The sequence below is a fragment of the Streptomyces sp. NPDC046925 genome (assembly GCF_040644915.1).
Lineage (GTDB): Bacteria > Actinomycetota > Actinomycetes > Streptomycetales > Streptomycetaceae > Streptomyces.
Genome location: NZ_JBEYWZ010000001.1, coordinates 1444016 through 1499369, shown reverse-complemented (window position 1 = coordinate 1499369; position 55354 = coordinate 1444016). Strand labels below are relative to the sequence as shown.

Annotated in this window: 51 protein-coding genes (1 of these 51 only partly in view); 17 read left to right on the top strand and 34 right to left on the bottom strand. The window is 71.0% G+C overall.

The genetic code is table 11. From position 1 onward, the window contains the following. Together ABZ906_RS06245 and ABZ906_RS06240 are read right to left on the bottom strand one after the other, a co-directional pair. Positions 1 to 618 carry the 5' portion of a fumarate reductase/succinate dehydrogenase flavoprotein subunit gene (locus tag ABZ906_RS06245; protein ID WP_361200707.1) on the bottom strand. It extends 1356 nt beyond the left edge of the window, so the window shows 618 of its 1974 coding nt (coding positions 1-618); it begins with the start codon at positions 616 to 618; the stop codon falls past the left edge of the window. Between the two features lie 3 nt (positions 619 to 621). Continuing rightward, a complete protein-coding gene (locus tag ABZ906_RS06240; protein WP_361200747.1) occupies positions 622 to 1293 on the bottom strand; it encodes a succinate dehydrogenase in 672 nt (223 codons plus the stop codon). Positions 1294 to 1428: 135 nt separating this feature from the next. Between ABZ906_RS06240 and ABZ906_RS06235 the strand changes: the two genes are divergently transcribed. After that, positions 1429 to 2307: a LysR substrate-binding domain-containing protein gene (locus tag ABZ906_RS06235; protein ID WP_361200705.1), complete on the top strand. Its 879-nt coding sequence runs from the start codon at positions 1429 to 1431 to the stop codon at positions 2305 to 2307. 136 nt (positions 2308 to 2443) lie between these two features. Here the strand turns inward: ABZ906_RS06235 and ABZ906_RS06230 are convergent, their stop codons facing one another. The 4 genes from ABZ906_RS06230 to ABZ906_RS06215 form a co-directional block, all read right to left on the bottom strand. After that, a complete protein-coding gene (locus ABZ906_RS06230; RefSeq protein WP_361377947.1) occupies positions 2444 to 3205 on the bottom strand; it encodes a VOC family protein in 762 nt (253 codons plus the stop codon). Positions 3206 to 3218: 13 nt separating this feature from the next. Further along, positions 3219 to 5354, bottom strand: coding sequence for an EAL domain-containing protein (locus ABZ906_RS06225; RefSeq protein WP_361200701.1), 2136 nt, complete (start codon positions 5352 to 5354; stop codon positions 3219 to 3221). Then, the gene (locus tag ABZ906_RS06220; protein WP_361377944.1) at positions 5351 to 6163 is read right to left on the bottom strand and encodes an SAM-dependent methyltransferase; all 813 of its coding nucleotides are present in this window, start codon (positions 6161 to 6163) and stop codon (positions 5351 to 5353) included. The genes ABZ906_RS06225 and ABZ906_RS06220 overlap by 4 nt, the downstream gene beginning before the upstream one ends. Positions 6164 to 6411: 248 nt before the next feature. Next, positions 6412 to 7410 (bottom strand): SCO0930 family lipoprotein, encoded by a 999-nt coding sequence (locus ABZ906_RS06215; RefSeq protein ID WP_361200698.1) that lies wholly within the window; start codon positions 7408 to 7410, stop codon positions 6412 to 6414. Positions 7411 to 8034: 624 nt separating this feature from the next. Here ABZ906_RS06215 and ABZ906_RS06210 point away from each other — a divergent pair. Both ABZ906_RS06210 and ABZ906_RS06205 read left to right on the top strand, forming a co-directional pair. Further along, positions 8035 to 8163 carry a hypothetical protein gene (locus ABZ906_RS06210; protein WP_361200696.1) on the top strand — a complete coding sequence of 43 codons (129 nt, stop codon included), beginning with the start codon at positions 8035 to 8037 and terminating at the stop codon, positions 8161 to 8163. A gap of 14 nt (positions 8164 to 8177) precedes the next feature. Beyond that, a complete protein-coding gene (locus tag ABZ906_RS06205) occupies positions 8178 to 8942 on the top strand; it encodes a hypothetical protein (RefSeq protein WP_361200694.1) in 765 nt (254 codons plus the stop codon). A gap of 69 nt (positions 8943 to 9011) precedes the next feature. Here ABZ906_RS06205 and ABZ906_RS06200 read toward each other — a convergent pair whose 3' ends face one another. Beyond that, positions 9012 to 9653: an HAD family hydrolase gene (locus tag ABZ906_RS06200; RefSeq protein WP_361377941.1), complete on the bottom strand. Its 642-nt coding sequence runs from the start codon at positions 9651 to 9653 to the stop codon at positions 9012 to 9014. Between the two features lie 112 nt (positions 9654 to 9765). Between ABZ906_RS06200 and ABZ906_RS06195 the strand changes: the two genes are divergently transcribed. The 3 genes from ABZ906_RS06195 (at position 9766) to ABZ906_RS06185 (ending at position 11728) form a co-directional block, all read left to right on the top strand. Beyond that, on the top strand, positions 9766 to 10512 hold the full coding sequence (locus tag ABZ906_RS06195) for a nucleotidyltransferase domain-containing protein (protein WP_361377938.1): 747 nt from the start codon (positions 9766 to 9768) through the stop codon (positions 10510 to 10512). A 41-nt stretch (positions 10513 to 10553) separates the two neighbouring features. After that, positions 10554 to 10772 (top strand): hypothetical protein, encoded by a 219-nt coding sequence (locus ABZ906_RS06190; protein WP_361377935.1) that lies wholly within the window; start codon positions 10554 to 10556, stop codon positions 10770 to 10772. 401 nt (positions 10773 to 11173) lie between these two features. Continuing rightward, positions 11174 to 11728, top strand: coding sequence for a hypothetical protein (locus tag ABZ906_RS06185; RefSeq protein ID WP_361200686.1), 555 nt, complete (start codon positions 11174 to 11176; stop codon positions 11726 to 11728). 138 nt (positions 11729 to 11866) lie between these two features. Here the strand turns inward: ABZ906_RS06185 and ABZ906_RS06180 are convergent, their stop codons facing one another. Further along, positions 11867 to 12370, bottom strand: coding sequence for a hypothetical protein (locus ABZ906_RS06180; protein WP_361200745.1), 504 nt, complete (start codon positions 12368 to 12370; stop codon positions 11867 to 11869). 350 nt (positions 12371 to 12720) lie between these two features. On the opposite strand from ABZ906_RS06180, the gene ABZ906_RS06175 reads away from it, so the two are divergent. Continuing rightward, complete coding sequence (locus tag ABZ906_RS06175; protein ID WP_361200684.1) at positions 12721 to 13377, top strand: class F sortase; 657 nt, start codon at positions 12721 to 12723, stop codon at positions 13375 to 13377. A gap of 104 nt (positions 13378 to 13481) precedes the next feature. Here the strand turns inward: ABZ906_RS06175 and ABZ906_RS06170 are convergent, their stop codons facing one another. Both ABZ906_RS06170 and lysX read right to left on the bottom strand, forming a co-directional pair. Then, the gene (locus ABZ906_RS06170; RefSeq protein ID WP_361200682.1) at positions 13482 to 14327 is read right to left on the bottom strand and encodes a polysaccharide deacetylase family protein; all 846 of its coding nucleotides are present in this window, start codon (positions 14325 to 14327) and stop codon (positions 13482 to 13484) included. Between the two features lie 119 nt (positions 14328 to 14446). Further along, the gene (lysX, locus tag ABZ906_RS06165) at positions 14447 to 17749 is read right to left on the bottom strand and encodes a bifunctional lysylphosphatidylglycerol synthetase/lysine--tRNA ligase LysX (protein ID WP_361377932.1); all 3303 of its coding nucleotides are present in this window, start codon (positions 17747 to 17749) and stop codon (positions 14447 to 14449) included. 98 nt (positions 17750 to 17847) lie between these two features. Here lysX and ABZ906_RS06160 point away from each other — a divergent pair, with 98 nt between their 5' ends. Together ABZ906_RS06160 and ABZ906_RS06155 are read left to right on the top strand one after the other, a co-directional pair. Next, on the top strand, positions 17848 to 18309 hold the full coding sequence (locus ABZ906_RS06160; protein ID WP_361200678.1) for a universal stress protein: 462 nt from the start codon (positions 17848 to 17850) through the stop codon (positions 18307 to 18309). 125 nt (positions 18310 to 18434) lie between these two features. After that, entirely contained in the window at positions 18435 to 19859 is a 1425-nt protein-coding gene (locus ABZ906_RS06155; RefSeq protein ID WP_361200676.1) for an amino acid permease, read from the top strand. Positions 19860 to 19868: 9 nt separating this feature from the next. Here ABZ906_RS06155 and ABZ906_RS06150 read toward each other — a convergent pair whose 3' ends face one another. The 4 genes from ABZ906_RS06150 to ABZ906_RS06135 form a co-directional block, all read right to left on the bottom strand. Beyond that, a complete protein-coding gene (locus ABZ906_RS06150) occupies positions 19869 to 21500 on the bottom strand; it encodes an extracellular solute-binding protein (RefSeq protein ID WP_361377929.1) in 1632 nt (543 codons plus the stop codon). Positions 21501 to 21544: 44 nt separating this feature from the next. Continuing rightward, a complete protein-coding gene (locus ABZ906_RS06145; RefSeq protein WP_361377926.1) occupies positions 21545 to 22468 on the bottom strand; it encodes a carbohydrate ABC transporter permease in 924 nt (307 codons plus the stop codon). Beyond that, a complete protein-coding gene (locus tag ABZ906_RS06140) occupies positions 22465 to 23478 on the bottom strand; it encodes an ABC transporter permease subunit (protein WP_361377923.1) in 1014 nt (337 codons plus the stop codon). Before ABZ906_RS06140 ends, ABZ906_RS06145 begins: the two co-directional genes overlap by 4 nt. A gap of 142 nt (positions 23479 to 23620) precedes the next feature. Beyond that, the gene (locus ABZ906_RS06135) at positions 23621 to 24766 is read right to left on the bottom strand and encodes an ROK family protein (RefSeq protein WP_361377920.1); all 1146 of its coding nucleotides are present in this window, start codon (positions 24764 to 24766) and stop codon (positions 23621 to 23623) included. Positions 24767 to 24914: 148 nt separating this feature from the next. On the opposite strand from ABZ906_RS06135, the gene ABZ906_RS06130 reads away from it, so the two are divergent. Next, a complete protein-coding gene (locus ABZ906_RS06130; protein ID WP_361377917.1) occupies positions 24915 to 27872 on the top strand; it encodes a glycoside hydrolase domain-containing protein in 2958 nt (985 codons plus the stop codon). Positions 27873 to 28146: 274 nt separating this feature from the next. Here the strand turns inward: ABZ906_RS06130 and ABZ906_RS06125 are convergent, their stop codons facing one another. Further along, positions 28147 to 29391: a CapA family protein gene (locus ABZ906_RS06125; protein ID WP_361377914.1), complete on the bottom strand. Its 1245-nt coding sequence runs from the start codon at positions 29389 to 29391 to the stop codon at positions 28147 to 28149. A gap of 288 nt (positions 29392 to 29679) precedes the next feature. Here ABZ906_RS06125 and ABZ906_RS06120 point away from each other — a divergent pair, with 288 nt between their 5' ends. Then, positions 29680 to 30195 carry a hypothetical protein gene (locus ABZ906_RS06120; RefSeq protein WP_361201191.1) on the top strand — a complete coding sequence of 172 codons (516 nt, stop codon included), beginning with the start codon at positions 29680 to 29682 and terminating at the stop codon, positions 30193 to 30195. 247 nt (positions 30196 to 30442) lie between these two features. Continuing rightward, positions 30443 to 31108: a zf-HC2 domain-containing protein gene (locus ABZ906_RS06115; RefSeq protein WP_361377911.1), complete on the top strand. Its 666-nt coding sequence runs from the start codon at positions 30443 to 30445 to the stop codon at positions 31106 to 31108. An 18-nt stretch (positions 31109 to 31126) separates the two neighbouring features. On the opposite strand, the gene ABZ906_RS06110 is transcribed toward ABZ906_RS06115, so the two are convergent. Together ABZ906_RS06110 and ABZ906_RS06105 are read right to left on the bottom strand one after the other, a co-directional pair. Further along, complete coding sequence (locus ABZ906_RS06110; protein ID WP_361377908.1) at positions 31127 to 31987, bottom strand: DNA-formamidopyrimidine glycosylase family protein; 861 nt, start codon at positions 31985 to 31987, stop codon at positions 31127 to 31129. A 4-nt stretch (positions 31988 to 31991) separates the two neighbouring features. Continuing rightward, positions 31992 to 34094 (bottom strand): SpoIIE family protein phosphatase, encoded by a 2103-nt coding sequence (locus ABZ906_RS06105; RefSeq protein ID WP_361377905.1) that lies wholly within the window; start codon positions 34092 to 34094, stop codon positions 31992 to 31994. Between the two features lie 82 nt (positions 34095 to 34176). Between ABZ906_RS06105 and ABZ906_RS06100 the strand changes: the two genes are divergently transcribed. Beyond that, complete coding sequence (locus ABZ906_RS06100) at positions 34177 to 35595, top strand: lipase maturation factor family protein (RefSeq protein ID WP_361377902.1); 1419 nt, start codon at positions 34177 to 34179, stop codon at positions 35593 to 35595. Between the two features lies 1 nt (position 35596). Here ABZ906_RS06100 and ABZ906_RS06095 read toward each other — a convergent pair whose 3' ends face one another. From ABZ906_RS06095 to ABZ906_RS06060, 8 genes are read right to left on the bottom strand one after another with little or no spacing between them, the layout of a single operon-like run. After that, positions 35597 to 36457, bottom strand: a complete 861-nt coding sequence (locus ABZ906_RS06095; protein WP_361377899.1) for an amidohydrolase family protein — start codon at positions 36455 to 36457, stop codon at positions 35597 to 35599. Next, a complete protein-coding gene (locus tag ABZ906_RS06090; RefSeq protein ID WP_361377896.1) occupies positions 36442 to 36756 on the bottom strand; it encodes an L-rhamnose mutarotase in 315 nt (104 codons plus the stop codon). The genes ABZ906_RS06095 and ABZ906_RS06090 overlap by 16 nt, the downstream gene beginning before the upstream one ends. Continuing rightward, positions 36753 to 37760: an aldo/keto reductase gene (locus ABZ906_RS06085; RefSeq protein WP_361377893.1), complete on the bottom strand. Its 1008-nt coding sequence runs from the start codon at positions 37758 to 37760 to the stop codon at positions 36753 to 36755. Before ABZ906_RS06085 ends, ABZ906_RS06090 begins: the two co-directional genes overlap by 4 nt. Beyond that, positions 37757 to 38521: an SDR family oxidoreductase gene (locus ABZ906_RS06080; protein ID WP_361377890.1), complete on the bottom strand. Its 765-nt coding sequence runs from the start codon at positions 38519 to 38521 to the stop codon at positions 37757 to 37759. Before ABZ906_RS06080 ends, ABZ906_RS06085 begins: the two co-directional genes overlap by 4 nt. Continuing rightward, on the bottom strand, positions 38518 to 39858 hold the full coding sequence (locus ABZ906_RS06075; RefSeq protein ID WP_361377887.1) for an L-fuconate dehydratase: 1341 nt from the start codon (positions 39856 to 39858) through the stop codon (positions 38518 to 38520). Before ABZ906_RS06075 ends, ABZ906_RS06080 begins: the two co-directional genes overlap by 4 nt. Positions 39859 to 39917: 59 nt before the next feature. Further along, positions 39918 to 40961: an ABC transporter permease gene (locus ABZ906_RS06070; protein WP_361377884.1), complete on the bottom strand. Its 1044-nt coding sequence runs from the start codon at positions 40959 to 40961 to the stop codon at positions 39918 to 39920. Then, positions 40954 to 42543 carry a sugar ABC transporter ATP-binding protein gene (locus tag ABZ906_RS06065; RefSeq protein WP_361377881.1) on the bottom strand — a complete coding sequence of 530 codons (1590 nt, stop codon included), beginning with the start codon at positions 42541 to 42543 and terminating at the stop codon, positions 40954 to 40956. The genes ABZ906_RS06070 and ABZ906_RS06065 overlap by 8 nt, the downstream gene beginning before the upstream one ends. 8 nt (positions 42544 to 42551) lie before the next feature. Continuing rightward, positions 42552 to 43634, bottom strand: a complete 1083-nt coding sequence (locus ABZ906_RS06060; RefSeq protein WP_361377878.1) for a sugar ABC transporter substrate-binding protein — start codon at positions 43632 to 43634, stop codon at positions 42552 to 42554. A 180-nt stretch (positions 43635 to 43814) separates the two neighbouring features. Between ABZ906_RS06060 and ABZ906_RS06055 the strand changes: the two genes are divergently transcribed. After that, on the top strand, positions 43815 to 44516 hold the full coding sequence (locus ABZ906_RS06055; protein ID WP_361377875.1) for a FadR/GntR family transcriptional regulator: 702 nt from the start codon (positions 43815 to 43817) through the stop codon (positions 44514 to 44516). Positions 44517 to 44547: 31 nt separating this feature from the next. On the opposite strand, the gene ABZ906_RS06050 is transcribed toward ABZ906_RS06055, so the two are convergent. Genes ABZ906_RS06050 through ABZ906_RS06040 form a run of 3 tightly spaced genes read right to left on the bottom strand, consistent with a single transcriptional unit; the run spans position 44548 to position 46831 of the window. Further along, a complete protein-coding gene (locus tag ABZ906_RS06050) occupies positions 44548 to 44922 on the bottom strand; it encodes a Rid family detoxifying hydrolase (protein ID WP_361377872.1) in 375 nt (124 codons plus the stop codon). Next, entirely contained in the window at positions 44919 to 46046 is a 1128-nt protein-coding gene (locus ABZ906_RS06045) for an enolase C-terminal domain-like protein (RefSeq protein ID WP_361377869.1), read from the bottom strand. The genes ABZ906_RS06050 and ABZ906_RS06045 overlap by 4 nt, the downstream gene beginning before the upstream one ends. 23 nt (positions 46047 to 46069) lie before the next feature. After that, positions 46070 to 46831, bottom strand: a complete 762-nt coding sequence (locus ABZ906_RS06040) for a creatininase family protein (protein WP_361377866.1) — start codon at positions 46829 to 46831, stop codon at positions 46070 to 46072. Positions 46832 to 46871: 40 nt separating this feature from the next. Between ABZ906_RS06040 and ABZ906_RS06035 the strand changes: the two genes are divergently transcribed. Continuing rightward, positions 46872 to 47831 carry an ROK family protein gene (locus tag ABZ906_RS06035; protein WP_361377863.1) on the top strand — a complete coding sequence of 320 codons (960 nt, stop codon included), beginning with the start codon at positions 46872 to 46874 and terminating at the stop codon, positions 47829 to 47831. Between the two features lie 20 nt (positions 47832 to 47851). Here ABZ906_RS06035 and ABZ906_RS06030 read toward each other — a convergent pair whose 3' ends face one another. The 5 genes from ABZ906_RS06030 to ABZ906_RS06010 are packed head-to-tail and all read right to left on the bottom strand — an operon-like array spanning position 47852 to position 52872. Further along, a complete protein-coding gene (locus tag ABZ906_RS06030; protein WP_361377860.1) occupies positions 47852 to 48667 on the bottom strand; it encodes an ATP-binding cassette domain-containing protein in 816 nt (271 codons plus the stop codon). Beyond that, positions 48664 to 49461, bottom strand: coding sequence for an ABC transporter ATP-binding protein (locus ABZ906_RS06025; protein WP_361377857.1), 798 nt, complete (start codon positions 49459 to 49461; stop codon positions 48664 to 48666). Before ABZ906_RS06025 ends, ABZ906_RS06030 begins: the two co-directional genes overlap by 4 nt. After that, entirely contained in the window at positions 49458 to 50363 is a 906-nt protein-coding gene (locus ABZ906_RS06020) for an ABC transporter permease (protein WP_361378120.1), read from the bottom strand. The genes ABZ906_RS06025 and ABZ906_RS06020 overlap by 4 nt, the downstream gene beginning before the upstream one ends. Positions 50364 to 50377: 14 nt before the next feature. After that, positions 50378 to 51346, bottom strand: coding sequence for an ABC transporter permease (locus ABZ906_RS06015; protein ID WP_361201228.1), 969 nt, complete (start codon positions 51344 to 51346; stop codon positions 50378 to 50380). Continuing rightward, positions 51343 to 52872 carry an ABC transporter substrate-binding protein gene (locus tag ABZ906_RS06010; protein ID WP_361377853.1) on the bottom strand — a complete coding sequence of 510 codons (1530 nt, stop codon included), beginning with the start codon at positions 52870 to 52872 and terminating at the stop codon, positions 51343 to 51345. Before ABZ906_RS06010 ends, ABZ906_RS06015 begins: the two co-directional genes overlap by 4 nt. Before the next feature lie 96 nt (positions 52873 to 52968). Here ABZ906_RS06010 and ABZ906_RS06005 point away from each other — a divergent pair, with 96 nt between their 5' ends. After that, on the top strand, positions 52969 to 53793 hold the full coding sequence (locus ABZ906_RS06005; RefSeq protein WP_361201232.1) for an IclR family transcriptional regulator: 825 nt from the start codon (positions 52969 to 52971) through the stop codon (positions 53791 to 53793). Further along, positions 53790 to 54866: a serine hydrolase domain-containing protein gene (locus ABZ906_RS06000; RefSeq protein WP_361377850.1), complete on the top strand. Its 1077-nt coding sequence runs from the start codon at positions 53790 to 53792 to the stop codon at positions 54864 to 54866. The genes ABZ906_RS06005 and ABZ906_RS06000 overlap by 4 nt, the downstream gene beginning before the upstream one ends. 2 nt (positions 54867 to 54868) lie before the next feature. On the opposite strand, the gene ABZ906_RS05995 is transcribed toward ABZ906_RS06000, so the two are convergent. After that, on the bottom strand, positions 54869 to 55240 hold the full coding sequence (locus ABZ906_RS05995; RefSeq protein ID WP_361377847.1) for a VOC family protein: 372 nt from the start codon (positions 55238 to 55240) through the stop codon (positions 54869 to 54871). Positions 55241 to 55354: the final 114 nt, after the last annotated feature.

Genomic DNA, 55354 nt, shown 5'->3' with positions numbered 1-55354 from the left:
CGGGTGCATCTCGACGTTGCCGGCCGCGATCTGCCGCGAGAGCGCCTGGTAGGCGCCGAGCAGGAGCTGCTGCCCCGTCTGGCCTCGCGCGTAGAACGTCCGGGAGACCTGTACGCCGCCGAAGGAGCGGGTGTCGAGGAGGCCGCCGTACTCGCGGGCGAACGGCACGCCCTGCGCGACGCACTGGTCGATGATCTCCACCGAGATCTGCGCGAGGCGGTGGACGTTGGACTCGCGGGCGCGGAAGTCGCCGCCCTTGACGGTGTCGTAGAAGAGGCGGTGGATGGAGTCGCCGTCGTTGCGGTAGTTCTTCGCGGCGTTGATGCCGCCCTGCGCGGCGATCGAGTGGGCGCGGCGCGGTGAGTCCTGGTAGCAGAACTGCACGACGTGGTAGCCCTGTTCGGCCAGCGTGGCGCCCGCGGAGCCGCCCGCGAGGCCGGTACCGACGACGATCACGGTGTGCTTGCGGCGGTTGGCGGGGTTGACGAGCTTGGCCTCGAAGCGGCGGGTGTCCCAGCGCTCGGCGACGGGGCCTTCGGGGGCCTTGGTGTCGACGACCGGCTCCCCGGTCGTGTAGTCGGCGTACTCACGGGAGGCGTGCTCACGGGAGGAATTCATCTGCTAGCTCACCACTCCGGTCATGACGGCCACGGGGACGACGACGAAGCCCGCCGTCAGGACGAGCGCGACGCCATTGGCGATGATCTTGAGGGCGCGGTCGCGGGTCGCCTTGCCCGCGCCCAGGGTCTGCGCGGCGCTCCACAGGCCGTGGCGCACGTGGAAGCCGAGGGCGACGACGGCGACGATGTAGATGACGTTGCCGTACCACGTGGAGAACGTGTCGATGATGTTCTGGTACGGGTGCAGGTGCTCGTAGCCGCCCGGGTGCACGGTGCCGGTCGTCAGGTCCAGGATGTGCCAGACGATGAACAGGGCGAGGATGATGCCGCCCCAGCGCATCGTGCGGGTGGCGAAGCTCTTGCCCGCCTTCTTGTTGACGTACTTGGCGGGGCGCGCCTTGATGTCGCGGCGGCTCAGTTGGTACGCGGAGACGGCGTGCGCGACGACGGCGACCACGAGGACGACACGGATCAGCCAGAGCGTCCACTCGTAGTGCATGAAGGGCTCGCCGACCGTGCGCAGCCAGTGGGCGTAGTGGTTGAGCTCCTCGGGCCCGAAGAAGATCTTCAGGTTTCCGATCATGTGGGCGATCAGGTAGAGCAGCATGATCAGGCCGCTCACTGCCATCACTGTCTTCTTGCCGACGGACGAGTCCCAGATCGTGCGCGTCATCGACGGCCGTTTTCGGTCCGTCCGCGTTGCCAGAGCCATGGAACCGACGCTAAGGCCGAAGGTCCCGATCGGTCCAAGAGATGGATCAGCTCATCTCGATAGCGACTGGCTATCATCGGCCGTACCCTGCTGTGTATGCAGTTCCAGCAGCTCCTCTACTTCGTGGCCGTCGCCGAGACCAGGCACTTCACCCGGGCCGCCGAGCAGGTGCACGTCTCCCAGCCCTCGCTCTCCCAGCAGGTCCGCGCCCTGGAGAAGGAGCTGGGCGCCGAGCTGTTCAGCAGGGCCCGCGGCAACATCGCGCTGACCGACGCGGGCGAGGCGCTGCTCCCGCTGGCCCGCCGCATCCTCGCGGACGCCGACACCGCGCGCATCGAGGTCCAGGAGCTGGCCCAGCTGCGCCGCGGCCGGATCCGCCTGGGGGCGACGCCCAGCGTCTGTACTGGCCTGCTGCCCGAGGTTCTGCGCGCCTTCCACGACCGGCATCCCGGCATCCAGCTCCTCCTGGAGGAAAGCGGCTCCCACGACCTCGTACGGGAGCTGGCGCGCGGCGCCCTCGACCTGGCCGTCGTGGTGCTCCCGCTGCCCAGTCCGTCGCCCGCCCTGACCACCGTGGAGCTGCTGCGCGAGGACCTGGTCGTCGTGTCGTCGCCGGACGCGCGGGGGTTCGGCGGCAAGCCGGTGCGGGTCGCGGATCTGCAGCGCGAACGCCTCGTGATGTTCCGGCACGGCTACGACCTGCGGGAGCTGACGGTCGCCGCCTGCCGGGCCGAGGGGTTCGAACCGGAGTTCGCCGTCGAGGGCGGCGAGATGGACGCGGTGCTCGGCTTCGTGCGGGCCGGGCTCGGGGTCGCGGTCGTGCCGCGCATGGTGGCCGAGCGGGCCGGGCGCGGCCTGCGGATGACGCCCCTCGCCCGGCCTTCCCTGCACCGCACGATCGCGCTGGCCCACCGCAGCGATGTGGCTCCGCCGCGGGCTGCGCGGGAGTTGCAGCGGATGTTGCTCGAGCGGTGAGGGTGGCTACCGGGCTGTGTTTCTCCGCGGGCCGGTGGGGCTTGATCGCGCAGTTCCCCGCGCCCCTAAGGGCGCTCAGCGCCCCGTCAGGGGCGCGGGGAACTGCGCGGCCCGCCCCCACCGGGCCCGCAGGTGACTAACCCACGGAGGGCAGGCCGCCGGTCTCAGGGTTCCTGATCGTCAGGCAGTACGTGCCGCCCGCCGGGTCCCGCATCACGATCCAGTGCGGGCCGCGCCAGACCGTCTCGGCGCCGAACGCCTCATGGCGCACGCGGTCCGCGTCGAAATCGGAGCAGGAGAAGTCCAGGTGCGCTCCGGCGGGCCCGTCGTCGTCCAGGCGCTGCAACAGAATTCGGATCGGCAGCCGGGGGGTCGGCTCCACGAGGTGGAACTCAGGGAGCGAACCCGGCCGCTCCGACCACCCCGTGAAGGCGGCCCAGAACGCCTTCTCCGCCTCCCACACCGCCGGCGGCACATCCAGACACACCTGGTCGAGGCGGCTCGTGGTCCCGTCGGGCGCGGCCAGCGGCTCGGGCCGTACGTGCTCGCCGTGCCACCTCACCACGCAGAACAGCTGCCCGCCCGGCGAGCGCAGCACCTCGAGGCCGTCCTCCGCGAAGACCGGGGCGGCCCCGAGCGCGCGGGCCTCGCGCGCCTTGGCGGGGACATCCTCCACCGCGAAGTCGAGGTGCGCGCCGCCGGGCCCTTGGACGGCCTGCGCCTTCAGGACGGCGTCGGCCCCGTCCGGCAGCAGGGTCACGAACTGGTCGTCCTCGCCCCGGAACGCGGAGAGCCGCGTTCCGGTGACCGCCGCCCAGAAGGTATGGGCCTGCGCGAACCGGTCCGCGGGCCGGTCCACGAAGGCGTACACCCAATGGATCTCTCCGGGCGTGGCCATGCTCCTCAGCTCCTCAGCTCGTCGCGTCGGCGAGCGCCAGCTCGTGCAGCTGGTCCGGCGGGCCGGGACGTGCGTAGTACCAGCCCTGCGCCGTGTCGCAGCCCAACTCTCGCAGCTGATCCGCCTGGTGGCCCGTCTCGACACCCTCGACCGTGACCGCGAGGTCCAGGCTGTGGGCGAGCGAGACGATCCCCTCGACGATCTTCAGGTCGACGGGGTCGGCGGGGAAGTGCTGCATGCCCTGCGTGAAGGAGCGGTCGAGCTTGAGGATGCTCACCGGCAGGCGGCGCAGATTGGCGAGGTTGGAGTAGCCCGTGCCGAAGTCGTCGAGCGCGATGTCCACGCCCATCTCGGCGAGCCGCCGCAGCGGCTTGAGCAGGTCGTCGTCGGCGCCGATCAGCGCGGACTCGGTGACTTCCAGGCACAGGGCGCCCGGTTCGAGCCCGGAGCGCTCCAGGATCTCCACCGTGTCCGACACCAGGTTGGGGTGGGTCAGCTGCATGGGCGAGAGGTTCACGTTCACGCGCAGCGGCCCGGCGTCCTTGTGCCGCGCCTCCCACGTGCGGGCCTGGCGAACCGATTCCTCAAGGACCCAGCGGCCGAGCGGAACGATCAGACCGGTGTGCTCGGCGAGCGGAATGAACCGGTCCGGGCCGATGATGCCGTGCTGCGGATGCAGCCACCGCACCAGCGCCTCGGCGCCGCGCACGCTGCCGTCCCCGAGGTGCACGAGGGGCTGGTACTCGATGAAGAACTCGCCGCGTTCCAGAGCGGCGGGCAGCGCGGTGGTCAGACCGTGCCGGGTGATGGCGCGGGCGTCCGCCTCGGGGTCGGCGAGCTCGAAGCGGTTGCCGCCCGCGGACTTCGCGCGGTACATCGTGATGTCGGCGCTGCGCAGGACCTCCGCCGCGCCGCGCTCCCCGGCCGGGCCCTCGACGATGCCGATGCTGCCGCGCACGGTCAGTTCGCGGCCCTCGACACGGATGGGCGTGGAGAGCGCGTGCATGATGCGTCCGGCGAGGTCGTCCACCTCGACCTCGCTGTCACGGCCGGTGGTCAGCGCCACGAACTCGTCGCCGCCGAGCCGCGCGACCATCTCGCCGGGCGCCGTGGCGCAGGACTGGAGCCGGTCGGCGACCTCGACGAGGAGCCGGTCGCCCGCCGCGTGGCCGAGGCTGTCGTTGACGGTCTTGAAGCCGTCGAGGTCGAGGTAGCAGAGTCCGAACCGTGCGCCGTCGCCCGCCGCGAGCGCCTTCTCCAGGCGTTCGAAGAACAGGGTGCGGTTCGGCAGGCCGGTCAGCGCGTCGTGCGTGGCCTCGTAGCGAAGGCGCAGATTGAGCAGGCGGCGCTCGGTGGTGTCCTCCATCAGCGCCAGCTGGTACTGCGGCACTCCGTCCGCGTCACGCAGCAGCGAGACGGTCAGATTGGTCCACAGGACGGTGCCGTCGGGCCGGTAGAAGGCCTTCTCCACGCGGTAGTGCTCGCGCTCCCCGCGCACCAGCTCTTCGTAGAGCTTCCATACGTGGGGGGAGTCGTCGGGGTGCGTCCACTCCGCGACGTTGCGGCCGCGCACCTGGTTCTCCAGGCCGCCGAACATGCGGATCAGCGCGTCGTTGACCTCCAGGACCGTGCCCGTGAGGTCGGCGATGCCGATGCCGATCGCCGCGCCGTGGAAGACGGCACGGAAGCGTGCCTCGCTCGCGTGCAGGGCTTCGGCGACGGCGCTGCGGGCGCTGAGGGCCGCCCCCGATATCGCCTCCTGCTCGGCGAGGGTCCGCTCCCGCAGGGCGCCGGCGAAGCCCGCGGCCAGGGCGTGCTGCAGCCGCGCGGACCGGGCCCGCAGCTCTTCACGCGGGCCGTCGTCGCCGCAGTAGAGGACGAGATAGGCGTCCACGCAGTCGAGGGTGCGGCTCAGCGCCTCGGGGTCGGTGCAGTGGGTGCCGACGAGCGCCGCGCCGATCGCCTGGCCCTCGGCGGCCTCGAAGACCCGCTCGTGCAGGGCGGTGCGCAATCTGCGGGCCAGCGGCACCAGTTGCTGCTCGAACTCGGGACGGGTCAGCGAGGTCGCCGTGACCGGGAAGATGGCGCGGCTCCATATGGTGGCAAACCTGCGCACTCTGCCCTCGGGCCCGTCCGGTTCCCCGCTCATGCCCTGCGCCCCACGCCGGCGAACCCGGAGAAGGCATACGGATCCTCCTCCTCGGGCGCGGTCTCGGGCCGCCAGCGCGGCATCGGCACGAGGCCGGGTTCCACCATGTCGTATCCCTCGAAGAACCGCGCGATCTCGTCGCGCGAGCGCATGATCAGTGGATTGCGGATGTCCTTGTATACGCCGACGACCTGACCGGCCTGCTCGGCGGGGATCTGCATCCCTTCGTACGAAGCGTGCGTGAGGACGATCGCGCTGCCGGGCGCGGTTGCGTCCCGCAGTTCGGCGACCGCTGTGTAGGGATCGTACGCGTCCTCCACGAAATGCAGGACGGCGACGAGGAGAACGGCTACCGGACGGCCCAGGTCGAGGAGTCCGTTGACCTCCGAACTGCCCAGAATGTCCAGTGGTTTGCGCAGATCCCCGGCGACGGCGATCGCCTTCTCGTTGCCGTCGAGCACCGCACGGCCGTGCGCGACGGCCACCGCGTCGTGGTCGACGTAGACCACCCGGGCATCGGGGTTCGCCTGCTGCGCGATCTCGTGCACATTGCCGAAGGTGGGAATGCCCGAACCGATGTCGAGAAACTGATCGATGCCCTGGTCCACGGCGAAACGCACTGCTCGGCGCATGAAGGCACGATTCGCCTGCATGATCTTGGGCAACCCCGGCATGACCTCCATGGCCCGGCGGGCAGCGTCCCGGTCGACCTCGAAATTGTGCGAACCGCCCAGGTAGTAGTCGTAGATGCGGGACACGCTGGGCATCGTGATGTCGATGCCCTGCGGGGCCCAGGCGGGACGCTCCATCAGGACTCCAAGTCGTAGGCGAGGCGAGGCGAGCCGGTGTTCGAAGTGAGGCTACTGATCGTCCGCCAAGGGAGCGAGTCAAAACGGAAATTGACCGTCCGTTCTCGGTCACTGCCTGTGGCAAGTGCCGAATTTCCACCCAAAAAACCGGTCCGTTCCTTCCCCGGGAGGGGGAAAAGGAACGGACCGGTCGACCGAACGCGAGGTACTGAGCTACTTCTGACGGGACCCCCTTTCCGGACGGACTTCTACTTCGGCGCGCCGACAGGCTTTCCGTCAGGGCCCGCGGCGTACCAAGTGCCGCCTACACCCTGTCCATTGGTGTCACCGGGCTTCTTGTCACCGGAGAACGTGTACATCGGCCAGCAGTCGATCGTCTGCTGCTGTTGTCCGTCGGGGCGGTCGAAGACGACGAAGCCCTTCTTGAGGATGCCCTTGGTGTCGTTCTTCGCGACCGGCGGGACGACCGGCCACTTCTCGAGGCAGGCGCCGGTGCACGCGGACTTCATCGGCCAGGCGGAGTCCTTCGTGAAGCGGTAGACGGTCATGCCGTTCTTGTCGACGACGATCTCCCCGAGCTTGGGGTCCTTGCGGGTCGAGAGCCCTGCCGGGTCGACGGGAGCCGTGTCGGCGGGGGGTTCGGCCGCGTCGGCGGCGGGAGCGGCCTTCTTGCCGTCGGGGGCCGCCGCATACCAAGTGCCGCCCACGCCCTGGCCCTTGGCGTCACCGGCCTTGGTGTCCTTGGCGTAGCGGTACATCGGCCAGCCGTCGATGGTCAGCTGCTTGCTGCCGTCGCTGCGGGTGACCTCGCCGAGCAGGGACTTGTCCACGCCGGGCGGGGCGGCCGCGCCCTCGGGCGACGCGACGGGCCAGGTGGTGGCGCAGGCGCCGTCACAGTTCGACTTGGGGGGCTCGGCGGTGTCCTTGTCGAAGCGGTAGAGCGTGCGACCCTCGCTGTCGGTGACGACCTTGCCGAGCTTCTTGCTGTCCCAGACGGCCAGCTGACCCGCGGCCTTCGCCTTGCCCGCGCCCTCTTTCGCGTCGCCCGCGCCGGCCCCGTATCCGTCGCTGCCCGCCCCGTACCCGTCGCTCTTGGCAGGGGCCTGGTTGCCCACGTTCTGTCCGTTCGGCGACTGGTCCCCCTGCTCCTGACCGCAAGCCGTCGTCAGCGCCAGCATCGCCGCAGCTGTCGCTACGAGCGAGGCGCTCCGCCAGGCCCGGGGGGAACCCCCTGATAGATGCAGCATTTCCGACTCCCGCTGTCCCTTGGGTACCGCGCCGCTGAGTGCGTCACGCATGGCCCTAGGTACGGGTGCCGACGGCTGATGCGTTCAACGGGCTTTCAAGATTCTTTTGTTCGTCAAGCTCGCACCCGCCTCCTCCTCCCTTCGGGTTGCAGGAGGGCCGCGGCGGCGTGCCGACGCGACATGCTGCCCATGATCTTTGACGTGCTTGGATCCATGAAGGTCTTATCGGGCCTGGTCACACGCTTAGTTGCGCTTCTGGTGCTGGCCTGGCTGCTCGGCTCGCCGGCGGCGGCCGCGGCGCCGGATATCGCGCCCGCCGACAACTGCGCCTATGCCTCGATCGGCGACGCTCCCGGCGGTGACTCGGTGGCGGTCGCGGGCGACGGAGCGGACTGCAGGGCGGGTCCCACACACCGCCCCAAGCCTCCGCCACCCCCTCCCCCGCCGCCGCCACCCGCTCCGGCTCCGCCGCCACGGCCCGAGCCACCGGCGCCCGAGCCCCCTCCCCCGCCACCACCGCCGCCGCCCGCGCGCCCGGCCCCTGCCGAGCCCACGCCACCGCCGCCTCCGCCACCCAGCCCGAAGCCGACCCCCACCGTCGCTCCCAAGCCCTCGCCGAAACCGGTGAGTTACCCCTCGTACCACCCCGCTCCGCGCAAGGCGCCGCCCCGCGGCGGCCCGTCCCTGGTCTCGCTCACCCTGCTCGTCACCGCACCCGCGGTGCTCGCCGTCGCCGCGCTGCGGCCTCGCTGACCGTAGGAGGTCTCATGTCGGAATGGCTTGTTCTCACCCTCGCGATGGCGGCCGCATGCGGCGTCGTCCTGATCGTCACCTTCCTGCGGCACCGCAGGACGAGCCCGGATTACGACGCCTCGGAGACCCCGGACGTCATCGAGTACATGACCATGATGATCGGCGTCGTGTACGCCATCGTCCTTGGTCTGGCCATCGCGGGCGTCTGGGAGGCCCGCAGCGTCGCCGAGGACCATGTGCACGCGGAAGCCCAGGCGTTGCACGAGGTCTCCGAACGTTCGCGGGTCTATCCGACCGAGATCCGAGAACGCATTCGCACGGATGTACACGCTTATGTCAGCCATGTCGTCAGCACCGAGTGGGACTCCATGGCCGATCGCGGCGAACTCACCGACCGCGGCGACCAACTCCTGACCCGGGTACGCCACGACGTCACCGACTACCAGCCCAAGTCCGACTTCGAGGCGCAGGCCTATCAGCCGCTCGTCGACGCGGTCGCGGCCGCGTCCGACGCCCGCCAGTCCCGTGGCGACAGCGCGGGCGCCACCATGCCCGGCGTCGTCTGGTTCGGCCTGATCGCGGGCGGCCTGGTCACCATCGGCATGATCTTCACCCTGCAGATCCGCCGCACACCGCGCGAACTCATCCTCGCGGGGCTGTTCTCGGCCTTGATCGCCTTCCTGCTCTTCCTCATCTGGGACTTCGACGCTCCCTACAGCAGAGGCGTCGCGGCCACTCCGGAACCGTTCCAGGCACTCTTCGGCAACCTCGGCGGATGAGGGAAAAGGGCTGCCGATCCGTCAATTCAACGGTCCGGCAGTCCTTCTGACGCTCATTCAACGATGACTTCACTCAGCGATGATCGAGGCGACCTGGGTGAGGGAGTCGATCCGCCAGTCCGCGGCCTCGACCACGGTCGGATCGTCGGCCCACCAGTGGCCCCAGGGGCCGCGCCGGATGTGCGCCGCTCTCAGCCCCGCCGCCTTCGCCGGGAAGATGTCGTTCGCGGGATGGTCGCCGACGTACAGCGTCCGCTCCGGCGGGGCCTGGGCCGCCTCGATCACCCTCGCGAAGAAGGACGGGTCCGGCTTCGCCACGCCCCACTCCGCCGAGGTGACGACGAGATCGGCGGGCACCTCAAGGCCACGCAGCAGCTCGCCCACCCGAGCCGTCTGGTTTCCCGCGATGACCACGCGCAGCCCCTGTCTGCGCAACCCCCCGAGGGCGGGACGCACATCGGGGTACAGGTCGGTCTCGGCGAGGTGCTCGCCGCGCCCCGCGGCCTCGCGGGCGTGATGGGCGGCGGCGACGTCTATGTCCGGGCTCAGCAGCCGCAGCGCTTCGGTGTTGTCGCGGCCCCGCGTGACGACACCCCCCACGAGCGCGGAGACGGTGTGGCGGGGCACGCCGAGCCAATCGGCCCAGGATGCCCAGTAGCGGTCATCTTTGGTGAGGGTCTCCCCCACGGCGAACACGACGGTCTCAATCATCGAGGTCAGACTATGGGGCCGACAGGCTCCACAGGCCGCCTGACCCGCACTTTTCCGGCTCGGGCAGATGTACGCCGGACGCTGCCGGCGGGCGCTGCGGCACAGTGGAGCCATGGAGATCGAGGAACCCGTGCGGGTCGCAAGGGAGTTGGTCGACGCGTGGTATCCCGACGCGGTGGCGGCGATTCTCGGCGGGAGCTCGGTGACCGCACGGCGCACGTCGCACTCCGACCTGGATGTCGTGGTGGTGCTCGCCGGCGAGCGAGAGCCGTCCAGGACCAGCCTGCGGTTCGGTGCGTGGCCGGTCGAACTGTTCGTGCACACCGAGGCCAGCTGGCGATGGTTCGTGCGGAGGGAGATTCCGCGGCGGCGGTCGTCGATGCTCTCGATGTGCGCCGAGGGGGTCGTGATCCTGGACCGGGACGGAACCGGCGCCCGGCTACGGGACGCGGCCCGGGAGTCGACGGCGGCCGGGCCGCCCGAGGCGACACCGGAGGAACTGGAGGATCTGCGCTACGGACTCACCGACCTGCTCGACGATCTCGCCGGATGCGCCCACGCAGGGGAACGGCTGTTCATCGTCACCGAGTTGGCCCGCCGGAGCTGCGAGTTGGTCCTGCTGCGTACGGGGTCGTGGCAGGGCGGCGGGAAGTGGCTCGCGCGGCGCGTGGACGAGGTGCGGCCGGGGTTCTCCGCCGAGCTCGACGGCGTGGTGCGGGAGGCGCTGGAGGGCAGACCCGCACGCCTCGTCGCGCTGGTGGACGAGGTGCTCGCGCCGTCCGGCGGGCGCAGGTGGGAGGGGTACCGGCGCAGCGGATACCCCGGTTCGCCCGCCCCTGGTTCGCACACAGGTCCGTAAACCGTGCTGCGCGGCGGCTCCGCGCGGCGCACTCTGGTGGCATGACCTGGCAGACACCCATCATCGTCCACCCGCCCGCTCCCGACGGCGGACGGCGGGTGACCGTGCGCGGGCAGCACGTCGGCGTCGCACGCGACGACCGCGACCTGGTGGAGTTCCTGCGCCGCGCGGGCCTGAGCGAGGCCGACATAGCTCTCGACGACCCCCACCTCGTGGAGTGGCGCGGCAGTGGGGCACATGTGTGGGCAACGGGCGCGTGAGGCTCCCCTCGGGAGGCGCGTGAGACTCCCCCTCGGGGGCACGTCGTCCTCTATGGACCGACCGGCGACGGCCACGAGTTGAGCACGCCCGGCACGACCGACGAACCGGCGGCCGCACGGCCCCGGTGCGGGAAGCGGCCGCGCAGGGGGGACGCGGGGGTTGCATCGGGCAGGTCGCGGGGCCGCGGGGCCCGCCGCTAGCACGTACCGGCCCTGGACTCGCCTACCGGCGCCCCGACACCCCGTCCTGTTCCCCCGTGCGGCCCACACCGTTGCCCCGTTCGCGCGACTGCGATCGCGGGTGCGCGGGCTGCTGCTTAGCGTTTCCGGCATCGAGGTGCATATCTGGTGAAAGCGGAAGAAGGTCCGCGGCTGCTCCTCGGGGACCCGGAGGAAACATCATGCGCGCGATATCCGTCGCGTCGGCCACGCTTCTCGCCGCCACGGCCCTGACCCTCACGGCCACCACCGCTTCCGCGGCCGTCGCGGACGACACCGACACGAACAACAACATCACCTCGTTCGGCTTCCGCGTCACCCCGTCCACGATCGCCGCCGGGGGCCAGGTCCAGCTCAGCGTGGACGGCTGCGAAGGCGACACCAAGGTCACGTCCGGTGTCTTCGACGACGCCCACATCCCCCAAGGCCAGCAGTCCGTCTCCACGACGGTCTTCCCCGACGCCAAGCCCGGCGCGATGTACGAGGTGACCTTCGACTGCAAGGGCGAGACGGGGACCACGGACCTCACCATCGCCACGGGCCGTCCGACCTCGCACCCCACGCATCACCCCACCTCGCACCCGACCGGCGCCCACCGAGGGGTCAAGGCCGGCGTCGGCGGCAGTCTCGGCGGCTTCGACCTGCACGAGATCGCCCTGGGCGGCGCTTTGATCGTGGGCACGCTCGGCACGGCGTACTACTGGACGCGCCGCCGCACCGGAGACGGCAAGTCCTGACGCACCGCCCTGACCGGCGCGGAAGGGGGACGCGCCGGTCAGGAAGGCGGAACGGTGCACACCCGGCGTGCGAGTGACGGGCGTGCGGGTCGGTCACGGGCCCGGCAACGGACGTACGGACGTACGGGTAGGCGGGTGTCAGATGCCGCGCTGCGCGTTCTCCGAGCGGCGGCGCATCCAGAAGACCCCGCCGCCGACCACCGCGGCCGCCACGAGGACCCCGCCGATCGCCATGTCGGTGCCGGTCGCCCCGGTGTTGCTGCTGCCGCCCAGACCACCGCGGACACCACCGTGGATGACGGTGAACGCGTTGGGCTTGGTGAGGGGCGCGCTGCTGCCGCAGTGGACGGTGATGCTGTGGGCCCCCGGCGAGGCGTGGTGGTGGATCGTGGTGTTCGCGCTGGCCGTGCCGCCGCCCATGGTCTTCAGCTTCGTGTCGGGGAAGGCGTCCGACGTGACCTTGCTGCCGACGGCCTGGCAGGCCGAGCCGTCCACCGTGACGGTCAGCTGCCCCCCGCGGGGGATCACGCTCGGCATGGCGACGATGTTGGACGGATCGGCCCAGGCCGCGGCCGTCGGGGCGGCGAGGCCGACGACGGCACTCGCGGTGGCTGCGACCGCGAGGGCACGAGTGGTGCGCATACGGGTAGTACGCATGTGAATCCTCCGCGGAAGACGCCCCGGGGTAACCGTCCCCGGTCGATCGGCGAGAGCGCCTCCCAGACAGACCCTCAGATGCGCCGCACGGACCCGCATTTCGGCGCTCGGCCGTACCGGTGAGGCGACACGCCGGGGCGCGAACGCGACGGCGGATATTGCCGCAGGTCACGGACCGTCAGAAATTTCCTGCGGGCGGCGACTCGGATGGCGCATGCCCGAGATGGCCGCCACCCGTTCGCTCCCGCTCTGTCGCCCGCCGCGCGCGCCGCGCTTAGCGTTCTTGTACGCGCAACGGACGCGGTTCGAGTGCCGCGTTGAGAGGGGATCAGTAAATGCCTTCGTCCCAACCGGCCGATGAAGAGGAACAGCAGAGGAAACGGGCGCCGTGGGGCGTTCTCGCGCTCGTTCTGCTGACCGGCCTCGCGCTGATCCGCAATGGCTCGGGGGAATTCGACGTGGGTCCGCCCCAGCCGGCCTCGGCCGCGGCGGCGGACCAGGCAGCCGACGGGGCCGGCAAGGGTGTCGCGCCCCTGACGTTCTCCCCCGCCGCGCGTGTGGGGATCAAGGGCATCCAGGTGGACGCGCCCGTCATGCAGGTCGGGCTCGACGACGAGGGCTGGGTGGACGCCCCGCCGCCGGAGGACCCGAACCTCGCTGGCTGGTTCACCGGGGCCGTGTCGCCGGGCGAGAAGGGCACGTCCGTACTCGTCGGCCATGTCGACAACGAACAGGGCCCCGCCGTTTTCTACGGCCTGGGCTCGCTCAAAAAGGGAAACCGCGTCGAGGTCCAGCGCAGGGACCGCAAGACCGCGGTTTTCGAGATCTACGGCATCGAAGTCTTCGAGAAGGACAATTTCCCGGGAGAACGCGTCTACGGCGACAAGGGAACCCCGGAACTCCGCGTCATCACCTGCGGCGGTGGATTCTCCAAGAGCGCCGGATACGACGGGAACGTCGTGGTGTTCGCCCGCCTGGTGGACGTGCGCTGACGGCGAATTCGTCGGCGGAACACGGCACCGGGCGGGCGAATCGCCGTCCTGGATTTCCGGAGGGATTCAGGAGGGACTCCGGAGGGGTTCAGGCCGGATTCCGGTCAGATTCCGTGGCGGCTCGGCACGGTGATGCGGTAACCCGAATCGAGGAGTTCGGGAAGGTACGTCCGCAGCGCGTCGACGCTCTGGGAGCGGTTGCCGCCCGCGTCGTGCGAGAGCACGACGACACCGGGGGCCGCACCGGCCCGTACCCGCCGGACGATCGTGCGGGTGCCCGGCTCGGTCCAGTCCAGGGTGTCGACGGTCCAGGCGAGCGGTTCCATGCCCAGCTCGGCGCCCAGCTGGAAGGCGTTGCGGTTCCAGGCCCCGTAGGGGGCGCGGAACCAGGCGGGGGGTTCGCCCACGGCTTCCTCGACGACTTCGCAGGTGCGCTCGATCTCCACGCGCATCGCGCTTCTGCTCATCTTCGGCAGGAGCGGATGGGACCAGGTGTGGTTGCCGATCAGATGCCCGTCGTCGGCCATCTCGCGCAGCAGGTCCCGGTTGTCGGCGGCCATCTCGCCGCAGACGAAGAACATCGCGCGGACGTCGTGGCGGCGCAAGGTGTGCAGGATGCCCGGCGTGTAGCGGGGGTCGGGTCCGTCGTCGAAGGTCAGGACCATGGTGCGGTCCTTCCCGTCCATGCGCAGGATCGGCTCCTTGCGGACCCGGGGCATACGGCGCGCGGCGCGCGGCGGGCCGTTGCCCGCCATGGGCTGGAGGCGGTAGGCGGAGGGCTTGAGGGCGCGGGCGGCGGGCGGGCCGCCGGCCGCCGCGCCGCCGGAAGCCGTGGGGGCCGGTGTGCCCGGCCGTTCCGTGGCCGCACATCCGGCGGTCGCGGCCAGACCGAAGACAGCGGCGCCGCGCAGAAGTGCGCGGCGCCCTGGGGTCATCTGATCCTTTTTCATGACTAATCCGTCGCATGGCGGAAGCCCTGCGCGGATCATCAACACCACGGCACCCCGCGAAAGCACCCGATGGGACCAGCACGAAAGGGAGCAGGATCAATGGCGGCGTACGGGCGGGATCAGCGGCGGCGCACGAGCGGGAAGGGCAGCGTCTCCCGGATCGTCAGACCGGTGAGGAACATGACGAGCCGGTCGACGCCGATGCCGAGGCCGCCGGTGGGCGGCATCGCGTACTCCAGGGCGTCGAGGAAGTTCTCGTCCAGTTCCATCGCCTCCGGGTCTCCCCCGGCGGCGAGCAGCGACTGCGCGGTGAGGCGGCGGCGCTGCTCGACGGGGTCGGTCAACTCCGAGTAGGCGGTGCCCAGTTCGGTGCCGAAGGCGACCAGGTCCCAGCGCTCGGCGAGGCGCGGGTCGGCGCGGTGCTGGCGGGTCAGCGGTGAGACGTCGGTCGGGAAGTCCTTGTAGAAGGTGGGCAGCTTCGTCTTCTCCTCGACGAGCCGCTCGTACATTTCGAGCACGACGTCTCCGCGGGCGTCGTCGGGCTTGTACGGGACGTCGGCGCGGTCGCACAGCCCCTGCAGGCGTGGCAGCGCGGTGTCCGCGTCGACTTCCTCGCCCAGCGCCTCGGAGATCGCTCCGTAGACCGTCTTGACGGGCCACGGCCCGGAGATGTCGTGCTCGGTGAGGCGCCCCTCGGCGTCGGTCTTGCGGGCGACGGGTGCCCCGAAGGCGGCGGTGGCGGCGCCCTGGATGAGTTCGCGGGTGAGGTCGAGCATCACGTCGTAGTCGGCGAACGCCTGGTAGGCCTCCAGCATCGTGAACTCGGGGTTGTGCTTGTAGCTCACGCCTTCGTTGCGGAAGGTGCGGCCCATCTCGAAGACCTTTTCCATGCCGCCGACGCAGAGCCGCTTGAGATACAGCTCGGGCGCGATGCGCAGATAGAGGTCGAGGTCGTAGGCGTTGATGTGGGTGGTGAAGGGGCGGGCGTTGGCGCCGCCGTGGATCTGCTGGAGCATCGGCGTCTCGACCTCCAGGTAGCCGCGGTCGAGCAGCCCCTGCCGCAGGGCCTGTACGGCGGTGGAGCGGGCCCGGACGACGTCGCGGGCCTCCGGGCTCGCCACCAGGTCGAGGTAGCGGCGGCGGACCTTGGCCTCGGGGTCGGCGAGTCCGCGGCGTTTGTCGGGCAGCGGGCGCAGGCACTTGCCGGTGAGGTGCCAGGACGTGACGAAGACGGTGAGCTCGCCCTTGTCGCTGGTGCCGACCGTGCCGGTGGCGGTGATGTGGTCGCCGATGTCGGTGCCGGAGGCGAAGCGGTCCAGGACATCGGGGCCCGACCGGTCGCGCGTCAGGGCCAGTTGCCGGTCCCCCGACCAGTCGCGCAGGACGGCGAAGACGACCCCGCCGAAGTCGCGTACGAGCATGACGCGGCCGGCGACCGTGACCTGCTCCCCCGTCAGGGCGGGCAGCACATCGGCGAGGGTGTGGGTGCGCGGCGGGAGGCCCACGGGGTAGGGGTCGACGCCGTCGGCGCGCAGCCGGTCGAGCTTGCGGTGGCGGACGCGGACCTGGTCGGGCAGCGCGCCCAGCGGGTCGGCGTCGGCCTCGTCCCCCTGGCCCGCGAGGCTGAGGGCGGAGATCGGCGGGAGCCCCGCCGTGCTCGCGGGCTTGGTGACGCCCCTGTTCCGGTGGCCCTTGCCCCAGAGCGTGCGCAGCGAGGGCACGGAGACGAAGCCTTCGGCGATGCCCGACGCCAGGCTGATCCGGGCGAGGGCTCCGGCATCTCCGTAACAGATGAAGCGGGGATACCACTCGGGGTGGTACTTGGCGTTGGAGCGGTAGAGGGCTTCGAGCTGCCACCACTTGGAGAAGAAGAGGAGCAGCCCCCGCCACAGGCGCAGGACGGGCCCGGCGCCGATGCGGGCGCCCTCCTCGAAGACCGAGCGGAACACGGCGAAGTTCAGGGAGATGCGGCGCACCCCGGACTTGCCCGCGCCCGCGCACAGCTCGGCGACCATGAACTCCATGACGCCGTTGGGCGCGGTCGCCCGGTCCCGGCGCATCAGGTCCAGGGAGATGCCGTCCTTGCCCCAGGGGACGAGGGAGAGCAGGGCGATGAGCCTGCCGTCGGCGTCCAGGGCCTCGACGAGCAGACAGTCGCCGTCCTCGGGGTCGCCGAGGCGGTCGAGGGCCATCGAGAAGCCGCGCTCGGTCTCGGTGTCCCGCCAGGCGTCCGCCTTGTCGATGATCTCCTCCATCTCCTCGTCGGTGAGGGTGGAGTGGCGGCGGATGCGGGTGGTGGCGCCGGTGCGCCGGACGCGGTTGACCGCCTGCCGGGTGACGCGCATGTCGCGCCCGTCCAGGTCGAATTCCGCCACGTGCAGGATCGCCTCGTCGCCGAGCTGGAGCGCGCCGAGCCCGGAGCGCGCGTAGGCAGTGGCGCCCTCCTCGGAGGCGCCCATCACGGCCGGGGCCCAGGCGTACTGCCGGGCCACGTCGAGCCAGGCGCCGATCGCGTGCGGCCAGGCCTCGCGGTCGCCGACGGGATCGCCGCTGGCCAGGCAGACGCCCGCCTCGACGCGGTAGGTGACGGCGGCCTTGCCGCTGGGCGAGAAGACCACGGCCTTGTCGCGCCGGGTGGCGAAGTAGCCGAGGGAGTCCCGGGCGCCGTATGTGCCGAGGAGGGCCCGGATGCGGGGTTCCTCGTCGCCGTGCAGGGCGGCTTCCATGCGCTGGGAGCGGAAGAGGGTCGCTGCGGCGTTCAGGAGCGCGAGGGCGCCGAGCAGGCCGAGCCAGAAGTGCAGGGCGCGCGGTGGCCTGCCGTCGAAGTAGTCGCCGCCGGTGAAGAGCCCGCCGCAGACGCGGTCCGCCGCCCACAGCAGGGCCTGGCCGCGCGGCAGCGACCCCGGGAAGAGCGCGACGAGCCCCCAGCCGACCAGGATCGCCACGGCGAGGCCCGCGACGAGCACGAGGACGGCCCGCCGGACGGCGCCGCGGCGGGAGTCCGCGGAGAACTCCTTGCGCGCCAGGACGAGCAGGACGAAGGCGAGGGAGCAGACGATCAGAGAGGGCAGCGAGTCCGCGTAGAAGCCGAGGGCGATGCCGAGCACGTCGAAGGCGAGAAGGAGCCCGAGGTAGATGATGACCAGCCACCATGCGACCTTCTTGCGGGCTGCTGTCGCCGCCGAGAGAAGGAAGAGGAAGACGGCGTACGCGAGGTTCGGGCTCACCGGGACCGTGAGGAGGTCCAGGAGGCGGACCAGCGGGCGCAGCAGGTGACGCAGCGGGGCGATGATCGCGAGGACCGCGCAGAAGAGGCCCAGGATGCCGAAGAAGGCGGCGAAGCCCTCCGGCACGCGTCCCAGGAAGCGGTCTCTCGCGTGCCGCGGTGGCGCGGTGGCGGCACTCTCCACGCTGGTGCTCATGAATCGACCCTAGGAAGGGTCGGGCCGTGTCGCTCGTCGAGCCGGGGCGCCGCCCGCCCGCGACGAGGGCGGCCGGCCGCCTCCGATAGCCTCTCGGCGTGACTGAAGACCACTCCCACCAGTTCGAACGCGGTACCGACGGCCCGAAGGTGATCGTCGTCGGTGTCGACGGGTCCGCATCGTCGCTCCGGGCCGCGGCATATGCCGGTGGCCTGGCGCGGCGGCAGCACGCACTGCTCGCCGTCGTCTATGTCCAGCCGGTGATGGCCGCGGGCGCCGCGCTCGGCGCCCCGGTGGCCGACACGACCGACGAGATCGCCGAGTCACTGATCACCGAGATCAGGGACGCGGCCGAGCGGGTGAAGGACATATTCGACGTGCGCTGGGAGTTCCACACCTTCCGCGGCGACCCCTACAGCGGCCTGGTCACGGCGGCCGACGACCTCAAGGCCGACGCCGTGGTCGTCGGCGCGTCCGAGCAGGCCGGCCACCGGATCGTCGGATCGGTCGCGGTGCGCCTGGTCAAGGCGGGCCGCTGGCCCGTCACCGTGGTGCCGTAACCCGCGGCGGCCAGACTGCTGAACCGGCACATGCGCAAGGGGTGTGGCGTCTTCCGTCACGGGCACGCCCGGGCCATCATGATCCGCCATCAGCCGACTGCCGTCTGCGAAAAAAGGTGGAGCTCATGGCCGGACTCCGGATGGGGCAGGGCGTTCTGCGCCGCAAGCCCATCGAGCACATCGACGAGACCGAAAGCGGCGCGGGCGGCGGGCTCTCCCGCTCGCTCGGCCTCTGGCAGCTCACCGCGATCGGCGTCGGCGGCATCATCGGCGCCGGCATCTTCACCCTCGCCGGGACGGTGGCCAACGGCACGGCGGGACCCGCCGTCCTCATCTCCTTCCTCATCGCCGGCATCGCGAGCGCGGCGGCGGCCTTCTCGTACGCCGAGTTCGCGGGCCTGATCCCGAAGGCGGGATCGGCGTACACCTACGGGTATGTGGTCCTGGGCGAGCTGGTGGGCTGGTTCATCGGGTGGGACCTGCTCCTGGAGTACACGGCGATCGTGGCGGTGGTCGCGATCGGCATCTCGGGCTACTTCAACTTCCTGATCCAGGACATGGGCGCCGAGCTGCCCGCCTGGATGCTGGGCGCGCCCGGCACCGGCGACGGGCACAAGGTCGACCTGTTCGCCGCGGTCCTGTGCCTGCTCATCGCCTACCTGCTGACCCTGGGCATCAAGAACGCGGCCCGCTTCGAGATGATCGTCGTCGTCCTGAAGGTCATCGTCGTGCTCGTGGTGATCGCGGTCGGGTTCTTCCACATCAACACCGGCAACTACAAGCCGTTCTTCCCCTTCGGGGTCAGCGGGGCGTTCACGGGTGCGGCCACGGTCTTCTTCGCGGTCTTCGGCTACGACGCCATGTCCACCGCCGCCGAGGAGTCCAAGGACGCACAGCGCCACATGCCCAAGGCGATCCTCTACTCGCTGGCGATCTCGATGGTCCTGTACGTCCTCGCCTGCCTCGTCCTCACGGGCATGCAGAGCTACAAGGACATCGACCCGGAGAGCGGCTTCTCCACCGCGTTCAAGTCGGTGGGCCTGGGCGGTCTCGCGGATGTCATCGCGGTCGGCGCGATCATCGGCATCCTCACCGTGATGTTCACCTTCATGCTCGGCGTCACCCGCGTCTGGTTCAGCATGTCGCGTGACGGGCTGCTGCCGAAGTGGTTCGCCAAGACGCACAAGACCCGGCATGTGCCGACGCGCGTGACATGGATCGTCGGGTTCGCGTCGGCCGCCATCGCCGGGTTCCTGCCGATCGGCGAGGCGGCCGAACTGACCAACATCGGCATCCTGCTGGCCTTCGTCGTGGTGTGCATCGCGGTGATCGTGCTGCGCTACAAGCAGCCCCAGCTGCCGCGGTCGTTCCGCTGCCCCGGCATGCCGGTGGTGCCCGCGATCGGCGTCGTCTTCTCGATCTGGCTGATCACGTTCCTCCAGTGGCAGACGTGGGTGCGGTTCGCGGTGTGGTTCGCGGTCGGCCTCGTCATCTACTTCGCGTACTCGTACCGGAAGTCGGAACTGGCGAAGGCCGACCGCGGGCGCTAGCGGGAGCGCTCAGGCGCTCTGCTCGATGGACTTCTGGTACTCGCGGGCCATCTGCTCCAAGCCCTTGTTCCGCCACTCCGCCCAGAACGGCTTCCACTCGCTCAGCTTCTTGCGGCCGCCCACGATGTCGTTCACGAGGTCTTTCGCCTCGGTCGACATGCGGCCGTAGTGCTGGGTGTACGCGTCCGAATAATGGCCGACCGCCGGGTTCTGGACGGCGGTCTCGGCGAGCTTCTGCTCGGCGGCGTAGACGTCCTTGACGTCCTGCGCCCTTTCGGTGCCGGGGAAGGTCGACGCGACGAGCGCGAACGGCGACGTGGTGGCCGTGGTCAGACCGCTGAAGAGGCCTTCGACCTGCTTCTTCCCCGTCTTCGTGCGCTCGGGGAAGCCGTTCTTGTCGTACGTGAAGTCCTCGCCCTCGGTGCCGAATTCAAGGAACTCGCGCTCGGTCGTGCCGAACGGAGCGGCCAGGTAGTTCAGCACGCCGAGCAGCATGCGCACCCGCTTCTCGTCGCCCTTCTTGATGGCCGTGTAGCCGATCGTGCCCAGGTGGTAGTGGTGCTTGGGCTTCCTGCCGCCCGCCCCGAACGGGATCAGGATCTCGGCGGCGAGAGCGGGATCCTGGACGCGGATGTCCTTGCGCGCGTTGAACGGGTTGGCGAAGACGACCGCCCCGATCGACCCCTGCGCCAGCTTGGTGTTCGCGTCCGCCATGTTGGGGTTGCCGGGGTAGAAGACCCCAACCTTCTTCAGCTTGAGGACGAAGTTCAGGGCTTCGGTGTACTCGTCGGTCTCCTGCCACCAGGTGAGCGAACCGTCCTTGTTCTGCCGCCACTTGTTGGGCGCACCGAAACACTGGCTCAGCACACTGGCCGCGTTCACGTAGATCGGCTCGAGCGCCCAGACCTTGCCGCCCGTGACCTCCTTGCACTTGGCGAGGAACTCCTCGGGGTCGGATGCCGAGAAGCCGTCCGCCTTCTCCCAGACCTTCGGGTTTCCGCCGTAGACCTGGCCCATGGCCGGGTAGGGGCTGGGCGCGCCCCAGATCTTGCCGTTGACCACCGCCGTCTTCCAGTGCGCCGGGGTCATCGCGGCGAGGTTCGGGTAGTCCTTCACCGCGTCGCCCGACACGTACCGCGTGATGTCGGCGCACTTGGCCTCAAGGAGCTCGGCGATGTGCTGGATGCCCTGGTTCGGCGGTATCCACAGGAGGTCGGGCAGGTCGCCGCCCGCGATGACGGCGGAGAACTTCTCCTCGTAGCCGGGGTCGGTGCCCAGGATGGCTTCCAGGCCGACGCCGAGTTCCTTGTTCACCTTCTTCCAGTGGGCGTTGGAGCCCGCGGGGGCAGGGGGCTGCGTCCAGATCTCGGTGAGCACCGTGATCTTCGAACCGTCGCCGGGGGCCTTGGGGACGCTGCGCACCAGGTCCTCGGGGTAGGACAGGAAGCCCGCCGACAGGCCCTTCGCGCTCGGCGGCAGATCGGGCTTGACCTTGCCGAAGGGGACGTACGAAGGCAGCTTCACCTTCGCCGATGCCGCCTCGCCGGTCTTCTTGGCGCCGGAGCCGCAGCCCGTCAGCGAGGTGGCGGCCGCGCCCGCCGCGACGGCGGTGGAGAGGCTGAGGAAGGTACGTCGGGACATGCCGGTCATGGGAATCTCCGCAAAGGGGGTGAGGGATCAGGGGTTCAGCCCTTGATGGCGCCGGTGAGCACGCCCTTGGTGAAGTACTTCTGGAGGAAGGGGAAGAGCAGCAGGATCGGGATGAGCGCGATCATGACGACCGCCATGGAGATCGACTGCTGGGGCGGCATGTGGCTGACGCCGAGTTGGTCGCCCGAGATGGACTTGCCCTGGACGACGTAGGTGCGCAGGACCAGCTGGATGGGCCACTTGCCCGAGTCGTTCAGGTAGAGCATCGCGTTGAAGAAGGCGTTCCAGTACGTCACCGCGTAGAAGAGGCCGACGACGGCGACGACGCCCTTGGAGAGCGGCATCACGATGCGGGTCAGGATGCGCCAGTCGCCCGCGCCGTCGATCCGCGCCGCCTGGTACAGCTCGTCGGGGATGTTCATGAAGAACGCCCGCAGGACGACCAGATTGAACGCGTTGATCATGACGGGCAGGATCAACGACCAGTAGGAGTCCAGGAGTCCGAGCTCCTTGACCACCACGTACATGGGCACCATGCCCGGCACGAAGAGCAGCGTGAAGAGCACGAGGAGCAGGATCGGCTTGCTGCCGGGGACGCCGCGCTTGCTGAGGGCGTAGGCGAGCGCGATCGTCGTCAGGAGCGAGAGCGCCGTGCCGACGAGGGTGATCAGGACGCTGACGACGACGGCGCGCGAGACGATGCCTCCGGAGAGGATCGTGCGGTACGCCTCCAGGGTCGGGTCCGTGGGGAAGAGCACGAAGCCGCCCGCCTCGGTGATCTCCTCGCGGGAGGCCAGGCTGGTGGAGAGGACCGTGAGAAAGGGCAGGATCATCACGGCGCAGATGATGGTGATGACGACGGCCTTGGCGGTCGAGCCGATCTTCGTCGGCGGTTCTTCCCAGGCGGGCCGCTCCTCGCGGGTGCGCGGCGTGCGCAGGGGGAATCCGAAGCTGCTCATTTGCTGTACACCCCGTGCTCTCCGAAGGCGTGGGCGACCTTGTTGGCGCCGTAGATCATCAGGGCCCCCACGACGCCCTTGACCAGGCCGGCGGCGGCGCCGACGCCCCAGTCGCCGTAGACGACGCCGTGGTAGTAGATGTACGTGTCCAGGACTTCCGAGGCGCGGGCGCCGACGGCGTCGCGCTGGAGCAGGAACTGTTCGAAGCCGACGGACAGGACGTCGCCGAGGCGCAGCACGAGCAGCATGATCGTGACGCCGCGCACGGCGGGCAGGGTGACGTGCCACATGCGGCGCCAGCGTCCGGCGCCGTCGACGGCGGCCGACTCGTACAGGCTCTGGTCGACGCTCGCGAGCGCCGCCAGGTAGATGATCATGCCCCAGCCGATGTCCTTCCAGATCACCTGGCCCGTGATGAGCAGGGGGAAGGTGCCGGGGTCGGTCATCACGTCGAGGGCCGACATGCCGTGGTCACGCAGGTAGTTGCTGAAGAGGCCGGCTCCGCCGAGGACTTGCTGGAACAGCGCGACGACCAGGACCCAGGAGATGAAGTGCGGCAGATACACGACGCTCTGCACGAACTTCTTAACGCGCGGGCTGACCAGGCTGTTGATGAGCAGCGCGAGGGCCAGCGGGGCCGGGAAGAAGAAGATCAGCTGGAGCGCGGCGAACGCGAGGGTGTTGCGCACCGCCTCCCAGAACGCCGGGTCGGCGAAGAGCTCCTGGAAGTTGGCGAGGCCCACGAGGGGGCTGTCCTTGAAGCCGATGAAGGGCTGGTAGTCCTGGAAGGCGATGACGTTACCGAGCATCGGAACGTAGAAGAAGAACAGGAAAAAGAGCAGGCCAGGGGCCATGAGGGCGAGCATCACCCAGTTGTTGCGCAGTCGCACGCGCAGCGGGACGCGGTGGTGGCGCGGCGGCCCTGAGGACTTCGGATCCGTTGTCGGATCCGACCCGGACGGTGGCGGCGACGCGGCTCGTGGCCTGCGTTGCGTTGCTGGGGATGTCACACGTACTCCCTGGCCTGGCGGCACGACGGAACAGAAAACGGCAGCCGACAGCCGTGACGGCCGTCGAGAGCCGGCCAATTAAGAAGCCAACTTGCCGAAAGAGAGCCACATCATCGAAGCGCGGCTCCCGCCCGTCAACCACTTACCGGTCCTGGAGAGTTGGACTTTTCTGCGCGGCGTGATCGATGTGTTCCAGTGCGAGCCGTGCTGCCCCGATTGCGGTGGATTCCTCGCCGAGTGCGGAGGTTTGGACCGTCGGCCGGTAGGGGCAGAGCGCGCCGAGCCGCTCCGCGAACGGCTCGCTGAGCAGGGCGCCCGCCCGGGAGATGCCGCCGCCGAGCACCACGGTCTGCGGGTCGAGTACGGCGACGTGGCGGGCCAGGGAGTCGGCGAGCGCCTCGGCGAAGGCGCGCAGGGTGTATTTCGCCCCGCCGTCACCGGCCGCCGCCGCGGTCACCACGGCGCGGGCGGCGTTCTCGCGGGTGGGCCTGTCCGCGCCCTGGTGCCCCGCGTACCAGTCGAGAAGCCGCTGGTAGCAGCGGTGCCAGCCGTCCCCCGCGACCATCTCCCCGGCGGCGCCGCGGTGCCCGCGGTGCAGCTCGCCGCGGAGCCACAGACCGATGCCGAGCCGGTTGCCGACGTACAGGTACACGCAGTCGTCGGCGCCCACCGACACTCCCCCGGTGCACTCGGCGAGGGTCGCGAGCTGGATGTCGTTGCCGACGACGACGGGGCCGTGGCCCGCGTCCGCGAGTTCGCGGGTGAGATCGAGGCCCGTCCACTGGGGCAGCGAGTCGCTCTCCACCACCAGGCCCGCGGCGTCCACCATGCCGCTGGTGCCGACCCCGGTCGCCAGCGGGCGCACGTCCGCGGCGGCGGGCTGGGCCAGGCAGCCCGCGATCGCCTCGCGGACGGCGTCCAGGCGCCCTCGCGCGGACAGTTCGGGCGTGACGGCGACGCGCTGGGTGGCCACGGTGTGCCCGAGCAGGTCGGCGGCGTGCACCAGGATCTTGTGGGCGCCGATGTCCACGCCGAGGACGTGGGCGGCCTCGGCCCTGAACCGGAATCTGCGGGCCGGCCTGCCCACGCTGCCGCTGCCCGGCGTCAGCTCCACCAGGCGTCCCTCGCGCAGGAGCTGGGCCGTGAGGTCCTGGGCCGTGGGGCGCGAGACGCCGATGAGCGTGGCCAGTTCGGGCACGGTGATCTCGTCCCGCTGGCGCAGCACGCGCAGGGCGGCGGCCGCGTTGAGGCGCCGCAGCAGCGACGGGTCCCCACTCGCGGGGCTCATGGGTTCCTTCTTCATGGACTCCCCTCCCGGTCTCCCCGGTCTCCCCGATTCAAGGCGTCCCCCTTGACAGCGCGATCGGTTGATCTCCAGGGTGACCCGGAGCGATTGAGAAACTTACCTAATAAATAGCGCCCTTGGGGGAGCACACATGGGTGAGACGGGTCATCCGGAGCTGGCGTGCGGAATCGGCTCCTGGGACAGCGACGTCTACGGTAACCACCGGATTCTCGTACGAGCCGACACCGCGGACAGCACGGCCCCGGCCGTGGCGGCCGAACTGCCCTGGCGGCGCCAGGATCCCGACCCCGCCGCGGTGGACGTGATCGTGGTCGGCCCCTCCGGGGAACGCGTGCGCAACACCGTGACCGTGCAGGTCACGGACGAGACGGGGCGCATCGCCTTCGAACCGGCGGACGGCCCCGGCACCTACGCCGTGCACTACCTCCCGTACGCGCACACGGGCAAGCCCTACTATCCGCAGGCCGCCTACCGGCCCCCGACGCGGACCGCCGACCCCGGCTGGGTGCACCGCTGCGGCCTGCACGGCGCCGACGGCTGGGAGAAGCTGCCGCGCGCCGAGGCCTTCTGCTACCAGGCGGCCGGCGCGGTCGACTCCTTCGCGCCACTCGGCTTCGCGGCCACGGCGGACGAGCGCACGCGGCTGCGGCAGGCGCACGCGGACGAGCCGTTCCTCCTCTTCGGCGAGGACCGCGCCCATCCCCTGGGCCGCTACGCCCGGCTCCCCGCACGCTGGGCGCGGGCCACCGCCTTCGCGCCGCTGGAGGTCACGGCGGACCGCGGGGAGTTCTACGCGGTGCAGGTCGGCGTGTACGCCTTCCAGGAGCTGACGGACGTGCGCGCCGAGGCCCGCGGGCTGCCCTTCTCCGTACGGTGCGTCAGCACGGGCGGCACCGACGCGCGCGGCCGGGCCTTCGAGCGGCGGGTGTCCGTCGGTGCGGGGTGCGCGGGCGCCCTGTGGTTCGGCGTCGAGGTGCCCGAGGACGCCCGCCCCGGCCTGTACGAGGGCGAGATCGTCGTCCGTGCGTCCGGCACTCCGGAGCGCGTGCTGCCGCTGCGCCTCACCGTCGGCCCGGACGCGGTCGCCGACGGCGGTGCCGGTGAGCCCTGGCGGCTCGCGCGGCTCGGGTGGCTTGACTCGGCGCTCGCGCAGGACGACGAGCCGGTGGCGCCGTTCACCCCGGTCGAGATCGCCCCGGTCGAGGCCACCCCGGTCGGGGTCACCCCGGACGAAGCGGCGGGCGGGCATCGGCTCACGATCCTGGGCCGCACGGTCGAACTCGGCGCGGACGGGCTCCCCAGGCGGCTCGTCTCCGCCTTCACCCCGGCCGTCACACGTGCCGACGGCCCGCCGCGCGACCTCCTTGCCGCGCCCGTGACGCTGGACATCGGGCGCCGCCTGGAGCACGGACCGCTCAGCCTGGACCGGCCGGGCCCGGCGCGGGTGCGCTGGTCGTCGCGGGCCGCCGGGCGGGACGTACTGCTGTGCACCGAGGGCGAGTTGGAGGCTGATGGCTTCCTCGTGGTGCGCGCCACGCTGGAGGCCACCGCCGACACCGAACTCGACGTGACGCTGGACGTGCCGGTCCGCGAGGACATCGCGCGCTATGCGATGGGGCTCGGCCTGACGGGCCGGGCGTGTCCGGCGGCGTACGACTGGACCTGGGACACGCCCACCCGCAACCAGGACGCGTTCTGGCTCGGCGACCCGGCGGCGGGTCTCCAGCTCAGCCTGCGCGACGAGCACTACACGCGGCCGCTGAACACCAACTACTACCGGGAGAAGCCCCTGCGCACACCCCGCTCCTGGGCGGGCGACGGGGCGGGCGGGGTGCGCCTTCGCACGAGCGAGGGGGTGCGCCGCCTCTCCGCCTTCAGCGGGCCGCTCGCGCTGCGCGCCGGTGAGAGCAGGTGCTTCGAGTTCCGGCTGCTCCTGACCCCGTTCAAGCCCCTTGACCCGGCGCGGCAGCTCTCCGAGCGCTACTTCCACGCGTACGCCTCGCCCACCGAGATCGCCGAGTACGGCGCGAACGTCGCCAACCTGCACCATGCGACGCCGCCCAATCCGTACATCAACGATCCGCTCCTGGGCGCGGACGCCCTGCACTCCTACACCGAGGAGGCGCACCGGCTCGGCATCCAGGTCAAGGTGTACGACACGGTGCGCGAACTGACCCGCCACACACCGGAGTTGCCGGTACTCGCGTCACTCGGCGACGAGATCTTCGCGCCGGGGCCGGGCGGCGGGCACGCGTGGCTGCGGGAACATCTGGGCGGGGACTACGTGCCGGGCTGGGTGGCGCCCGACGTGGGGGACGTCGCGGTCGTCACGTCCGGCGAATCGCGGTGGCACAACTCCTATGTGAACGGGATCGAGCGGCTGCGGCGGGTCGTCGGCGTCGACGGGCTCTATCTCGACGACGTGGCGTACGACCGGACGACCATGAAGCGGGTCAGGAAGGTCCTGTCCGCGTCCGGCGACAGGCCGCCACTGGTGGACCTGCACTCCTGCAACCAGTTCCGCGAGCCGGACGGGTTCGCGTCGAGCGCCAATCTGTACGCGGAACTGCTGCCGTACGTGGACCGGCTCTGGCTGGGCGAGCTCTTCGACTACGACGGAGCGGACGGCTCCGCCGGGGCCGATCCCGCGTACTGGCTCGTCGAGATCTCCGGCATCCCCTTCGGCCTGATGGGCGAGATGCTGGAGGGCGGCGGCAATCCCTGGCGCGGGCTCGTCTTCGGGATGACGGCGCGGGCTCCCATGAGGGACGTACGGCCCTTGTGGCGGGCCTTCGACCAACTCCGGCTGCCCGAGGCGGAGATGACGGGGTGGTGGGCCACGGATTCGCCGCCGGTGCTGACCGGGCGCGACGACGTCCTCGCCACCACGTGGGAGGGGCCCGCGGGAACTGTTACGGCGCTCGCCTCCTGGGCGCGGGAGCCGGTGGACGTCGTCCTCACCACGGCTTCGGGGCCGGTGGCGGCCTGCGCTCCCGCGATCGACGGATTCCAGCCGGAGCGGAAGTTCGCCGCGGGCGAGGCGGTGCGGGTGGAGCCGGGGCGGGGGTGGCTGGTGCGGATCGGGTGAGCGGCCACCTGGGTTCCGGCCGGGCCGGGCGTTCGACCCGGTCGGCCCCCCGGGCAGCCGTCACCTCCGGTCGGTCCGGGGCCTGCGCGCCTCGTTCACCTCGCGCTTGAGCGCCCGGGCGTCCGCCGCCGGGCCCACGCGGCCGGGCTTGTCGGGGTTGGGCCCCCGCATGCCCCTCCCCTTCCTGGCGTCCGGAAACTGCCTCTCCCACCAGAGACGAGGCAGCCCCGGACGTTCGTGACACGCGCGGAGACAATCCGGGCGAAGGGCCCGGCTACTTGCCCATCTTCAGGCCGTCCTTCCCCGCGCCCCGGCTCAGGACGACCCGGCGGATCCGGTCGCGGATGTCGGCCACGTCCGCGCCGCGGGCGAGGGCCGTGTTGAGGTTGGTCACGCGTCCCGTGCCCGTGTCGAACCACGTGGGGATGAACTCGGCCTTCTTGACCTCCCAGCGACCGCCGGGGGCGGCGGGCGGGTCGAAGGTGAAGCGGCCGATGGTGCCCTGGTTGCCCCGGGGGTCGTTCGCGTCCTCGTCGTTGATCATGTCTCCGGCGATCTGGTCGCCCATGCCGTAGATGACCCAGGTCTTGTTGACCTTCTCGTACGCCTGGGGGACGTGCGCGTGGGTGCCGAGGACCAGGTCGATGTCGGGGCGGTCCCGGGTGCGCGACTCCGTGAGCTCCTTGCCCAGGCTCAGCTGGCGGTCGTCCGGCTCGTCCTGCCACTCCGTGCCCCAGTGGACCGAGACCACCACCACGTCCGCGCCGGCCTTCCGCGCGGCGCGCGCGTCCTCGATGATCCGCTCGCGCTCCATGAGGTTGACGGTCCAGGGCTTGCCCTCGGGCAGCGGATTGTCGTTGGTGTCGTACGTGTACGCGAGCTGCGCCACCTTCGCGCCGCCCGCGCGCAACCAGGCGGGGGATCTGCCCTCCTCGGCCGTACGGCCCGAACCCGCGTGCTTGACGCCCGCCTTGTCGAGCGCGCGGAGCGTGCGGTAAACCCCGGCGGCGCCGTCGTCGAGCGTGTGGTTGGAGGCGGTGGAGCAGGAGTCGTAGCCGGTGGCCTTCAGGGCGTCGGCGATCTGGGGCGGGGACTTGAAGCTGGGGTAGCCGGTGTAGTCGCCGTTCTCGCCGTAGACCGTCTCCATGTGACAGATCGCCAGGTCCGCCTTGGACACGACGGGCTTGGCCCCCTTGAGCATCGGCTCGAAGTCATAGCCGTCGCCGCCCGCGTCGGCGTTGGCCCGGCTGATGATCGAGGAGTGCGGGAGCACGTCCCCGGAGGCGACGAGCGTGAAGGGGCGCGGTGCGCCGTGGGCGCCGCCGGCCGCCGACGGCGCGGAGACCGGATGGTCCCGATTGCCGTCCCTGGAGCCCTCCTGACCGTTCTCGCCCTGCTGCTTCGGATTCCGATCCCTCGCGGGCTTTTCGTTCGCCGTACAGGCGGCGGTCGCCACGGCGGTGGCTCCGATCATTACCGCCGCCAGAACGGCGGTTCCCTGCGGTCTTCGCTGTGTCATCGTCCGGGCTCCGTGAATGGGGGGTATTCGCCGAAACGAATCCACATTCGGACAGATGGTCGAGTCAAGCCGCAATGCCGTCATACTCCCTGAAAAGTATGAAAATCATCCAGCCATGTGACACGAAGAACACAGGGCTTCCGACCTGCGACGAAACCGGGGCCCGGGTCAAGTCTCCGTAAAGCGCCTTGCTCAGGGCCCCGTTGAGTAATCGGCTGTCCTCATCCGTGTTCCGGATTGGGGGCCAGAAGCCGGCGACGCGCACGGATCGGAGGAAGGCGAGACGGGATGCTGCACGAGAGCCGAGGAGACACGGAGGGCCCGAGCGGTGACGAACTGGCCGTGCCGATGGCGTGGTTGTACGCCGAGTACATCGCGGACGAATTACTGCGCACCGGCGATTTGATGCCGCCGACATCTTTCGAATACCGCGCAGGGCGTGATGCTCTGGCCCTGACTATTTTCCTTTCCGACGTAAATGGTGAGCTGTCGGGCATCCGGGTGATCTCCCAGCTGGAGACCTGGCTGTCCCTGACGGCGTACGACCAGCCGTGGCTGGACTGGGTCGGCGAGCGGATGGCCGTGCTCACGGCGGACGCGGTCGCCTCCGGTGAGCCCGCGCCCGACCTGCAGCTCGCCGATCTGGCCTGGCGTTGGCTCGAAGAAACGGAACTGCTCGCGCCCGACCTGGACGCGGTGCCGGGCGGCGGTTCGCCGGGCAGCGAGGACGACGGGCCCAAGGTGTGGACACCGGCGTGGCGCCTGGGGCTGCCGCTCGGGCACCTGGCGATCCATCTGTTCTGACGGCTCACGACGACTTCTGACGGTCCACGACGACTCCTGACGGCTCCTGACGGCTTCCGACAGCTCCTGACGATCCCTGGCACCCCCTTGGCTACTGGCAGCTCCTGACGGCTTCTCACGGCGTTGCAGCGGCCTCCTGGCGTCACGCGCAACTGTTCCCGTCCCACGCCTTGAGTGATTCGGCGGTCCGCTGCGTACGGGAGGGCAGAAAAGCACCCCCTGCCCGACTCGTCACGCAAGGAACGCCATGAGGCCCCTGGAGCGGCATCGCGACGCCGGCGCCTACGCGCTCGGTGTCCTCGACGCGGCGGACACCTTCCGCTTCGACGATCACCTCATGGACTGTCCGCCGTGCCGGGCCGTGGTGGCGGAACTCGTGCCGACGGCGCAGCAGTTGGCCGCCTACCGGGTTCGCACCCCGCCCCCGGTCGATCCGCTGGCCGCGCCCGGGCCCGGACTCTCCGACCGGCTGCTCGGCGAGGCGGGACGGCTGCGCAGGGCCGGGCGCAGACGGCGGCTGTGCGCGGTGGCGGCCGCCGTCGTGCTTGCCCTCGCCGCCCCCGCCACGGCGGTCCTGCGGTCCGGCGGCCCCGGGCCGGAACAGATCACCGCCCGCGACGGCCGCACCGGCGTCTCGGCGACCCTGACCGCGCGGGGCCGCGACTGGGGCACGGACGTCGGGCTCCGCGTCCACGACCCGCACGGCGGCGCCCGCGTCTGCGAACTCGTCGCCGTCGCCGCCGACGGCACCGAGCAGACCGTGACGACATGGCGGGCGCCCGAGGACTCCGCGGGCGAGCCGTCGGCCGGCATGTCGACACAAGGCGGCGCGGCCCTGGCCCGCGAGGACATCGCCCGCTACGAGGTGCGCACGACGGACGGACAGCACCTGCTGACCCTCCCCCGCCCCTGAACACCCGCTCGCGCCGCACTACTTCAGCAGACGCGACATCCTCCGGTCCGCAAGGAGCTTGCCGCCCGTCTGACACGTGGGGCAGTACTGGAGCGAGGAGTCGCTGAAGGAGACCTCGCGCACGGTGTCGCCGCACACAGGGCACGGCTCACCGGTGCGGCCGTGCACCCGCAGGCCGCTCTTCTTCTCCGCCTTGAGGCGGCCCGCAGCGACTCCGCGCGAGCGCTCGACCGCATCGCTCAGGGTGGACCGCAGTGCCGCGTAGAGCCCGTGGATCTCCTCCCGCGTCAGGCTCGACGTGAGCTTGAAGGGGGACATGCGGGCCGCGTGCAGAATCTCGTCGCTGTACGCGTTCCCGACGCCCGCGATCAGGCTCTGGTCCCGCAACGCGCCCTTGATCTGGCGGCGTTCGCCCGCGAGGAGGGCGGCGAAGCGCTCCTCGTCGAACCCGGGGACCAGCGGGTCGGGGCCGAGGCGGGCGATGCCGGGGATGCGGTCCGGGGCGTCGGTCACGTACACCGCGAGGCGTTTTTGCGTGCCCGCCTCCGTCAGGTCGAAGCCCTCGCCCGTCTCCAGGGCGACCCGCAGCGCGAGAGGGCCCTTGCCGGGCCGCGGGGGTCCGTCGGGGAGGCGGTCCTTCCACTGCAGCCAGCCCGCGCGGGCGAGATGGGTGACCAGGTGCAGGCCGTCCGCGTCGAGGTCGAGGAACTTGCCGTGGCGTGCCACGGCCGTGACCGTGCGGCCTTCGAGTGCGTCGATCGGCGGGTCGTACGTCTTCAGGACGCTGATCGCCACGGGCATCACCCGGACGATCTCGTGGCCGACGAGGTGTTCGGCGAGGAACGCGCGCAGCGCCTCGACCTCGGGGAGTTCCGGCATGCGCTCACTCCTGACTCTGTTCCGGCGGCGCCGTCCGCTCGCCCCGGCCGTCCCGCGCGGGCACGACGAACTCGCACCACACGCACTTGCCGCTGCCCCGCGACTCGACCCCCCACTCGTCCGCGAGCATGTCCACGAGCAGCAACCCCCGCCCCGACACGCCTGATTCCCCCGCCTCCCTGCGGCGCGGCAGCGCGCTGGAGGAGTCCTCGACCTCGATGCGCAGGCGCCGGTCGGTGCCGCTGATGACCCGCAGGGTCACGATCGCCGCGCCGTCGGTGTGCATCAGGGCGTTGGTGATCACCTCGTCCGCCACCAGCTCGACCTCGTCGGCGCCGTCCCCGGCCCCCCACGCGCGCACGGCCGCGCGGATCATGTGCCGGGCCTCGGCAAGGGCCTCCGGGTCGCCGGGGCCGACGTGCTGCTGGAGGCGGCCGCCGGAGAGCGGTGCGTCGTCCGGGCGGCGACGCAGGAGCAGCAGGGCAGCGTCGTCCTCGCCGCCCCGCTCGTCGACGATCGAGCAGAGCCGGTCGGCGAGCTCCTGGAGGTCGCGTGGCCCCGAGCAGGCGAGCTCGCCCAGGGCCCGCATCCCGTCGCCGAGGTCGACGCCCGGCTCCTCGATGAGCCCGTCGGTGAAGAGCAGCAGGGTGTGGCCCGCGTCGAGCTCGAAGGTGGTGACCGGATATTCGAGGCGGCCGAACTCGGCCGAGAGGCCCAGCGGGAGCCCTCCGTCGACCGGCACGCGGCGGCAGCTCCCGTCGGTCTGCTGGAGGAGCGGGTCGATGTGTCCGGCCCGCACCACCTGGACGACCCCGGTCGACAGATCGGCCTCGGCGTAGAGGCAGGTCGCGAAGCGGTCGGTGTCCAGTTCGTGCAGGAACCCCGAGGCGCGCGCCATGACGGTGGCGGGCGTGTGCCCCTCGGCGGCGTAGGCGCGCAGCACGATGCGCAGCTGGCCCATGACGGCCGCCGCGTGCGTGTCATGGCCCTGTACGTCGCCGATGACCGCCCCGACGCGGCCGCCGGGCAGCGGGATCACGTCGTACCAGTCGCCGCCGATGTCCCGGCCGAGCGCCGCCGAGCGGTAGCGGACCGCGATGTCGGCGCCGGGCACGCCGGGGATGCTGCGGGGCAGCATCGCCTGCTGGAGGCCCTGGGCGAGGTCCTTCTCCTGCTCGTAGAACATGGCGCGCTGCAGGCTCTGCGCGATGCCGCTGCTCAGGGCGACCAGGACGTTGCGCTCCTCCTCGGTGAAGCCGGTCTTCTCCTGGTAGAGCAGGCCGAGTACGCCGATCGGCTTGGCCTGCGCGATCAGCGGGAGATACGCGGCCGACGAGATGCCCAGCTTGTCGATGTGCGGCCACAGATCGGGGTAGGAGGCGGCGAATTCGGCCTCCGTCTCGATGAAGCGGGGCGAGAGCGTGCGCACGGCGTCGCTCATCGGATACCGCTCGTCGACCCGGGTGAACTTGGTGCCCGGCACGAAGCTGCCCTCGGGCCCCTCCGCGACCAGGCGGATCCGCCCGGCCTCGACCAGGGCCATGACGAGATTCGACGCACCCAGGTGGGCCAGGCCGTGGGTGTCCTTGAGCACGTCGATGACGTCCCGGACGGTACGGGCGTGCGCGAGGGCCGCCGTGATGCCCTGTACGACGCTCGTGCGGCGGCGCCGGTCCTCCTCCTCGTCGGCGCGCCGGTGCCGGGCCGTGCTGTCGCCCAGTTCCTGCGTGGCATCGCGGACGACGCCCACGATGCGGTGCGGACGACCCGTTTCGTCACGGTGGATGAACCCCTGGGTATGGGTCCAGCGCAGACCGCCCTCGCGCAGCCGGATGCGGAAGTAGATGCCGTAGGTCTCGCTGCCGTCCTTGAGCGCGTGCGAGACGTAGGCGTCCATACGGTGTGCCTCCACCGGCGGGACCCGTATGCCGAGCGTCGTCGGATGGCCGTCGTACTCGTCGGTACGCACGTCGAAGACCTCATGGCCCGCGGCATCGAGATGCATCAGGCCGCTGTCGAGGTCCCAGTCGAAGCAGCCTGTGCGGTTGAACGCCAGGATCGACCGCGGGTCCGCTGGCCAGTCGTCCGGCAGTGACGTGGGCGTCATGACACTTCATGATTCTTCGCTGTCGGGCCCGAACCCGCACGCCGGGAGGGGCGCCGGGGCCGATTCGGCGCAAGATGGCCTTGTGGAGTGGTTCACCGCGGATCAGTACTGGCTCGGCCGCCTCGTCTTCCAGCGGGCGCTCGCCGCCGTCTACCTCGTCGCGTTCCTGGGCGCGGCGCTGCAGTTCCGTGCGCTGATCGGGGAGCGCGGCATGCTGCCGGTGCCGCGCTACGTCGCGCGCGTGCCGTTCCGCAAGGCGCCGAGCCTCTTCCAGTTGCACTACTCGGACCGCTTCTTCGCCCTCGTCGCGTGGACGGGCTGCGCCTGCGCGCTCGCGCTGCTCGCGGGCGCCGACGCTCTCCTGCCGCTGTGGGGCGGGATGCTGCTGTGGCTCGTGCCGTGGGTCCTGTATCTCTCGATCGTGAACGTGGGGCAGACCTGGTACGGCTTCGGCTGGGAGTCGCTGCTCCTGGAGACGGGCTTCCTCGCCGTCTTCCTCGGCAACGACGAGACGGCACCGCCGGTGCTCGTGCTCTTCCTGCTGCGCTGGATCCTCTTCCGCGTGGAGTTCGGCGCCGGGCTGATCAAGATGCGCGGCGACGAGTGCTGGCGGCGGCTCACCTGCCTGTACTTCCACCACGAGACGCAGCCGATGCCGGGCCCGCTGAGCTGGTTCTTCCACCATCTGCCGAAGCCGCTGCACCGGGCGGAGGTCGCGGCGAACCACTTCACCCAACTCGTCGTGCCCGTGCTGCTGTTCACGCCGCAGCCGATCGCCACGGCCGCGGCCTGCCTGATGATCGTCACCCAGCTGTGGCTGGTCCTCTCGGGGAACTTCAGCTGGCTGAACTGGATGACGATCGTGCTCGCCGTGTCCGTCCTGGACTTCGGGAGCACAGCGGCGCCCTCGCACTCCCCCGCCGCCCCGCTCTGGTACGAGGTGGTGGTCATCGCGGTGACCGTCCTGCTCCTGGCCCTGAGCTACCGGCCCGCGCGCAATCTGTTCTCGCGGCGGCAGATCATGAACTCCTCCTTCGACCCGCTGCACCTCGTCAACACCTACGGCGCGTTCGGCAGCGTCAGCCGCGTCCGCCAGGAGGTGGTCATCGAGGGCACGGCGGACGACAAGCCCCGTCAGGACTCGGAGTGGCGGGAGTACGAGTTCAAGGGCAAGCCGGGTGATGTGCGGCGCAGGCCACGGCAGTTCGCGCCGTACCATCTGCGGCTCGACTGGATGATGTGGTTCGCCGGGCTCTCCCCCGCCTACGCCAGGTCGTGGTTCGGCCCGCTGGTGGAGCGGCTGCTCGAAGGCGACCGGGACACGCTGCGGCTGCTGCGCCACGTGCCGTTCCCGCAGGACGCGCCTCCGGCGTACATCCGCGCCCGCCTGTACCGCTACACCTACACGAGCCTGCGCGAGCTGCGCGCGACGGGCGCCTGGTGGGAGCGGACGTACGTACGGGAGTTCCTGCCGCCGACACGGATCGACTCTCCGCGCTGAGTCAGAGGCGGTAGACGCGGGTCGCGGTCCCGGCGAAGACTGAGGTGCGTTCGCTCTCGCTCAGCGATCCGGTCAACTCCCGCGCCGCGTCGACGACTTCCGCGTATGTGGCGGCCAGGGTGCAGACCGGCCAGTCCGAGCCGAACATCAACCGGTCGGGGCCGAAGGCTTCCAGGACGGTGTCCGCGTACGGGCGCAGGTCGTCGACCGTCCACGTCCCCCGATCGGCCTCCGTCACCAGGCCGGAGAGTTTGCAGACGGTGTTGGGCAGCGCGGCCAGCGAGCGGATGTCCGCGGCCCAGGGTTCGAGGGTGCCGGAAGCGATGGGCGGCTTGCCCGCATGGTCCAGGACGAAGGTGAGTCCAGGGTGGTCCCGGGCCGCTTCGACGCAGGCGGGGAGCTGGTGGGGCAGGACGACCAGGTCATAGGCGAGCCCCGCCGCGCCGACCGCGGCGAGTCCGCGGCGCACGTCGGGCCGCAGCAGCCACTGCGGGTCCGGTTCGCCCTGCACCTGGTGCCGGATGCCCACGAGGTGCCGCCCGCCCGGCAGTTGGCGCAACCGCGCGAGTGTGTCGGCGGCTTCCGGGCGGGTGAGGTCGATCCATCCGACGACGCCCGCCACGAGGTCGCTCTCCTGCGCCAGGGCAAGGAACTCGGGGGTCTCGTCGGCCACCGTCACCGTCTGGACGAGCACGCTCGCGGCGACACCGGCGGCGCGGGCGTCGGGCAGCAGGTCCGCGAGAGAGAAGGTCCGGCGGATCGGGGCGAGTGCGTCGCCGGTGATCCACTCCTGGTCGCGTACGGAGAGGTCCCACACATGGTGGTGGGAGTCGACGAGGTGCGGTGTCACGGCAGCTCCCATACGACGGGCAGCCCCGCGTCCGCGCCTTCGGCCGAGTAGTCGTGGACGACGTCGAGGAGCTGGGCCATCCGCGCCTGCCAGGCGATGTTGACCGGCAGCTTGTCCAGCTCGGCGAGCATCCGGGCGTAGTCCTCGCATTCCAGGAGGTGGAAGAGGTCGGTGCCGCTGCGCCAGATCGTCCAGGAGGTGGCGCCCGCCGCGCGGATGGCGGCGGTGAGCTCGGCGGGCACCTCGCGGTGCGCGGCGTCGTACTCGGTGACGCGGTCGGCGCGCACCTTGGTGTGCAGGGCGATTCTCACGCGTGTTCCTCTCCGGGGACGGGTGCGCCTGCGGGCAGCAGCCCTTCGGCGCGGGCTTCCTGCCAGAAGTCGCCGGGGACAGCGGCGGCGAACTGCGCCGCCGCGTCACGGACTTCGCGGTCCGAGCGGGCGCCCACAAGGACGGTCGCCACGGCGGGATGGGCCAGGGGGAAGGCCAGGGCCGCCGCGCGCAGCGTGGTGCCGTGCCGTTCCGCCATGGCCTTCAGATGGCGGGCACGGTCCAGGAGCGCGCCGGGTGCGGTCGTGTAGTCGTAGGTCGCGCCGGGGCGGGGGTCGGCGAGCAGACCGGAGTTGAAGACGCCGCCGATGACCACCGCCTTGCCGTGCTCCTGCGCCGCGGGGAGCAGTTCGACGAGGGCGCTCTGGTCCAGGAGCGTGTAGCGGCCCGCGCACAGCACGGCGTCGACGTCCGTGTCGCGGAGGAAGCGGGTGAGCATCGCCGTCTGGTTCATGCCCGCGCCGATCGCGCCGACGACGCCCTCCGAGCGCAGCCGCTCCAGGGCGGGGTAGCCCTCCTTGAAGGCCTGTTCCGCGTGGTCGTCCGGGTCGTGGAGGTAGACGATGTCCACGCGGTCCAGGCCCAGGCGGGTCAGGCTGGCCTCCAGGGAGCGGCGGATGCCGTCCGCGCTGAAGTCCCAGACCCGGCGGTGCGTCGCGGGCACGGCGAAGCCGTGCGCGAGGTCGTCGCCCGGCGGCTCCTCTCCCGTCTCTTCGAGCAGGCGGCCCGCTTTGGTCGACAGTGCGTACGCCTCCCGCGGGTGTGCCCGCAGGGCCTCGCCCAGTCGGCGCTCGGACAGGCCGATGCCGTAGTGCGGTGCGGTGTCGAAGTAGCGCAGGCCCGCGTCCCAGGCCGCGTCGACGGCGGCGGCCGCCTCCGCGTCGGTGATCGGCGTGTAGAGGTTGCCGAGGCCGGCGGCGCCGAAGGACAGCTCGCTCACCTCGACGCCGCCGGAGCCCGGGGTGCGCCGGGCCAGGGCGCTCACTGGCCCGCCGGACGCAGCCGCAGGCCCTGCATTCCGCCGTCGACGGCGAGCGCGGTGCCGGTGGTGGCGCCGGAGAGGGGGCTCGCCAGGTAGGCGATGGCGCCCGCGACCTCGTCCGCCGAGACCAGGCGTCCGGTCGGCTGGCGGGCCTCGAGCGCGGCACGCTCGGCCGCCGGGTCGGGCGCGGCGTCCAGGAGGCGGCCGACCCACGGGGTGTCCACGGTGCCGGCGTTGACGCAGTTGACGCGGACCCCCTCGCGTACGTGATCCGCGGCCATGGCGAGCGTCAAAGAGAGCACCGCGCCCTTGGACGCCGAGTACAGGGCCCGCTGCGGCAGGCCCGCGGTGGCGGCGATCGAGCAGGTGTTGACGATCGCCGCACGGGTGGAGGCGCGCAGGTGCGGCAGGGCGGCGCGTGTGGTGCGCACGATCCCGAGGACGTTCACGTCGAGCACCTTGTGCCACTGGTCGTCGCCGTTGTCCTCGACGGTGCCCTGCGCGCCGATCCCCGCGTTGTTGACCAGTACGTCGAGTCCGCCGAGGTCCTGCGCGGCGGCGGCGACGGCTTCGCGTACCGAGGCGTCGTCCGAGACGTCGGCGCGGTAGCCGGTGAGCGGCTTCTCGACGCCGTCCGGGGCCAGGTCGAGCACCGCGACGCGGGCTCCCCGCGCGGCAAGGAGCTCGGCCGTGGCCCGCCCGATGCCGGAGGCTCCGCCGGTGACCAGTGCTGTGAGGCCGTCAAAATCCCGGGCGTCCGTCATGCGGCTGCTCCTTTGCCCTGAGCGAGATCGGCGGCCCAGAAGGCGCCGTCCGGATAGGTGAATTCGGCGAGGGACTCGGCCCGCATGGCGGCCGAGAAGCCCGGCGCGGTGGGCGCCAGGTAGTGGCCCTGACGCAGCACGACCGGGTCGATGAAGTGGTCGTGGAGATGGTCGACGTATTCGATGACGCGGTTCTCGGTGGTCCCGGACAGCGCCACGTAGTCGAACATCGACAGATGCTGGACGAGTTCGCACAGGCCCACCCCGCCCGCGTGCGGGCAGACCGGCACCCCGAACTTGGCGGCGAGCAGCAGGATCGCCAGGTTCTCGTTGACGCCGCCGACACGGGCCGCGTCGATCTGCAGCACGTCGATCGCACCGGCCTGCAAGAGCTGCTTGAACACGATGCGGTTCTGCACGTGCTCGCCGGTGGCGACCTTGACCGGGGCGACCGCCTTGCGGATCGCCGCGTGGCCGAGGACGTCGTCGGGGCTGGTGGGCTCCTCGACCCAGTACGGGTCGAACTCCGCCAGGGCGCGCGTCCACTGCACCGCCTCGTCGACGTTCCAGCGCTGGTTGGCGTCGATCGCCATCCGGATGCCGGGTCCGATGGCCTCACGGGCGGTGCGGCAGCGTCGTACGTCGTCCGCGAGGTCCGCGCCGACCTTCAGCTTGATCTGGGTGAAGCCGTCCGCCACGGCCTGGCGGGCGAGGCGGGTCAGCTTCTCGTCGCTGTAGCCGAGCCAGCCCGGTGACGTCGTGTAGCCGGGATAGCCGTGCTCGCGCAGCGAGACTTCGCGTTCGGCGGCTCCTTGTCTGCCCGACTGGAGTATGTCCAGGGCCTCTTGGGGAGCGAGGGCGTCGGCGATGTAGCGGAAGTCGATCTGGGAGACCAGCCACCGTGGCTCCGCGTCGGCGAGGAACCGCCACAGCGGCTTGCCCGCGCGCTTGGCAGACAGATCCCACAGGGCGTTGACGACGGCGCCGATGGCCATGTGCATCACGCCCTTCTCGGGACCGAGCCAGCGCAGTTGGCTGTCCCCGATCAGGTCGCGGTTCAGCGTCCCCGGATCGGCGCAGAGTTCCTCGACGGACCGGCCGAGCACGTGGTGGCGCAGCGACTCGATGGCGGCGACCTGGACGTCGTTGCCGCGCCCGATGGTGAAGGTGAAGCCGTGCCCCTCCAGACCGTCGTCGGCGTCCGTGCGCAGGACCACATAGGCGGCGGAGTAGTCGGGGTCCGGGTTCATCGCGTCGGATCCGTCGAGCTCCCGCGAGGTGGGGAACCGTACGTCATAGGTGTCTGCCGCGATGATGCGGGCGGAGGTCGGGGACACAGGAGGCCTTTCCGGAAAGGGACAGGGAGGCGGGGAACGGCGGGGAACCCGAAGCGGGGTCAGTCCTGTGCGCGGCCGGTGGTGACGCGCGCGATCATCAGGGCGACCAGGATGATTCCGCCGTAGATGGCCTGGATCCAGAAGGAAGGCACCTGGGCGAGAGTGAGCAGGTTCTGTACGACGCCGAGCAGCAGGACGCCGGTGAGGGCGCCGAACATGGTGCCCTTGCCGCCGTCGAGGCTGATGCCGCCGATGACCGCGGCCGCGAACACCGTGAAGATCATGTTCTGGCCCTGGTTGGCGTTGATCGCGCCGACGTAGCCGGTCTGCATGAGTCCGCCGACGGCGGCGAGCGTGCCGGCGACGACGAACACGCCGAGCATCACGCGCTCGACGCGGATACCGGCGGCGCGGGCCGCGTCCGCGTTGCCGCCGATCGCGTACAGCGCGCGCCCCACCCGGTGGTACTTGAGGACGAAGCCCGCGACGCCGAAGGCGACGGCGGCCAGCCACACCGAGAGCGGGATGGTCAGGAACGTGGAGGTGGCCAGGGTGTAGAAGGCCTCGGGCATCCCGAAGAGCGTCTTGCCCTTGGTCGCGCCGACGAGCAGTCCGCGCAGGACGATCAGCATGGCCAGCGTGACGATGAACGCGTTGAGTTTGAGCTTGACCACGAGGATGCCGTTGAAGGCGCCGATGACCGCGCCGACGACGAGGATCGCGAGCAGCGCCACCGCGGCGGGCATCTCGGTGCCGAATCCGGCCTGCGCGGCGGGCAGGACGAGCAGCGCGCCGACGGCGGGCGCGATGCCGACGACCGATTCGAGGGACAGGTCGAACTTGCCGGTGATGAGGACGAGCGATTCGGCGAGCACGACCATCGCGAGGGCGGCGGAGGCGCCCAGGATGGAGATGAGGTTGCGCTCCGTGAGGAACGAGTCGTTCACCAGGGTGCCGAGCAGCATCAGGAGCAACAGGGCTGGTACGAGAGCGAGTTCGCGTGCCCGCCGTAGCAGCACGGAGCGCGCCTGGGCGCGGGCGTTATCGGTCTTCGCCGTCAGGTCCGGTGCGGTCGAGGCCGACGGGGCCTTCGTGTCAGCCACGTTCCTTCACTCCTTCTTGCGCTCCTTCGGTTTCTGCCGCACCCGCGTTCTCCCCGACGCCCTCGATCGAAGCGATCAGGTCGTGGTCGGTGAAGCCCGCCGCGTGCTCGGCGACCACCCGGCCGTGGAAGAGGACCAGGACGCGGTCGCAGCGCCGCAGGTCGTCCAGTTCGTCGGAGACGACGAGTACGGCGGTGCCGTCCTCGCGGGCGTTGTCCATGCGGGCGAGCAGTGACTCCTTGGACTTCACGTCCACGCCCGCGGTGGGGTTGATCAGGACGAGGAGCCGGGGGTCGGAGGCGAGCGCCCGGGCCATGACGACCTTCTGGGCGTTGCCGCCGGAGAGGTCGGACACGGGCTGGTCGGGGCCCTCGGCGTGGATGTCGAGGCGGTCGATGAGCTCTTCGGCGAAGCCGCGCTTGCGTTCGGTGCCGACGAAGCCGTACTTGCCGAGCCGGTCGAGCACGGACATCGTGGCGTTGTCGCCGATCGTCATGCCGAAAACCAGGCCCTGGTCGTGCCGGTCACGCGGGACACAGCCGACGCCGGCCCGCAGCGTGGCGGTCACGTCCCCGAACGGCAGTTGCCTGCCGTCGAGTCGGGCGTTTCCGCCGGTCGGCGTGTGCAGGCCCGCGATGGTCTCGGCGAGGTTGATCTTGCCGCTGCCGCTGGATCCGGCGAGGCCGACGACCTCGCCCTTGCGGACGGTCAGGTCGATGTCCGCGTAGGACTCGCTGGTGAGGCCCCTGACATCGAGCATCACCGGGGCGTCGGCGGGCACCTCGGTGCGGGCGACGGACTCCTCGGCGGCCTTCTTCTCCTGAAGGGCCTCCCCCGCCATCGCCTCGACCAGGGCGGCGCGCGGCAGATCGGCCACGGGCGCCGTGGTGATCCAGCGGGCGTCGCGCAGGACGGTGACGGTCTGGCACACCTCGTACACCTCCTGGAGGTGGTGCGAGATGAAGAGGAAGGTGACGCCGGATTCCTGGAGGGTCCGCATGCGGGTGAAGAGGCGCTCGATCTCGCGGTTGTCGAGTTGCGCGGTGGGCTCGTCCAGGACGATGAAGCGCGCCCCGAAGCTGAGCGCCCGCGCGATCTCGACCATCTGCCGGTCCTCGACCTTGAGGTCGGCGGTGCGGGCGTCCGGGTCGACCCGCACGTCCCAGGTGTCGAGCACCTCCGCGGCCCGCGCGCGGAGCCTGCGCCAGCTGATGAAGCCGCCGCGGCCTTCGGGCTGGCGGTTGATGAAGAGGTTCTCGGCGACGGTGAGGTCGGGTACGACGGTGGGCTTCTGGTAGACGCAGGCCACCTTGCGGCGCCAGGCGTCGCGGTCGGCGAGCGGCGGGGCGGGCTCGCCGTCGAAGAGGACGGTGCCCGCGTCCGGGGCCTGGAGGCCGGTGAGGATGGTGACCAGGGTGGACTTGCCCGCGCCGTTGCGGCCGACGAGGGCGTGGGACTCGCCGGGCATGACGGTCAGCCGGCCGTCCTGGAGCGCGACGGTGGGGCCGTACCGCTTGACGATGCCGGTGGCTTCGACGAGTGCGGTCCGCGCCGTCTGCCCCGGCGTGGGGGGCTTGCTCATCGGCGTACTCATTTGACCGTGTTGCCCCACAGCTTGGAGTCGTCGACGTTCTCCTTGGTGACCAGGGGCGCGGGCAGCTGGTCCTCGAGTATGCCGCTGGGCAGCTTCACGATGGTGGAGTCGTGGTCGGTCTTGCCGGGCTTGAACTTCTTTCCGTTCATCGCGGCCTTGATGTAGTACATCCCGTACTTGGCGTACGCGTCGGCGGGCTGCGAGACGGTGGCGTCGATCTGGCCCTTGCGGATGGCGTCGAACTCCTGCGGGATGCCGTCGTTCGAGATGACCGTGATGTGGCCCTTCTCGCCGGCCTTCTTCAGCATTCCCTTGGACTTCAGGGTCTGCAGGGTGGGCGCGAGATAGACGCCGCCCGCCTGCATGTAGATGCCCTTGATGTCGGGGTTGGAGTTGAGCAGCGTGTCCAGCTTGGAGGCGGCCGTGTCGGACTCCCACTTGGCGGGGATCTCCAGGACCTTGAGCTTCGGGTACTTCTTCTTCACGCAGGTGCGGAACGCCTCGGAGCGCTCGCGGCCGTTGACGGAGGCGAGGTCTCCCATGATCTGGACGACCTTGCCGGTCTTGACCTGGTCGCCGAGGTAGTCACAGGCCTTCTCGCCGTACGCGACGTTGTTGGCGCGCACCACCATCGCGACCTTGCCCTTCTCGGGGGCGACGTCGACGGCGACCACGGGCACGCCCTTGCGCTCGGCCTGGTCGAGACCGGCGGAGATCGCGGCGCTGTCGAGGGGCGCGACGACGAGCCCCTTGACCCCCTGGTTGAGCTGGTTGTTGATGTCGGTGATCTGCTGCGAGGGGTCGCTGTTGGAGTTGACCGTCTTGTTCGTGTCGACGTCCTCGGACTTCGCCATCTTCGGCACGTAGTCGTTGTACGACTGCCAGAACGGCGAGGTCAGCAGGGGCAGGATCACCCCGACCTTGCCCTCGCCGCCCTCACCGCCCGCGGGGGCCGCGTTGTCCGTCGTACTGCCACATGCCGTGAGCACGAGGGACGCGCAGGCCGCCGCGGCGGCGATCCGCGCCGCCCGCGAAGTCCCCGCCCTGCTGGACCTGTTGCGCACTGTTCTGCCGGCCATCTGACGGCTCCTCATCGAAGGTGATGCGAACGTGGATCGGGCGACTGATGGCGAATATTTATCAGACCACTTGGCGCTCACAACACCCTCCGTCGCCAAGTTTTCCTGTTTTCAGGCCGTAGTGGTCCGACCACATCTCTGGTTAGACTGCGGCGCACTCGGCTAGTGGAGGAGCGTCACGTGGACCAGACCGCCCCGCAGAAGGGCACCGTGACCGGGCGGGCCATCGAGCAGATCAAGGCGATGATCGGCGAGGGCCGCCTGGAGCCGGGCGAACGCCTGCCCACGGAACGCGACTTGGCGACGCAGCTGGGCATCTCGCGCAGCTCCATGCGGGAGGCGATCCGCGCCCTCACGGTGATGGGCGTCCTGGAGGCCCGGCACGGCTCGGGCATCTACGTCACGCAGCTGGAGGCCGGGGATCTCCTGGAAACCTTCGGCGTCGTGGCCGACCTGTCCCGCGGCCCGCGCCTGGTGGAACTCCTCGAGGTGCGCAGGGTCCTCGAATCCACGGCGACAGCGCTGGCGGCGGCCCGCATCACGCCCGATCAACTGGCCGACGTGGAAAAACACTTGGAGGCCATGAACGCCACGGACGACCCGGAGGAGATCCTCTCCCACGACCTGGCGTTCCACCGCACGATCGCCTTCGCGGCGGGCAACGACACGATGGCGGCCATCCTGGAAGGCCTCTCCTCACGCACCTTCCGCGCCCGGGTATGGCGCGGCTACCAGGAAGAAGACGCCTTCGAACGCACCCGCCGCGAACACGCCCGCATCCACCGCGCCCTGGTGGCCCGCGACCCGGAGGCGGCCAGGGCCGCGGCGGCGGCACACGTGGGAGAGGTGGAGGAGTGGCTGCGGGCGCAGCTGGACGGGTAGGGCCCGTCCGAAGCCGCGCCCGGCGGTGGGATCAGGACCGGCGTACCGCCACCACGTCGATCTCCACGAGGATGTCCATCAGGTCCGAACCGACCGTCGTACGGGCCGGGTAGGGCGCCGCGAAGAAGTGCTCGTAGGCCTCGTTGAACTCCTCGAAGTCCCGGTGCAGGTGTTGCAGGTGGACCGTTGTCTTCACTACGTCCGCCAGGGTCAGGCCCCGGGCCTCGAGTACTGCCTCGACGTTGCGCAGGACCCGGGTCGTCTGGGCGCCCACCGTGTCGGCGACGGCGCCCGTGGCCGGGTCCTGGGGGCCGAAGCCCGCCGTCCAGACGAAGCCGGCGGCCTCGATGCCCTGGCTGTAGGCGCCCGCGGGACGCGGGGCTGCGGCGGTGTGGATCTCGGTCATCCGGTCAGGTCTCCCTCGCGGTCGTTCACGGCGGCGTAGTGGCGGAGTTTGTCCTCGTCGACGCTCACGCCGAGGCCGGGGCCCTGCGGCACCGTGAGGCTGCCCTCGTTCAGGTCGAGGGGCTCGATGATGTCGTCGGCGTGGAGGTAGTACATGGAGTCGATGGCCCGGTTGAGGACCGGGGTGCTGGCCACCACCGCCAGATGCGCCGCCGTGGCGATGCCCAGTTCGCCGCCGCTGTGCAGGTTCATGCCGAGGCCGAAGGTCTCGCAGTGCGCGGCAAGGGCCTTGGTCGGTGCGATGCCGCCCCACTTGTAGACGTCACCGTGGATGATGTCGACGGCCCGCAGCCGCATCGCCGGTGCGAAGTCCTCGAAGCGGACCACGCACATGTTGGTGCACAGCGGGATACGGACCTGCGCGTGGACCTGGCTCATGCCCTCGATCCCGACGCAGGGGTCCTCCAGGTATTCGAGGTTCAGGTCCTCCAGGGCCCGGCCCGCGCTCACCGTGTCCGGCACCGACCAGGCCGCGTTCGGGTCGACCCGCAGTTTGACGGCGGGCAGTGCCGCGCGGATGGCCCGCAGGATCCGCACGTCGCCGTCGATGTCCGTCGTGCCCTTCAGCTTCACCGCCCGGAAGCCGCCCTCGGAGACGACCTTGACGGCGTGCTCGGCCAGCGCCGGGCCGAGCGCCTCACCGGTCGCGCCCCCCGCGTCGGCCCGCGTGATCAGCGCCGTCAGCGGCACCTGGTCGCGCACCGCCCCGCCCAGGAGCTCGGTCACCGAGTGTCCGCTGGCCTTGCCCATCAGGTCCCAGCAGGCCACGTCGAGGGCGGCGATGGCGGCGTAGCCGAGGTAGCCGTGGAAGAACGGCACCATGTGCTGCTTGCGGTGGAAGGCCTCCAGGGCGAAGGGGCTGGTGCCTATGAGGTCCTGGGCGAGCTTGCGGACGAGCGCGGCGACGGGCTGCCCCCACATCGTCTCGCCCCAGCCGACCAGACCGTCGTCGGTACGGATCCGCACCACGGTGCGGGTCTCGCCGGTCTTGGTCTCGAAGGAGCTGGTGAACGGGTTGGTCAGGGGCAGGTTGACGACCTGCACATCGACATCGGTGATCTTCATGGTTCTCCTTGCTACGTGATCGTTCACTTGCTCCCCGACCGGGTCGCCGCGTCGAAGGCGCGGATCGCCTGCGCCAGCTGCGCCGCCCGCGCGTCGAGCAGCCGCTCGCCCCGCTCCCCGTCGGCGCCGGAGGGGTCGTCGGTGGCCCCGCCGACCCGCTCCCACTCCCCGTACCGCTCGACGCTCAGGCCGGGGTGCGGCGGCCGGTCGAACAGGGGCGGCGGCTGCACCGGCTCCCGCACCGGCAGCGGGGTCCTCACCAGGTCCGGGTGCGCGGCCAGCATCAGGGAGGTCTCGAACCAGCCCGCATGGCCCGGCGTCACCTCGGGGCGCCCCGCTTCGTCGCCCTCGCCGAGGCTCCAGTACGAGCAGGCGGCCAGGGCGACGTCCGTGTGCAGGGCGAACTCCTTGATGGCCAGGCGCATCACCTCGTCGTTGCCGCCATGACCGTTGACGATCATGATGCGGTCGAATCCGCTGCGGCTCAGGGAGCTCAGGATGTCGCCGAGCACCGCGCCGAGGGTCGCCGCCGACAGCGAGACCGCGGCGGCGAAGAGGTGGTGCGGGCTGTGGCCGTACGGCAGTACGGGCAGCCGTACGACCTGTGGTCCGTCATCCGCGAGCAGCGCTGCCGCGCGGTCCGTGACGGCGCTCGCGAGCAGGGTGTCCGTGCCCATCGGCAGATGCTCGGCGTGCTGTTCCTGGGAGCCGATGGGCAGCAGCGCGATGCCGCCGCGCCCCGCCTCCCGTGTCTGGCGCCAGGTGAGCTCGGTCAGGTCAAGCACCGGTCTGTCTCCTCGGATCGTGCCGTGGCAGAGTCTGCGCATGGCTGTTGAACGTCCCCCGCTGCGCCTCGTCCCCGACCCGGCGCCGCGGCCACCCGCCCCGCGCCCGGCCCTCGGCGCGGTGGAGGTGCTGCCCGGAGTCGTCCGGGCGGCCCTGGTCTCGCGTGCGGGCAAGCTGCTGCACCGCACCGAGACGGCCTTCGACGCGAGCGGCCCGCGCAGTTGCGTGGACGGCGCCCTGCGGGAAGCGGCCGGGGCGTGCTTCGCCGGACCCGGCCGGACGCCGGACGGCATCGGGGTGGCCGCGGCGGGCCTGGTGGACCCGGAGACGGGGACCGTCCTGGAGGCCAACGACGTTCCCGCTCTGCACGGCTACCCGGTGGCGGCCGTGCTGCGCGACCTGGTCGGCGTGCCCGTCCATGTCGAGCACCGGGCCCGGCTTCAGGTCCTGGGCGACCGCTGGTTCGGGGCGGGCCGCGGTCGCCGTACCTTCGCCTCGGTGTCGACCGGGGAAGTGCTGGGGGTCGGCATTCTCTACGAGGGCGCGGTACTCGCCCCGCACGGCGGCCGCAGCGGCGCCCATATGACGGTGGCGGCCAGTGGCGAGACCTGCACCTGCGGGGCGCGCGGCTGCTGGAAGACCATGGCGACCACCCGCTGGCTGCGGCAGCGGGCGCGGTCGGCGGGCCTGGCCGGGGTGGAGTCCCTCGCGGACCTCGCGGGCCGGACCGACAGCGCGGCCCGTGCGCTCGTCGAGGAGTACGCGGACAATCTCGCCCTCGGCCTGGTCAACGTGCAGCAGCTCTTCGCGCCGGGCCTGTTCGTGCTGCACGGCGAGGCCCGCGAGGGCGGTGAGCCCTTCCGGGCCCGCATCGAGGAGCGGCTGCGGCGCGACACCGCCTGGTCGACCGCCGAGCCGCCGCGCGCCCTGCTCGGTGAGGTGGGCCCGGACGACGTGGCGCTGCTCGGCGGCGCCGGTCTTGTCCTGACCCACGCGTAGCCCCGCCCGCACCGCTCCCCTCACCGGGCCCTCGCGGTCCGCCGGGTGCGGTAGCCGTCGGGGCGTGGCACCGCGGCGAGCAGCTCCCTCGTATAGGGGTGCTGCGGGTGTTTGAGGACGGCGTCCGCGGTGCCGGTCTCGACGATCCGGCCGTGGCGCATGACGGCCACGCGGTCGGCGACCTGCTGGACGACGGCCAGATTGTGCGAGACGAACACATAGGTGAGGCCGAGGCGCTGCTGCAGGTCGGTCAGCAGGTCAAGGACCTGGGCCTGCACGGACACGTCGAGTGCGCTGGTCGGTTCGTCGAGGACCACGAGGCGCGGCTCGGGCGCGAGGGCACGGGCGATGGAGATGCGCTGGCGCTGGCCGCCGGAGAACTCGTGCGGGAAGCGGTCCTGCAGTTCCGCGTCGAGGCCGACCCGGGTCAGGAGCTCCCCCGCCCGCTCCCGCAGCCGGGCCCGGCCCCGCCGGCCCCGGTAGGAGGCGTCGTGGGTGACGAGGGGTTCGCCGATGATGTCGGTGACGCGCAGGCGCGGGTTCATGCTGGAGTACGGGTCCTGGAGCACCACCTGCATGTGGGCGCGCATCCGGCGCAGTTCGGCGGCGGGAAGTCCGGCCAGGTCGCGGCCCTCGAAGCGGACGCTGCCCGCGGTCGGTTCGGTGAGCGCGAGGAGGAGCCGGGTCAGGGTGGTCTTGCCGGATCCGGACTCGCCGACCAGGGCGAGCGTCTCGCCCTCGGTGACGGTCAGCGAGACGTCGTCGACGGCGACGGTCACTCCGTCCCCGGTGCCGAACTCCTTGCGCAGTCCGGTCAGTTCGAGCAGCGTCGTCATGCCGACTCCAGTCGGGGGGTCGCGGCGAGCAGGCGCCGGGTGTAGTCCTGCTGCGGGTCCTCGAAGACATCGGCGACGTGGCCGCTCTCCACGACCCGGCCGCGGTGCATGACCACGACCCGGTCGGCCGTCTCGGCCACCACGCCCAGGTCGTGGGTGATCAGTACGACGGCCATGCCGTGCCGCTCGCGCAGTTCGTCGAGGAGTTCGAGGATCTGGCGCTGCACGGTCACGTCGAGGGCGGTGGTCGGCTCGTCGGCGATGAGGACCCGGGGCCGTCCGACGAGCGCGGTCGCGATCATCACGCGTTGGCGCAGGCCGCCGGAGAGTTCGTGCGGGTACTGGCGGGCGCGGCGCCCGGGCTCGGGGATGCCCACCTCGCCGAGCGCGCGCACGGCCTCCTCGCGGGCCTCGGCGCGGGAGGCGCCCCGGTGCCGCCGGAGCACCTCGGCGACCTGGTGGCCGACCCGTTGCAGCGGGTCGAGGCTGGTCATCGGGTCCTGGAAGATCATGGCGATGTCGTTGCCGCGGACGGACCGCAGCTCCTTCTCCGGCAGGGCGAGCAGATCGCGGCCGTCGAGGCGGATCTCGCCGCCGGTGTAGACGCACGGCGGTTCGGGGTTGAGCCGGAGCACGGAGAGCAGGGTGGCGGACTTGCCGCTGCCCGACTCGCCGACCACGGCCAGGGTCTCGCCCGCGTGCAGGTCGAGGCTGACGCCGCGCACGGCGTGCACCGGGCCAGGGCCGAGCCGGAAGTCGACGGACAGGTCCTTGATCTGGAGGAGTGGGGTCATCGGCGGTACGCCTTCGGGTCTGCGACGTCCCGCAGGGCGTCACCGGTGATGTTGATGGACAGCGAGGTGAGCATCAGGGCGAGTCCGGGGAACACGGCGATCCACCAGGCGGTGCCGAGGTAGAGCTGGCCGTCGGCGAGCATCGCGCCCCAGGTGACGGTCTCCTTGGGGACGCCGAGCCCCAGATAGCTGAGCGAGGCCTCGGCGACGATGGCGGCGGCGATGTGCAGGGTGCCGATGGTCGCGAGGGGCGCCATCACGTTGGGCAGGAGGTGGCGGCGCAGGATGGTGAGGTCGCGTACGCCGGTGGCGCGGGCCTGGGTGATGTAGTCGCGCGAGCGCAGGGAGAGCACCTCGGCGCGCACCACCCGGGCGTACGAGACCCAGCCGGTGAAGCCGAGGACGAGCACCACGTTCCACAGGCCCGAGCCCAGGAAGCCGACGATGGCGAGCGCAAGGAGCAGTGAGGGGAAGGCCAGTTGGATGTCGGCGGCCCGCATCAGGAGCCGGTCGAAGCGGCCGCCGCGGTATCCGGCGAAGAGGCCGCAGGCGGCGCCCGCGACTCCGGCGAGCAGGGCCGCGCCGACGCCGACGAGCAGCGAGATGCGCGAGCCGTAGATCACGCGGGAGAGCAGGTCGCGGCCGAGCTGGTCGGTGCCGAGGGGGTGGCTTCCGCTGCCGCCGTCCTGCCAGGCGGGCGGCTTGAGCCGGACGAGGAGGTTCTGGGCGGCCGGGTCGTGGGGTGCGAGCAGCGGGGCGAACACCGCGGCGAGCACCATCAGGGCGAGGACGCCGAGTGCGACGGCGGCCAGGCGGTTGCGCAGCAGCGTACGCAGGGCGGCGGATCGTATGAGGGGTGTCCTCGCGGGCGGCAGGGGTGCGGCAGCCGTCTCGTCGGACATCTGAGGGGTAGTGGTCATCGCTGGGCCCGCACTCTCGGGTCGAGGAGGCTGTAGGACAGGTCGACGAGCAGATTGACGAGGACGAAGGCCGCCGCGAAGAAGAGGACCGCCGCCTGCACCATCGGGAAGTCGCGGTGCGAGATGGCCTCGACGGTGAGCCGTCCGATGCCGGGCCAGGAGAAGACCTGCTCGGTGAGGATGGCGCCGCCGAGCAGTCCGCCGAACTCCAGGCCGATGACGGTGACGGTCGGCAGGGCCGCGTTGCGCAGTCCGTGGGCGAGGACCACCTTGCCGGGGCTGAGGCCCTTGGCGCGTGAGGTGCGGATGTGGTCGGAGCCGAGCACGTCGATGAGGGAGGAGCGCAGCAGTCTGGCGATCACGGCGACCGAGTAGACGGACAGGGTGACGGCGGGAAGCACCAGGTGGGCGAAGGTGCCGTAGCCGGACGCGGGCAGCGCCTTGAGCTGTACGGAGAAGACCAGGATGAGCAGGATGCCGATCCAGAAGGGCGGTGTCGACTGGCCGAGCAGGACGGCGGTCATCACGGAGGTGTCCCCGGCACGGCCGCGTCGCATCGCCGCGTAGATCCCGGCGGGCACCGCCACCAGGAGCGTGATCACCATGGCGCCGAGCGCGAGTTGGAGGGTGGCGGGCAGTCGCTCCGCGAGCACCTCAGCGACCGGTCGGCCGTGGACGAGCGAGTCGCCGAGGTCGAAGTGGAGCAGGCCCCACAGGTAGTCGCCGTACTGCGCGATCAGCGGCTGGTCGAGGCCGAGTTGCGCGCGCAGGGTGTCTTCCTGCGCCCGGGTGGCGTCGGGCGGAAGGAGCTGTGTGACCGGGTCGCCGGAGAGCCGTACGAGGAGGAAGGCGATGGTGGCGACGGCGAACAGGACGCCGAGGGCGGTGCCCAGGCGTGCCGCGATCTGCCGCAGCAGGGGTGGCACGGCCGCTGTCCGGCTCGTCACGGCCGCGGTCCGGCTCATCGGGAAACCTCCGCGCTCTCCATGGCCAGAGCGCCGTTGACGATGGGGGTCCACTGGGCGCGGGTGGTGCGCGCCAGGATGATGTCCTGCTGGTAGAGCGGCACGAACGGCGCCTCGTCGAGCATGAGTCGCTGCAGCTCGGAGAAGGCCTTGGTGCGCTCCTTCGGGCTGACGGACAGCTCCTCGCGGTCGATGAGATGGTCGGCGCGCTCGGATTTCCAGCGGCTCTGGCGCCGGTCGCTGCGCACGATGGACTGGAGCATGCTGCTGCCGTCGAGCGTCCATACGGAGCTCGCGGCGAGGTACAGCGGTCCGAGCGCGTGCCGGTTCTTCGAGGTGAGGCGCGAGGAGAAGGTGCCGGGGTCGAGGAGTTCGACGCGGGCGCGGATGCCGACCCTGGCGAGCAGTCCGGATATGGCCTCGGCTACCTGGGCGTCGGTGTTGGAGGCGGTGAGGGTGGTGGAGAGGCCGTCGGGGTGTCCCGCGTCGGCGAGGAGTCTGCGGGCCGTGCGCAGGGAACGGCGGTAGGGCCGCAGTGTTTCGTCGAACCCGAAGGTGCCGTGCGGGATCATCGCGGGCACCTCGCGGGCCTTCCCGTCGAGTACGGCGTCGATGAGCAGGGGCACGTCAACGGCGTGGTTGAGTGCCTGGCGCACCCTGCGGTCGCGCAGCGAGCCGACCTGCGTGTCGAGGTTGAGGTAGGCGGTCCTGGTGCCGGGGTGGTTCTCCAGCTCCACGCCCCCGTATCCGGAGAGCTGCCGTGCGGCGTCCGGGGTGAGCCCGGTGACCAGGTCCACCTCGCCGCTCTGGAGGGCCGCGAGCGCGGAGGCGGGGTTGGGCAGCGGCGTGAAGACGAGTTCTTCGACGTCCGGTGTGCCGTGGAAGTGCCCGGTGTTGCGCCGCATCTTCAGTTCGCGGTCACGCCGCCAACTGGTGAAGCGGAAGGGGCCGGTGCCGACGGGACGGCGGGCGAAGTCCTCGTCGCCGACCTTCGCGATGTGCCGGGGCGGGACGACGACGCCGCCGAACAGCGAGAGCTTGGCGGGCAGGATCGGGTCGTGCTGGCTGGTGTGGATGTCCACGGTGTGCGCGTCGACGACGGACACGCGCTTCACGTAGCGCAGTTCGACGATCGGCGAGCGGGTCGCCGGATCGAGGATCCGCTCGATGCTGAACTTGACGGCCGCCGCGTCGCAGGGCTCGCCGTTGTGGAAGCGCACGCCCCGGCGCAGCGTGAAGCGCCAGGTGTTCTCGGAGCGTGCCGACCAGGAGAGCGCGAGGCGGGGCGCGAGCCGGCCATGGGCGTCCCGTGCGGTCAGGGTGTCGAAGATGTTGATCAGGACGTTCATGGTGATCATGTCGCCCTGTTTGTGCGGATCGAGGGTCGAGGGGTCCTCGGCCTGCGCCACCCGAAGGACCCCGCCCCGCACCCCGCCGGCCCCGGCGCCGCAGCCGGTGAGCGCCATGGGAACGGCGAGAGCGGGAACGGCAACTGCTCCCAGCCGTAGGGCTCTACGACGTGACATACCTGGATGGGTCACGCGCCACGCACCCTTTCAATGTTCCATCGAACAGTACGATCGTTCCGTTCACCGGAACGCGGTTGGGTTAAGCTAAGCGACATGACGAAGGCGGTCAACACCCGGATCACCACCGCGGCGGACACCCCGGCCGGCGCCAAGGGCCCTGTCGACAAGGCCCTCGAGGTCCTCGACGCGCTCGTGCGCCCGGACGGCCCGCACCGGCTCGCGGACCTCGCGGCGTATACGGGGCTGCCCAAGCCCACGGTGCACCGGCTGCTCGGCACGCTCGCCGACAACGGCTACGCGGTCGCGCTGCCGGGCGGCAGATACCGCGCGGGGCCGCGGCTGCTCGGCCTCGCGGCGACCGCGCTCGCCGACAGCCCCGAACTGCGCCTGGCCAGGCCCGTCCTGGCCGATCTGCGGCTGCGTACGGGACATGTGGCGCACTACTCGGTACGCGACGCGGACACCGCCGTTCACCTGGCCCAGTCAGAGGCGGCGGACACCTACCGGCTCGGCGTACGGGCCGGCGGCACGGTCCCGCTGCACTGCAGCGCCGCGGGTCTGGCGATCCTCTCCGCCCTGCCGGAGGAGGAGGCCGCGCAGATCCTCGGCACGGCGGCCCTTCCGGCCAGGACACCGCAGACGGTCACCGATCCGGCGGCCGTCCTCGCGGCGCTGGCCACCGTCCGCGCACAGGGGTACGCCCTGGACGACGAGTGCACCGAACCGGATGTGCGGGGTGTGGCGGCGCCGGTCCTCGGGGCGGACGGCCGCCCGGTGGGCGCGGTGGGCATCGTCGGCCCGACCTTCACGCTCGACGCGGAGAGCGTGGCCCTGTTCGGCCCCATGGTGCGTGCGGCCGCGGGCCTCGTCTCGTCCTCGTCCGGCGGGAGTTCACTGCTCGGGCTGGTACGCGAATGAGCGCGCCCCCCGATCTCCGCGACCTGCTCGACGAGGCCCGGCGGCACAAGCTCTTCTCGGCCGCGGCCTGGTCCACCGGCACCGCTGACGGCATCCTCGACTCCGGCCACCTGGGCACCCGCCGCTGGGACGGCCCCGAGCTGGACGGCACCGAGCTGTGGGATCTGGCCTCGGTGACGAAACCCGTGGTGGGCCTGGCGGTGCTCGCCCTGGCCGAGCGCGGCGCGCTGTCCCTCACGGACCCGCTGGAGGACCTGCTGCCCGACTACCGCGGCACGGACAAGGCCCGGATCACCGTCGGCCAGCTCCTCGCGCACACCTCGGGCCTGCCGGGCAGTACGCCGCTCTACCGCGACCACCCCACCCGCCGGGAACTCCTCGACGGCGTGCGCGCGCTTCCCCTCGCGACGCGCCCCGGCACGGCTGTCTGGTACTCGTCGGCCGGATTCATCCTGCTCGGCCTGCTCGCCGAGGTCGCGGGCGGACAGCCCCTGGACATCCTCGTCACCCAACTGGTCGCCGAACCGCTGGGGTTGACCGGGCTGGCCTTCGCCCCGCGCGGCGAGGGCCGGGAGCACGCCGTATCGACGGAGCACTGCGACTGGCGCGGTCACGTGGTGACGGGCGAGGTGCACGACGAGAACGCCGTCGTCCTCGGCGGCATCGCGGGCCACGCCGGACTCTTCGCCCCGCTCGGCGACCTCGAACGCCTGGGGACAGCCCTGGTCAGGGGCGGCGACGGACTCCTGGGCCCCGCCGCCTACACGCAGATGACGAAGTGTCACACCGAAGGACTCAACCTGCGCCGCTGCCTCGGCTGGCAGGGACAGGACCCGGTCGCCTCACCGGTCGGCGGCGCGATGGGCGCCGATTCGTACGGCCACACGGGCTTCACCGGCACCAGCCTCTGGGTGGACCCGGCCGCTGGACGCTTCCACGTCCTGCTCACGAACCGGGTGCACCCGCGCCGCGACGGCAGACGCTTCCCCGCCGTCCGCCGCGCGTTCCACCACCGGGCGGCCCGCCTCAGCGCCTCCCCTCAGCCGCGGTCTTGGTCTTGGTCTCAGCCTTAGCCTTAGCCGATGAGGGTCTGCTTGGGCCGGACCACGCAGAACTCGTTCCCCTCGGGGTCGGCAAGGACGGTCCAGGACTCCTCACCGCTCTGCCCGACCTCCGCCCGGCGGGCACCGAGCGCGAGCAGCCGCTCGATCTCGGCGTCCCGTTCCTCCGCGGGGGCCGTCAGATCGAAGTGCAGCCGGTTCTTCACGGCCTTGCGATCGGTCACCGGCATGAAGCAGATCCCCACCGGCGCGTTCACCTCCGGCCCGATCACGACCTCCCGCTCCCGCTCGGACAGAATCCGCCAGCCCAGCGCCTCGGCCCAGAACCGGGCCAGGGCGGGCAAGTCATGGGCGTCGATGACGATGTGATGCAGCGAGACAGGCATGCCGGTCAGTGTGCCGGGTGCCTGCCCGGGGTGCTACACAGGCCCCCCGCACTGTCCGAGCAGAGCGATAGCGTCAGCGCATGTCGAGTCCAGCAGCGGCAGCAAAGGCAAAGG

What these genes read in the sequence shown, in the direction of transcription:
- ABZ906_RS06240 (WP_361200747.1), bottom strand. Translation starts at nt 1,293, where the DNA reads ATGACGCGCACGATCTGGGACTCGTCCGTCGGCAAGAAGACAGTGATG.
- ABZ906_RS06235 (WP_361200705.1), top strand. Translation starts at nt 1,429, where the DNA reads ATGCAGTTCCAGCAGCTCCTCTACTTCGTGGCCGTCGCCGAGACCAGG.
- ABZ906_RS06230 (WP_361377947.1), bottom strand. Translation starts at nt 3,205, where the DNA reads ATGGCCACGCCCGGAGAGATCCATTGGGTGTACGCCTTCGTGGACCGG.
- ABZ906_RS06225 (WP_361200701.1), bottom strand. Translation starts at nt 5,354, where the DNA reads ATGAGCGGGGAACCGGACGGGCCCGAGGGCAGAGTGCGCAGGTTTGCC.
- ABZ906_RS06220 (WP_361377944.1), bottom strand. Translation starts at nt 6,163, where the DNA reads ATGGAGCGTCCCGCCTGGGCCCCGCAGGGCATCGACATCACGATGCCC.
- ABZ906_RS06215 (WP_361200698.1), bottom strand. Translation starts at nt 7,410, where the DNA reads ATGCTGCATCTATCAGGGGGTTCCCCCCGGGCCTGGCGGAGCGCCTCG.
- ABZ906_RS06205 (WP_361200694.1), top strand. Translation starts at nt 8,178, where the DNA reads ATGTCGGAATGGCTTGTTCTCACCCTCGCGATGGCGGCCGCATGCGGC.
- ABZ906_RS06200 (WP_361377941.1), bottom strand. Translation starts at nt 9,653, where the DNA reads ATGATTGAGACCGTCGTGTTCGCCGTGGGGGAGACCCTCACCAAAGAT.
- ABZ906_RS06195 (WP_361377938.1), top strand. Translation starts at nt 9,766, where the DNA reads ATGGAGATCGAGGAACCCGTGCGGGTCGCAAGGGAGTTGGTCGACGCG.
- ABZ906_RS06190 (WP_361377935.1), top strand. Translation starts at nt 10,554, where the DNA reads ATGACCTGGCAGACACCCATCATCGTCCACCCGCCCGCTCCCGACGGC.
- ABZ906_RS06185 (WP_361200686.1), top strand. Translation starts at nt 11,174, where the DNA reads ATGCGCGCGATATCCGTCGCGTCGGCCACGCTTCTCGCCGCCACGGCC.
- ABZ906_RS06180 (WP_361200745.1), bottom strand. Translation starts at nt 12,370, where the DNA reads ATGCGCACCACTCGTGCCCTCGCGGTCGCAGCCACCGCGAGTGCCGTC.
- ABZ906_RS06175 (WP_361200684.1), top strand. Translation starts at nt 12,721, where the DNA reads ATGCCTTCGTCCCAACCGGCCGATGAAGAGGAACAGCAGAGGAAACGG.
- ABZ906_RS06170 (WP_361200682.1), bottom strand. Translation starts at nt 14,327, where the DNA reads ATGAAAAAGGATCAGATGACCCCAGGGCGCCGCGCACTTCTGCGCGGC.
- lysX (WP_361377932.1), bottom strand. Translation starts at nt 17,749, where the DNA reads ATGAGCACCAGCGTGGAGAGTGCCGCCACCGCGCCACCGCGGCACGCG.
- ABZ906_RS06155 (WP_361200676.1), top strand. Translation starts at nt 18,435, where the DNA reads ATGGCCGGACTCCGGATGGGGCAGGGCGTTCTGCGCCGCAAGCCCATC.
- ABZ906_RS06150 (WP_361377929.1), bottom strand. Translation starts at nt 21,500, where the DNA reads ATGTCCCGACGTACCTTCCTCAGCCTCTCCACCGCCGTCGCGGCGGGC.
- ABZ906_RS06145 (WP_361377926.1), bottom strand. Translation starts at nt 22,468, where the DNA reads ATGAGCAGCTTCGGATTCCCCCTGCGCACGCCGCGCACCCGCGAGGAG.
- ABZ906_RS06135 (WP_361377920.1), bottom strand. Translation starts at nt 24,766, where the DNA reads ATGAGCCCCGCGAGTGGGGACCCGTCGCTGCTGCGGCGCCTCAACGCG.
- ABZ906_RS06130 (WP_361377917.1), top strand. Translation starts at nt 24,915, where the DNA reads ATGGGTGAGACGGGTCATCCGGAGCTGGCGTGCGGAATCGGCTCCTGG.
- ABZ906_RS06125 (WP_361377914.1), bottom strand. Translation starts at nt 29,391, where the DNA reads ATGACACAGCGAAGACCGCAGGGAACCGCCGTTCTGGCGGCGGTAATG.
- ABZ906_RS06120 (WP_361201191.1), top strand. Translation starts at nt 29,680, where the DNA reads ATGCTGCACGAGAGCCGAGGAGACACGGAGGGCCCGAGCGGTGACGAA.
- ABZ906_RS06115 (WP_361377911.1), top strand. Translation starts at nt 30,443, where the DNA reads ATGAGGCCCCTGGAGCGGCATCGCGACGCCGGCGCCTACGCGCTCGGT.
- ABZ906_RS06110 (WP_361377908.1), bottom strand. Translation starts at nt 31,987, where the DNA reads ATGCCGGAACTCCCCGAGGTCGAGGCGCTGCGCGCGTTCCTCGCCGAA.
- ABZ906_RS06105 (WP_361377905.1), bottom strand. Translation starts at nt 34,094, where the DNA reads ATGACGCCCACGTCACTGCCGGACGACTGGCCAGCGGACCCGCGGTCG.
- ABZ906_RS06095 (WP_361377899.1), bottom strand. Translation starts at nt 36,457, where the DNA reads ATGGGAGCTGCCGTGACACCGCACCTCGTCGACTCCCACCACCATGTG.
- ABZ906_RS06080 (WP_361377890.1), bottom strand. Translation starts at nt 38,521, where the DNA reads ATGACGGACGCCCGGGATTTTGACGGCCTCACAGCACTGGTCACCGGC.
- ABZ906_RS06065 (WP_361377881.1), bottom strand. Translation starts at nt 42,543, where the DNA reads ATGAGCAAGCCCCCCACGCCGGGGCAGACGGCGCGGACCGCACTCGTC.
- ABZ906_RS06060 (WP_361377878.1), bottom strand. Translation starts at nt 43,634, where the DNA reads ATGGCCGGCAGAACAGTGCGCAACAGGTCCAGCAGGGCGGGGACTTCG.
- ABZ906_RS06050 (WP_361377872.1), bottom strand. Translation starts at nt 44,922, where the DNA reads ATGACCGAGATCCACACCGCCGCAGCCCCGCGTCCCGCGGGCGCCTAC.
- ABZ906_RS06045 (WP_361377869.1), bottom strand. Translation starts at nt 46,046, where the DNA reads ATGAAGATCACCGATGTCGATGTGCAGGTCGTCAACCTGCCCCTGACC.
- ABZ906_RS06035 (WP_361377863.1), top strand. Translation starts at nt 46,872, where the DNA reads ATGGCTGTTGAACGTCCCCCGCTGCGCCTCGTCCCCGACCCGGCGCCG.
- ABZ906_RS06030 (WP_361377860.1), bottom strand. Translation starts at nt 48,667, where the DNA reads ATGACGACGCTGCTCGAACTGACCGGACTGCGCAAGGAGTTCGGCACC.
- ABZ906_RS06025 (WP_361377857.1), bottom strand. Translation starts at nt 49,461, where the DNA reads ATGACCCCACTCCTCCAGATCAAGGACCTGTCCGTCGACTTCCGGCTC.
- ABZ906_RS06020 (WP_361378120.1), bottom strand. Translation starts at nt 50,363, where the DNA reads ATGTCCGACGAGACGGCTGCCGCACCCCTGCCGCCCGCGAGGACACCC.
- ABZ906_RS06015 (WP_361201228.1), bottom strand. Translation starts at nt 51,346, where the DNA reads ATGAGCCGGACCGCGGCCGTGACGAGCCGGACAGCGGCCGTGCCACCC.
- ABZ906_RS06010 (WP_361377853.1), bottom strand. Translation starts at nt 52,872, where the DNA reads ATGTCACGTCGTAGAGCCCTACGGCTGGGAGCAGTTGCCGTTCCCGCT.
- ABZ906_RS06005 (WP_361201232.1), top strand. Translation starts at nt 52,969, where the DNA reads ATGACGAAGGCGGTCAACACCCGGATCACCACCGCGGCGGACACCCCG.
- ABZ906_RS06000 (WP_361377850.1), top strand. Translation starts at nt 53,790, where the DNA reads ATGAGCGCGCCCCCCGATCTCCGCGACCTGCTCGACGAGGCCCGGCGG.
- ABZ906_RS05995 (WP_361377847.1), bottom strand. Translation starts at nt 55,240, where the DNA reads ATGCCTGTCTCGCTGCATCACATCGTCATCGACGCCCATGACTTGCCC.